This is a genomic window from Niallia nealsonii (assembly GCF_002835805.1).
In the GTDB taxonomy this organism is placed as follows: domain Bacteria; phylum Bacillota; class Bacilli; order Bacillales; family Cytobacillaceae; genus Niallia; species Niallia nealsonii.
Genome location: NZ_PISE01000008.1, coordinates 115344 through 164737 on the forward strand (window position 1 = coordinate 115344; position 49394 = coordinate 164737).

Annotated in this window: 43 protein-coding genes, 2 tRNA genes, 1 pseudogene, 1 riboswitch and 1 other annotated feature (1 of these 48 only partly in view); of the genes and pseudogenes, 38 read left to right on the forward strand and 8 right to left on the reverse strand. The window is 34.9% G+C overall.

The window, feature by feature from the left end:
• The 13 genes from pheT to CWS01_RS03965 all read left to right on the forward strand — a co-directional run.
• Positions 1–718 carry the 3' end of a phenylalanine--tRNA ligase subunit beta gene (gene pheT / locus CWS01_RS03905; RefSeq protein ID WP_101175738.1) on the forward strand. The gene continues 1703 nt to the left of window position 1, outside the view, so only the last 718 of its 2421 coding nucleotides appear in the window; its start codon lies off the left edge, out of view; it ends in the stop codon at positions 716–718.
• Between the two features lie 314 nt (positions 719–1032).
• Positions 1033–1293: a cell division protein ZapA gene (gene zapA, locus CWS01_RS03910; protein WP_101175739.1), complete on the forward strand. Its 261-nt coding sequence runs from the start codon at positions 1033–1035 to the stop codon at positions 1291–1293.
• Between the two features lie 7 nt (positions 1294–1300).
• Positions 1301–1843 carry a CvpA family protein gene (locus CWS01_RS03915; protein WP_101175740.1) on the forward strand — a complete coding sequence of 181 codons (543 nt, stop codon included), beginning with the start codon at positions 1301–1303 and terminating at the stop codon, positions 1841–1843.
• Positions 1844–2150: 307 nt separating this feature from the next.
• Positions 2151–3872: a DNA polymerase/3'-5' exonuclease PolX gene (polX, locus tag CWS01_RS03920; protein WP_101175741.1), complete on the forward strand. Its 1722-nt coding sequence runs from the start codon at positions 2151–2153 to the stop codon at positions 3870–3872.
• 49 nt (positions 3873–3921) lie between these two features.
• Positions 3922–6273 (forward strand): endonuclease MutS2, encoded by a 2352-nt coding sequence (locus CWS01_RS03925; RefSeq protein ID WP_101175742.1) that lies wholly within the window; start codon positions 3922–3924, stop codon positions 6271–6273.
• Positions 6274–6606: 333 nt separating this feature from the next.
• A complete protein-coding gene (locus CWS01_RS03930; protein ID WP_101175743.1) occupies positions 6607–7014 on the forward strand; it encodes a DUF350 domain-containing protein in 408 nt (135 codons plus the stop codon).
• A gap of 195 nt (positions 7015–7209) precedes the next feature.
• Complete coding sequence (locus tag CWS01_RS03935; RefSeq protein WP_101175744.1) at positions 7210–8892, forward strand: long-chain-fatty-acid--CoA ligase; 1683 nt, start codon at positions 7210–7212, stop codon at positions 8890–8892.
• 20 nt (positions 8893–8912) lie between these two features.
• Positions 8913–9650, forward strand: a complete 738-nt coding sequence (locus tag CWS01_RS03940) for an electron transfer flavoprotein subunit beta/FixA family protein (RefSeq protein WP_101175745.1) — start codon at positions 8913–8915, stop codon at positions 9648–9650.
• Between the two features lie 28 nt (positions 9651–9678).
• Positions 9679–10653 carry an electron transfer flavoprotein subunit alpha/FixB family protein gene (locus tag CWS01_RS03945; RefSeq protein WP_101175746.1) on the forward strand — a complete coding sequence of 325 codons (975 nt, stop codon included), beginning with the start codon at positions 9679–9681 and terminating at the stop codon, positions 10651–10653.
• 178 nt (positions 10654–10831) lie between these two features.
• Positions 10832–11146: a thioredoxin gene (trxA, locus tag CWS01_RS03950; RefSeq protein WP_101175747.1), complete on the forward strand. Its 315-nt coding sequence runs from the start codon at positions 10832–10834 to the stop codon at positions 11144–11146.
• A 298-nt stretch (positions 11147–11444) separates the two neighbouring features.
• A complete protein-coding gene (gene uvrC / locus CWS01_RS03955; protein ID WP_101175748.1) occupies positions 11445–13253 on the forward strand; it encodes an excinuclease ABC subunit UvrC in 1809 nt (602 codons plus the stop codon).
• Positions 13254–13317: 64 nt separating this feature from the next.
• Positions 13318–13499: riboswitch (Lysine riboswitch) on the forward strand.
• Positions 13500–13648: 149 nt separating this feature from the next.
• Positions 13649–14878: an aspartate kinase gene (locus tag CWS01_RS03960; protein WP_101175749.1), complete on the forward strand. Its 1230-nt coding sequence runs from the start codon at positions 13649–13651 to the stop codon at positions 14876–14878.
• Positions 14879–15086: 208 nt separating this feature from the next.
• Entirely contained in the window at positions 15087–17066 is a 1980-nt protein-coding gene (locus tag CWS01_RS03965; RefSeq protein WP_101175750.1) for a methyl-accepting chemotaxis protein, read from the forward strand.
• 156 nt (positions 17067–17222) lie between these two features.
• On the opposite strand, the gene CWS01_RS03970 is transcribed toward CWS01_RS03965, so the two are convergent.
• Positions 17223–17678, reverse strand: coding sequence for a YslB family protein (locus tag CWS01_RS03970; RefSeq protein ID WP_101175751.1), 456 nt, complete (start codon positions 17676–17678; stop codon positions 17223–17225).
• A 469-nt stretch (positions 17679–18147) separates the two neighbouring features.
• Between CWS01_RS03970 and CWS01_RS03975 the strand changes: the two genes are divergently transcribed.
• The 5 genes from CWS01_RS03975 to CWS01_RS03995 all read left to right on the forward strand — a co-directional run bounded on the left by CWS01_RS03975 (position 18148) and on the right by CWS01_RS03995 (position 23124).
• Entirely contained in the window at positions 18148–18756 is a 609-nt protein-coding gene (locus CWS01_RS03975; RefSeq protein WP_101175752.1) for a succinate dehydrogenase cytochrome b558 subunit, read from the forward strand.
• Positions 18757–18799: 43 nt separating this feature from the next.
• Positions 18800–20563, forward strand: coding sequence for a succinate dehydrogenase flavoprotein subunit (gene sdhA / locus CWS01_RS03980; RefSeq protein ID WP_101175753.1), 1764 nt, complete (start codon positions 18800–18802; stop codon positions 20561–20563).
• 1 nt (position 20564) lies between these two features.
• Positions 20565–21326, forward strand: a complete 762-nt coding sequence (sdhB, locus tag CWS01_RS03985) for a succinate dehydrogenase iron-sulfur subunit (RefSeq protein WP_101175754.1) — start codon at positions 20565–20567, stop codon at positions 21324–21326.
• Between the two features lie 170 nt (positions 21327–21496).
• Entirely contained in the window at positions 21497–22504 is a 1008-nt protein-coding gene (locus tag CWS01_RS03990) for a DUF3231 family protein (RefSeq protein WP_328588890.1), read from the forward strand.
• 122 nt (positions 22505–22626) lie between these two features.
• Entirely contained in the window at positions 22627–23124 is a 498-nt protein-coding gene (locus CWS01_RS03995) for a GNAT family N-acetyltransferase (RefSeq protein ID WP_101175756.1), read from the forward strand.
• 47 nt (positions 23125–23171) lie between these two features.
• Here CWS01_RS03995 and panE read toward each other — a convergent pair whose 3' ends face one another.
• On the reverse strand, positions 23172–24101 hold the full coding sequence (gene panE / locus CWS01_RS04000; protein ID WP_101175757.1) for a 2-dehydropantoate 2-reductase: 930 nt from the start codon (positions 24099–24101) through the stop codon (positions 23172–23174).
• 355 nt (positions 24102–24456) lie between these two features.
• On the opposite strand from panE, the gene CWS01_RS04005 reads away from it, so the two are divergent.
• The 3 genes from CWS01_RS04005 (at position 24457) to CWS01_RS04015 (ending at position 27501) form a co-directional block, all read left to right on the forward strand.
• Positions 24457–24897, forward strand: a complete 441-nt coding sequence (locus CWS01_RS04005) for a KH domain-containing protein (protein WP_101175758.1) — start codon at positions 24457–24459, stop codon at positions 24895–24897.
• 406 nt (positions 24898–25303) lie between these two features.
• Positions 25304–25528, forward strand: coding sequence for a helix-turn-helix domain-containing protein (locus CWS01_RS04010; protein WP_101175759.1), 225 nt, complete (start codon positions 25304–25306; stop codon positions 25526–25528).
• 302 nt (positions 25529–25830) lie between these two features.
• Entirely contained in the window at positions 25831–27501 is a 1671-nt protein-coding gene (locus CWS01_RS04015) for a ribonuclease J (protein WP_101175760.1), read from the forward strand.
• A 244-nt stretch (positions 27502–27745) separates the two neighbouring features.
• Here the strand turns inward: CWS01_RS04015 and CWS01_RS04020 are convergent, their stop codons facing one another.
• Both CWS01_RS04020 and CWS01_RS04025 read right to left on the reverse strand, forming a co-directional pair.
• On the reverse strand, positions 27746–28183 hold the full coding sequence (locus tag CWS01_RS04020) for a VOC family protein (protein ID WP_101175761.1): 438 nt from the start codon (positions 28181–28183) through the stop codon (positions 27746–27748).
• An 87-nt stretch (positions 28184–28270) separates the two neighbouring features.
• A pseudogene (locus CWS01_RS04025) lies at positions 28271–29072 on the reverse strand (IS1595 family transposase); the annotation flags it as partial.
• Between the two features lie 346 nt (positions 29073–29418).
• On the opposite strand from CWS01_RS04025, the gene CWS01_RS04030 reads away from it, so the two are divergent.
• The 9 genes from CWS01_RS04030 (at position 29419) to CWS01_RS04070 (ending at position 34961) form a co-directional block, all read left to right on the forward strand.
• A complete protein-coding gene (locus tag CWS01_RS04030; protein ID WP_101175762.1) occupies positions 29419–30006 on the forward strand; it encodes a DUF421 domain-containing protein in 588 nt (195 codons plus the stop codon).
• 169 nt (positions 30007–30175) lie between these two features.
• Positions 30176–30634 (forward strand): MarR family winged helix-turn-helix transcriptional regulator, encoded by a 459-nt coding sequence (locus CWS01_RS04035; protein ID WP_101175763.1) that lies wholly within the window; start codon positions 30176–30178, stop codon positions 30632–30634.
• Between the two features lie 9 nt (positions 30635–30643).
• Positions 30644–31441, forward strand: coding sequence for a glutamate racemase (gene racE / locus CWS01_RS04040; protein WP_101175764.1), 798 nt, complete (start codon positions 30644–30646; stop codon positions 31439–31441).
• A 121-nt stretch (positions 31442–31562) separates the two neighbouring features.
• Positions 31563–32627 carry a GerMN domain-containing protein gene (locus CWS01_RS04045; RefSeq protein WP_101175765.1) on the forward strand — a complete coding sequence of 355 codons (1065 nt, stop codon included), beginning with the start codon at positions 31563–31565 and terminating at the stop codon, positions 32625–32627.
• Positions 32628–32742: 115 nt separating this feature from the next.
• Positions 32743–33489, forward strand: a complete 747-nt coding sequence (rph, locus tag CWS01_RS04050; RefSeq protein WP_101175766.1) for a ribonuclease PH — start codon at positions 32743–32745, stop codon at positions 33487–33489.
• A 23-nt stretch (positions 33490–33512) separates the two neighbouring features.
• Positions 33513–34115 carry an XTP/dITP diphosphatase gene (locus tag CWS01_RS04055; protein ID WP_101175767.1) on the forward strand — a complete coding sequence of 201 codons (603 nt, stop codon included), beginning with the start codon at positions 33513–33515 and terminating at the stop codon, positions 34113–34115.
• 1 nt (position 34116) lies between these two features.
• Positions 34117–34632 carry a metallophosphoesterase family protein gene (locus tag CWS01_RS04060; RefSeq protein ID WP_101175768.1) on the forward strand — a complete coding sequence of 172 codons (516 nt, stop codon included), beginning with the start codon at positions 34117–34119 and terminating at the stop codon, positions 34630–34632.
• A 133-nt stretch (positions 34633–34765) separates the two neighbouring features.
• Positions 34766–34839, forward strand: a tRNA-Arg gene (locus CWS01_RS04065).
• Between the two features lie 48 nt (positions 34840–34887).
• A tRNA-Arg gene (locus CWS01_RS04070) sits at positions 34888–34961 on the forward strand.
• Positions 34962–35043: 82 nt separating this feature from the next.
• Here the strand turns inward: CWS01_RS04070 and CWS01_RS04075 are convergent.
• Positions 35044–35880 (reverse strand): YsnF/AvaK domain-containing protein, encoded by an 837-nt coding sequence (locus CWS01_RS04075; RefSeq protein WP_101175769.1) that lies wholly within the window; start codon positions 35878–35880, stop codon positions 35044–35046.
• A 549-nt stretch (positions 35881–36429) separates the two neighbouring features.
• Between CWS01_RS04075 and CWS01_RS04080 the strand changes: the two genes are divergently transcribed.
• The 8 genes from CWS01_RS04080 to leuD all read left to right on the forward strand — a co-directional run bounded on the left by CWS01_RS04080 (position 36430) and on the right by leuD (position 45863).
• Positions 36430–36624, forward strand: a complete 195-nt coding sequence (locus tag CWS01_RS04080; protein ID WP_101175770.1) for a YolD-like family protein — start codon at positions 36430–36432, stop codon at positions 36622–36624.
• A gap of 671 nt (positions 36625–37295) precedes the next feature.
• Positions 37296–37564, forward strand: a binding site (T-box leader).
• A 96-nt stretch (positions 37565–37660) separates the two neighbouring features.
• On the forward strand, positions 37661–39382 hold the full coding sequence (ilvB, locus tag CWS01_RS04085; RefSeq protein WP_101175771.1) for an acetolactate synthase large subunit: 1722 nt from the start codon (positions 37661–37663) through the stop codon (positions 39380–39382).
• Positions 39379–39897: an acetolactate synthase small subunit gene (gene ilvN, locus CWS01_RS04090; protein WP_101175772.1), complete on the forward strand. Its 519-nt coding sequence runs from the start codon at positions 39379–39381 to the stop codon at positions 39895–39897. Before ilvB ends, ilvN begins: the two co-directional genes overlap by 4 nt.
• A gap of 50 nt (positions 39898–39947) precedes the next feature.
• Positions 39948–40970, forward strand: coding sequence for a ketol-acid reductoisomerase (gene ilvC, locus CWS01_RS04095; protein WP_101175773.1), 1023 nt, complete (start codon positions 39948–39950; stop codon positions 40968–40970).
• Positions 40957–42492, forward strand: a complete 1536-nt coding sequence (locus tag CWS01_RS04100) for a 2-isopropylmalate synthase (protein ID WP_101175774.1) — start codon at positions 40957–40959, stop codon at positions 42490–42492. The genes ilvC and CWS01_RS04100 overlap by 14 nt, the downstream gene beginning before the upstream one ends.
• A gap of 134 nt (positions 42493–42626) precedes the next feature.
• The gene (gene leuB, locus CWS01_RS04105) at positions 42627–43727 is read left to right on the forward strand and encodes a 3-isopropylmalate dehydrogenase (RefSeq protein WP_101175775.1); all 1101 of its coding nucleotides are present in this window, start codon (positions 42627–42629) and stop codon (positions 43725–43727) included.
• 110 nt (positions 43728–43837) lie between these two features.
• On the forward strand, positions 43838–45247 hold the full coding sequence (gene leuC / locus CWS01_RS04110) for a 3-isopropylmalate dehydratase large subunit (protein ID WP_101175776.1): 1410 nt from the start codon (positions 43838–43840) through the stop codon (positions 45245–45247).
• Between the two features lie 28 nt (positions 45248–45275).
• Complete coding sequence (leuD, locus tag CWS01_RS04115) at positions 45276–45863, forward strand: 3-isopropylmalate dehydratase small subunit (RefSeq protein WP_101175777.1); 588 nt, start codon at positions 45276–45278, stop codon at positions 45861–45863.
• Between the two features lie 147 nt (positions 45864–46010).
• Here the strand turns inward: leuD and CWS01_RS04120 are convergent, their stop codons facing one another.
• From CWS01_RS04120 to CWS01_RS04130, 3 genes are all read right to left on the reverse strand, one after another.
• Positions 46011–46724: a sulfite exporter TauE/SafE family protein gene (locus tag CWS01_RS04120; protein ID WP_101175778.1), complete on the reverse strand. Its 714-nt coding sequence runs from the start codon at positions 46722–46724 to the stop codon at positions 46011–46013.
• A 287-nt stretch (positions 46725–47011) separates the two neighbouring features.
• Complete coding sequence (locus tag CWS01_RS04125; RefSeq protein WP_101175779.1) at positions 47012–47767, reverse strand: GntR family transcriptional regulator; 756 nt, start codon at positions 47765–47767, stop codon at positions 47012–47014.
• A gap of 23 nt (positions 47768–47790) precedes the next feature.
• On the reverse strand, positions 47791–49137 hold the full coding sequence (locus CWS01_RS04130; protein ID WP_101175780.1) for an amidohydrolase: 1347 nt from the start codon (positions 49135–49137) through the stop codon (positions 47791–47793).
• Positions 49138–49394 lie beyond the last annotated feature (257 nt).

The window sequence follows — 49394 nt, forward strand, 5'->3', positions numbered from 1 at the left end:
CAGCGCTCGTCAAAATGAAAATCTTGCTGTGTATGAAACAGGTGTTGTTTTCTTAGCAAATGAAGGAGCAGAACAGGAGCTTCCAGAAGAAAGAGAACATGTAGCAGGTGCTATCACTGGTCTTTGGAGTGCAAACCTATGGCAAGGAGAAAAGAAGACTGTTGATTTCTTTGTTATAAAAGGAGTGCTAGAAGGCTTATTTGAAAAATTAGGCGTTTCTAATTCCATTTCTTTTGAAAGAGGAGAATTAGAAGGCATGCATCCAGGCAGAACAGCAAAAGTTCTTCTAGGTGGAGAAGTGATTGGATTTGTTGGCCAAGTGCATCCACAAATTCAAAATGAACTTGATTTAAAAGAAACTTATTGCTTTGAATTAAATTTAAGCAAATTGTTGGCACAAAAAGTTGCAGATTTGCATTATACAAGCATTCCTCGTTTCCCATCTGTAACAAGAGATATCGCTTTAGTTGTTGATAGCGGGATATTAGCAGGTGACATTCAAACTATTATTGTTGAAGCTGGAGGCAATCTTCTAAAAGAAGTGCAAGTATTTGACTTATATGAAGGCGAAAGAATGGAAGAAGGCAAAAAATCAATTGCCTATTCTTTAAAATATTTTGATCCAGAACAAACATTAACAGATGAAATGATTACAAAAGCACATGACAAGGTTCTTGCAGCAGTAAAAGAAAAAGCAGGAGCTGTACTAAGAGGATAAAAAGTAGAAGAATATGCAGTTGATGCGAATAGCAAAAAAGGATTGCCTTGAAAAGAGAGCAATCCTTTTTTGCATTTGATTTTAATTGCTGAAAAAATACTTTAGGGGCATGATGGCGAATAAAAGAAGGAGGACGCGAATGAATGGATAGGAACCGCCAAATAAACAGCTAAAAAAATAAGGGTTAATATAGCTTGTCCTTTGGGAAGGAAATATATACCAGGTATGCTCGAATTTGCAGTTATATGACTTCCCACTCCTAAAGAGTTCATGGTATGATATACATTAGGATTCTTATGATTGGAGGCAAAAACGTGGCAGATACACCAAAAAACCGTACAAAGATTGAGATTTATGATACCCCATACACAATTATAGGTGAAGAATCGTCAAGTCACGTACGGATGGTTGCCTCTATAGTAGATAGAAAAATGCGGGAAATATATGCAAAGAATCCTTCTCTTGATTTAAATAAACTAGCAGTGCTGACTGCTGTTAATATAGTAAATGATCATGTTAAATTATTGAATCGAGTGGAGCAGCTAGAAGAGGAACTAAAACGAGAAAAGGACTGAACAAGTCATGTTAAATTTTATTATTATTGTATTATTAATATTTGGCGTTTTAAGGGGGCTAAAAAGAGGGTTTATCCTGCAAATAGTACATCTAACAGGGTTTATTATCGCTTTTATTGTTGCAAATAAGTATTACATACCATTCTCATCTAAATTAGCCCTTTGGATACCATATCCAAATTTAGGGGAGAGCAGTACGATCAAAACCTTATTTAGCAATGCTGATTTAGAAGAAGTATTTTATCGGGCCATTGCTTTTGTGCTTATTTTTTTCGCGGTGAAAATTGTTTGGCAAATCATAGGAAGTATGTTGGATTTTGTGGCGAGCCTGCCAATTTTGAGTCAGCTTAACACATGGGCAGGGGCAATTCTAGGTTTTGTTGAAGTATATCTTCTTATCTTTATATTATTATATATTTCTGCACTTGTGCCAATTGAAATGATTCAAAATCATGTAACGAACTCTAGTTTAGCAGCAGGAATTATTGAAAATACGCCTTATTTCTCGGAGAAAATAAAAGCATTATGGTTTGATTATGTGAATAGCTAATAGCGGAGAGGTTTTTTCATTCACCTGTCTGTCCATCTTATTTTCAACTCTTCTGGCAAAAATATATGCTAGGAGAGTTTTTATATTTCTCCATTTATCGAGCAAGATCAGCAGCCTTTTTGGGATAGAAGTTTCCCTTTTTAAGAAGCTTTGTTAAGATAAAAAGCGGAGCCATTAAATTAGAGGGAAATAGCATAAGGACTGACTGTTATTGAAAATAAATAGAACATGGTATGATAGTAAGAAAGTAGATTTCCTTTACAATCAAAAGTCTAAGCAATGTGATAAATAGAAATGAGTGATAAATATGCCAATAACCAAAAAAGAGGTTGTTCAATTATTAGAACAGATTGCTATATATATGGAATTAAAAGGGGAAAATCCTTTTAAAATTAGCGCATTTCGCAAAGCGGCGGCAAGTCTTGAAAATGAAGAAAGAAGTATAGAGGAAATAACCGATTATACGGCTCTTTCTGGAATAGGAAAAGGGACAGCTGCAGTGATCGAGGAATACGTAAATACTGGAATTTCAACCGTTTTAGATGAATTAAAGGAAGAAGTGCCAAAAGGGCTTATTCCTTTATTGCAGCTTCCAGGACTTGGCGGGAAGAAGATAGCAAAGCTTTATAAAGAGCTTTCGATTACGAATGCCGAAGAACTGGAATCTGCTTGCCTGCAGAAAAAAGTACAGGAACTTAGTGGATTTGGGAAAAAAACCGAAGAAAAAATATTGGAAGCATTAAAGAATGTTGGCACAAGACCAGAAAGGTTGCCAATGGCTTATATGCTTTCTGTAGCCAATAAGATTGAAGAACAGCTCCTTCAAATAGAAGAAATTAGTCAGTTTTCTCGTGCGGGCAGTTTAAGAAGAATGCGAGAAACAATCAAAGATTTAGATTTTATTATTGCAACAGAGGATATCCAAGCTGTTAAAGAGAAGTTAACAAATTTCGTGGACATTAAAGAAATAATAGGAGCAGGAAATACAAAAGTAAGCATTATACTAGAGTTGGAATACGATGTTTCTGTTGATTTTCGTCTAGTAGCAGAAGCGGAATTTGCGACGACTCTTCATCATTTTACAGGATCTAAAGAACATAATGTTAGAATGCGTCAACTTGCAAAAGAGCGGGGAGAAAAGATTAGTGAATACGGAGTGGAGAATGTAGAGACTGGAGAAATAAAAACATTTGCCACAGAAGAAGAATTTTATCATTATTTTAATCTTCCATATATCCCTCCTGAAATGCGAGAAGATGGCAAAGAAGTAGAATTATATAAAGAAGATTCTGATGTAATCTCCATTGAAGATATAAAAGGAGATCTGCATATGCATTCCACATGGAGTGATGGAGCCTTTTCTTTAGAAGAAATGGTGGAAGCAAATAGAGCACGGGGCTATCAATATATGGCAATTACAGACCATTCCCATTATTTAAAAGTAGCAAATGGATTATCACCAGAGCGATTAAAACAACAAATTCAGGAAATCAGACGATTAAATGAAAAATATGATGATATTACCATATTAGCAGGAGTGGAAATGGATATTCTGCCAGATGGCTCATTAGATTATGAGGATAGTTTACTGAGTGAATTAGACTTGGTAATTGCTTCGGTTCATTCTGCTTTTTCGCAGCCAAAAGAAAAAATAATGGAAAGATTAGAGCAAGCGATGAATAATAAATATGTTCATATTATTGCACATCCAACGGGGCGAAAGATTGGAGCTCGAAAAGGATATGAAGTAGATATGGAGCGTCTAATTGCGGCAGCAAAAGAAACGAATACGATGCTAGAATTAAACAGCAACCCTCATCGCTTAGATTTAAATGCCGAATATATTAAGATGGCCCAAGAACAAGGAGTCACTATTATCATCAATACAGACGCACACCATACAAAAGGTCTAGAATATATGGCAATTGGTGTAGGTACTGCAAAAAAAGGTTGGATAAAAAAGCAGACGGTAGCAAATGCGCTGGAAAAAGAAGAGTTCTTGACATTATTGCAAAGAAAAAGAAAATGAAAATACGATATAATAGGTAAAAGAGAAAAGTAGCAAAGGAGAAAGCTCCATGCAAGAAAGAGTTTTAAAGACATTAGAATTTGATAAAATTAAAAGTCAATTAGTAGCGTATGCTTCTTCTTCTTTAGGGAAATGGAAAGCAGAAGAACTAGTTCCTTCCACTAATTATGAGGAAGTAGTGAGGTTGCAGGAAGAAACAGATGAAGCGGCAAAAGTTTTTCGAATGAGAGGAAATATTCCGCTCGGCGGCATCCATGATATTCGCCCTCATGTCAAAAGATCTACGATTGGCGGCATGTTAAGTCCTGTTGAATTGAATCAAATTGCAAGCACGGTACATGCAAGCAGACAAATGAAGCGGTTTATTGATGAATTTCATGAAGAGGAAGAAGCACCCATTTTATCAGAATTAACGGAAAGAATGACGGTGCTTGCAGAAGTCGAAGAAGAAATTAAAATGGCGATAGATGAACAAGGTTTTGTGTTGGATAGTGCAAGTGAAACACTCCGTACTCTTCGTCATCAACTGCGCCGAAATGAATCGAGAGTAAGAGAAAAATTAGAAAGCATGATTCGGTCATCCAATGCAACAAAAATGCTTTCTGATACAATTATTACGATTCGAAATGATCGTTTTGTTATTCCAGTTAAACAAGAGTATAAAGGGAATTATGGCGGAATTATTCATGATCAAAGTGCATCTGGACAAACGTTGTTTATTGAACCGCAAGCTGTCGTTACTTTAAATAATGAACTTCAAGCAATACGAGTAAAGGAACAGCAGGAAATTGATCGGATATTAACACAATTAACAGCCCTTGTTTCTGGATATGCCGAAGAGTTATTAGAAATTGTTGCAGTACTTGCAGAGATTGATTTTATGTTCACAAAAGCGAAATATGGACACCGCATAAAAGGAACGAAGCCAGCTATTAATAATACGGGGAAAATTACCCTTTTTAAAGCGAGACATCCATTAATTGAAGCAGATCAAGTAGTTGCAAATGATGTTGCACTAGGGGATACGTATTCAACGATTGTTATTACAGGGCCAAATACTGGTGGGAAAACTGTTACATTAAAAACAGTTGGATTATGCACATTAATGGCACAAGCAGGTCTGCAAATACCAGCGCTTGACGGTTCTGAAATGAGTGTATTTCATGCAGTTTTCGCTGATATTGGTGATGAGCAGTCCATTGAACAATCGTTAAGTACTTTTTCTTCTCATATGGTAAATATCGTAAAAATCTTAGAAGAAGTTGATGATAGTAGCTTAGTTTTATTTGACGAACTTGGGGCAGGAACAGACCCACAAGAAGGGGCAGCACTCGCTATTTCTATCTTAGATGAAGTAAACAAGCGCGGAGCACGCGTTATTGCGACTACCCATTACCCCGAATTAAAAGCATATGGCTACAACCGGGAAGGCGTTATGAATGCGAGCGTAGAGTTTGATATTGAAACATTAAGTCCAACTTATAAATTATTAATTGGCGTTCCGGGCAGAAGTAACGCCTTTGAAATCAGCAAACGATTAGGATTAAGTGAGCACGTTATTGAAACGGCAAGATCTCATGTAAGTGATGAAAGCAATAAAATTGAAAATATGATTGCCTCACTAGAAAGCAGCAGAAAAAGTGCAGAAGAAGAATACAAAGAAGCACAAGATTTATTAAAGCAAGCAGATATGCTTCATCGTGACCTGCAAAAGCAAGTGATGGAGTATTATGAAAAGAAAGAATCACTTGAGGAGAAGGCGAAAAAAGAAGCGGCTGAAATTCTAGAAAATGCAAAAAAAGAAGCAGAAACTGTTATTGCAGATTTACGGAAAATGCAGTTAGAAAAGCGTGCCGAAATTAAAGAGCATGAATTGATTGATGCACGTAAACGACTGAATGATGCGACACCAGATATTCCTGTAAAAAGGAAAGAAACAACAGCAAAAACGCATCATGTTTTCCATTCAGGGGATGAAGTAAAAGTTCTTACATTCGGACAAAAAGGCCAACTGCTAGAAAAGATTTCTGATAAAGAATGGCAAGTACAAATCGGCATTATGAAAATGAAAGTAAAAGAGAAGGATTTAGAGTTTGTAAAAGCAGCAAAAGTAGTCGAAACAAAACCTCTTGCTACTATTAAAGGAAAAGATTATCATGTAAGCCTAGAGCTTGATTTGCGTGGAGAGCGATTTGAAAATGCGATTGCCAGAGTGGAAAAATATGTGGATGATAGTTTGCTTGCAGGCTATCCTCGTGTATCCATTATCCATGGTAAAGGAACGGGTGCATTACGAACAGGTGTTCAAGAATATTTAAAAAATCACCGTGCAGTAAAAAGCATTCGTTTTGGCGAAGCAGGGGAAGGCGGAAGTGGTGTTACAGTCGTTGAATTTAAATAAAGAGAAACTTTAATCAGTGGGAGGGCCATCTCCTACTGATTGTTAGATGAGACTTTTAGAATATAGGTCACACAGATATTGCTACTATAGTCTGTGTTCTTTTTTATCGGGCTTTTACAGGAAAGTTTTCTTTTCTCTTGATCTCATCTCTCCTAATCTAGGTGGGGTCTTACTGCCCTTTAATATGGGATAAATAAGCTTGGTTGATTAGTGTGGTTGCTTTCCATATTTGAGCTTTCGCAAAAATGGATTATCAAATGAATAAACTAAATTAGTCAACAAAACCAATGATAAGTGAAAAAGGATTTTGAACAAAAGATAAGGAGATTCTAAATGAATCAGTTTTGGAATAATGAATATATAAAAACCGCGGGTGATTACAGTGTTGTTATTTTAAGTATTGTTGTTTTTTTGGCTATTTTTGAATTGGTGACAAAATACAATAACTGGGAAGAGATAAAAAGAGGAAATGTTGCAGTTGCGATGGCAACAGGTGGGAAAATATATGGGATTGCGAATATATTTAGACATTCTATTATGCAAAACGATTCACTTTTAAACATGATTATATGGGGCATGTATGGCTTCTTCTTATTGTTGGTTGGTTATTTTATTTTTGAATTTTTAACACCAAAGTTTAAAATAGATGAAGAAATAAAAAATGACAATAGAGCTGTTGGACTAATCTCCATGATTATCTCAATCGGTTTATCTTATGTTATAGGTTCTGGAATATCATGATAACTAAAAAAGGGTCTTTCATCTGTACAACTTGCAGTGAAAGGCTCTTTTTTTAGATTTTTATCTCCTTCCGTACAGCCCTTTTTTTAGGAAAAAAGAATTTAGGCTTATTTTAAAGCGCTGATATGCGCAAAGCTCCATATAATAATATGCTAGTACAACAGACAAGCTGACTATTATAAGGAGGAAACAGTCGTGCATGAGGAAAAGATATGGTTAAAGCTTTATCCAAAACCTATTGCAAAAAATGTTTATTACCGAGCGGAGACGCTTCAGCAATTATTAAAAAACGCTGCGAAAGAATACCCAAAACATAAAGCGATACATTTTATGGGCGGAGAGATGACGTTTAAGAAATTATATAAAAAAGCACAGAAACTTGCTGCTTTTTTGCAGCAAAAAGGATTAAAAAAAGGCGATAGAGTCGCAGTTATGCTGCCAAACAGTCCTCAAACAGTAATCAGCTTTTATGCCATATTATTGGCAGGGGGAATTGTAGTGCCGACAAATCCTTTGTACAAAGAAAGAGAATTGCATTTTATACTGCAAGACTCAGGAGCAAAAATGATCATTGCATTGGATTTATTATACAAAAATGTCCAGTCAGCAAAAGTAGGCACACCGTTAGAAACGGTTATTTTCACTGGTATAAAAGATTTTCTTCCATTCCCCAAAAATCTTCTTTATCCTATCGTGCAAAAAAAACAACAGGGTAAACTTCCTGCTATTAAAGAAAATCAATATACACATTTTCTACAAAATATTTTAAAAACACAAGTCGCCGAAATAATAGAACACCCTGTTGATTTTGAAGAAGACATTGCCATTATCCAATACACCGGTGGCACCACAGGATTCCCAAAAGGAGTGATGCTTACCCATCAAAACTTAATTGCCAATACTTCTATGTGCAGACAGTGGCTTTATCAAATGAAAAAAGGAGAAGAAAAAATACTTGGTTTAATGCCGTTATTTCATGTATACGGCATGATGACAGTGATGGTTCTTTCCGTAATGGAAATTTATAAAATGATTTTATTGCCTAAATTTGATCCAGAGACAACGCTAAAGACTATTCATAAACAAAAGCCAACTGTATTTCCAGGGGCACCGACTATTTATATTGGTCTGTTAAATCACCCAGCTATTGCTAAATATAATCTTTCCTCTATTAAAGGAGCAATCAGTGGATCGGCTCCACTTCCAGTTGAAATTATTGAAAGATTTCAAGAAAAAACAGGAGGGAAGTTGGTAGAAGGATATGGTTTAACAGAAACGTCTCCTGTTACTCATGTAAATTTCTTATGGGACCATAAAATTGTAAAAGGAAGCATTGGAGTGCCATGGCCAGGTACAGATGCAGCTGTTTTTTCAGAGGAAACTGGCGAGAAATTGCCTCCAGGTGAAATTGGAGAATTAGGCATTAAGGGGCCGCAAGTAATGAAAGGATATTGGAATAACCCAAAAGAAACTGCAAATGTCTTAAAGGATGGCTGGCTGTTGACAGGAGATTTATGCTATATGGATGAAAAAGGCTATTTTTATATTGTGGATCGTAAAAAAGATACGATTATTGCTGGCGGATTTAATATTTATCCTCGTGAAGTAGAAGAGGTATTATATGAACATCCAGAAATAGAAGAAGCGGCTGTTGTAGGCATTAAGGATGACTACCGGGGGGAAACGGTTAAAGCGGTTATTGTCTTGAAAAAAGGATCAACGGTTACAGAGAAGGAATTAAACCAATTTATGCGGCAAAAAATTGCTTCTTTTAAAGTGCCAAGAGTGTACGAATTTCGCACAGAATTGCCGAAAACAGCTATAGGAAAAGTGTTGCGGCGAGAATTAAAAGAAGAAGGAAATACAGATAAAAAATAAATCAGGAGGAGGGCTTCTTTTTGAATATTATCGTATTGCTGTCAAGAGCAATTGATTCTAATCAGCAAATGAGATTAAAAGATGGAGAGATAGATTATTCTGACGCATCTTTTATCATTAATCCATTAGATGAAATAGCATTAGAAGCAGCTATTTGCTTAAAAGAAAAGCATGGCGGCAATGTTATTGTAGTATGTGCAGGTCAAAATCAGGCAGAAAAACAGCTTCGTCTTGCTTTAGCAATGGGTGCTGATAAAGGTATACATCTATTAATGAATGATTTGAAAACAGAGGGATGGCAGATCGCTCAATCAATCGCTTTTTTTATTCAAACTATTCCTTTTGATTTAATTATCGCAGGGGCATTTGCATTAGATGGAGGAAGCGGCCAAGTGGGACCAAGAGTTGCTGCTAGATTAAACATTCCTTATATAACAAATATTTTCGCAATAGATGTGGAAAAGGACCAAGCAGTGATTAGAAGAAAAGCAGGAAATACACTAGAGACCTATAGAGGTGCATTCCCTCTTTTAGTCACAGTGCCTCAAGGTTTTAACTCCCCAAGATTGCCAAGTGTTGCAGGTATTATGAGAGCAAAAAGAAAACCCCTAGAAACCATAGAGCCACAGTTGAATCTAAAACCATCCTCCTTTGTTCAATATGAAGTCCCAATAAAAAATAGAAAAAACCAAATGCTTTTAGGTGATAGCAAAACACAGGCAGCTAAAATTGCCAGCATTTTAAAAAAATTATGGTGAAAATATTTTTCGAAAGGAGGAAAAAAGAGTGGCAGAGAAAATAGCGATTATTGGGGAAATACAGGCTGGGAACCTCCGTCCCATCACATTAGAATGTTTAGCAGTTGCCGAACAATTAGCAGAAAATGGAGAGATTATGGTGATTTTTTGTGGAGAAAAACCATCCGAAATTATTTGCCAGGAAATATCTTCTTATTCAGCAGCCAAAATAGTATGGACATTACTTGAAGAAAAGGAAAGGATAGTAGAAATCTATAATGTAAGCTTGCAAACTATAATAGAGAAGGAAAAACCAACAAAAATACTTTTGGGCAATACAGAAACAGGAAAAGCTGTTGCACCTTATTTAAGTGAAAAGCTTTCCTGTCCCTTATTTTCTAATATTATTGGGTTGGAGAAAAAAAATAATCAGATTGCTGCAAGAATGTCTATTTTTTCTGGAAAGCTTCATCAAATAATAAATATAGAGTTGTCTTCTTTTATTATGACAATAAAACCCAATGCTTTTACACTACCAGTGAAAAAAGCACAAAAGAAAATAACCCTAGAAGAAGCGAAAATAGATAAAAAGGTACCAGTGTTTCCATTAGTGAAAATCACAAAAGATTTAGAGAGCAAAAAAGACTTAATAGATGCAAAAGTTATTGTGGCTGGAGGAAGAGGACTCCAAAATGAAGAAGGATATCATTTATTGCAGCAGTTAGCAAGTTCAATTGGCGGAACAGTGGGAGTGGCAAGAGGCGCTGTTGATTTAGGAGTGGCAGATATTTCTTTGCTCATTGGCCAAACTGGAAAAACAGTTTCTCCTGATATCTATATTGCTTGTGGCATTTCTGGGGCAATTCAGCATATTGTCGGAATGAATTCAGCTAAAACAATAGTGGCCATTAACAATGATTCTCATGCCCCAATATTTGATGAAGCAGATTATGGAGTTGTTGGAGATATATTCGAAGTATTGCCAGCATTAATAACAGAGCTGGATTCTTCTAATAAGGAATAGTGGAAATATTAAATCGTCACAATATAAAGGGATTTTGGTTGTTTCTATGTTGTAGAATCCCTCGCATATATAAAGAGTTTATCGGGGAAATTAGAGATGAAACAAATTATTAGCATCAAAATCAATTCGATGGTATACTTTCGATATTATAAGTTAACATTTTGAGGAGGCTTTTTAAATGGCAATAACACATGCAACAGATCAAACTTTTGAAACAGAAACAGGTTCAGGCGTAGTGCTTGTAGATTTTTGGGCACCATGGTGTGGACCTTGTAAAATGATTGCTCCAGTTTTAGAAGAATTAGACGCTGAATTGGGCGATAAAGCAAAAATCGTGAAAGTAGATGTGGATGAAAACCAAGGATCAGCATCAAAATTTGGTGTAATGAGCATTCCAACTTTATTGGTATTTAAAGATGGAGAAGTAGTAGATAAAGTAGTTGGATTCCAACCGAAAGAAGCACTTGCTGAATTATTAGGAAAACATGTTTAAAAAAAATGTGAAGAACAATTCGTTCTTCACTATTTTTTTGTTTTCTTTTATTTAAAATTGCTTATCAGGTAAATATTGCGCTTTTTTTTGTTATACGTAGCGTTACCTTACAAAAGATTCTTTTATTCCCTTTACCTTTCCATGTATCCCTTTTTTCTTGCTGAAACCATTTGAAAGCCATTATCATAATAAGTGACAAGGAAAACATCCTATTTTGTTTGGAGAAAGGAAAGAATAGAAATATACTTATAGCCAATTTTAATGCTTCTATATATACTGGCATTCAGGGAGGAAGACAATGAATAAAACAATTAAAAATAAACTGATGATCTTACCTGATCAGCCTGGATGTTATTTAATGAAAGATCGGCAGGGCACTATTATTTATGTAGGAAAAGCAAAAGTATTAAAAAACCGAGTGCGATCTTATTTTACAGGTTCCCACGATGGAAAAACATTAAGGCTTGTTAATGAGATAGAAGATTTTGAATATATTATTACTTCTTCTAATATAGAGGCTTTGATATTGGAGCTTAATTTAATTAAAAAGCATGATCCAAAATATAATATTATGCTAAAAGATGATAAAAGTTATCCTTTTATTAAGTTAACAGCAGAAAAGCATCCAAGGCTGATTACAACAAGAAAAGTAAAAAAAGATAAAGGCAAATATTTTGGTCCATATCCTAATGTGCAAGCAGCCAATGAAACAAAAAAATTACTTGATCGAATTTATCCATTGCGCAAATGCAATACATTGCCAGATAGGGTCTGCTTATATTACCATTTGGATCAATGTTTGGCTCCATGTGTCAAAGATATTGGACAAGAAGAGTATAAAAAAATTGTTGATGAAATTACCAGTTTTCTTAATGGCGGATATAAAGAAATTAAAAAACAGCTGACAGAGAAAATGACAGCTGCAGCAGAAGAATTAGATTTTGAGCGAGCAAAAGAGTATCGAGATCAGATTGTCCATATTGAAGCAACGATGGAAAAACAAAAAATGACGATGACAGATTTAGTAGACCGAGATGTTTTTGGCTATTCTTATGATAAAGGCTGGATGTGTGTCCAAGTGTTTTTTATTAGACAAGGCAAACTGATTGAAAGGGATGTCAGCATGTTCCCAATGTATCAAGAGCCGGAGGAAGAAATGCTGACCTTTTTTGGACAATTCTATGAAAAGGAAAATCATTTTAAACCGAAAGAAATTTTATTGCCAGATTCCATTCAAGGTGAAATGGTAGAAGAGCTGTTAGATGTAAAAGTATTAAAACCCCAAAGAGGACAGAAAAAGGACCTCGTTCTTTTGGCAAATAAAAATGCAAAAAATGCATTAAACGAAAAATTTGCTTTAATTGATCGTGATGAAGATCGGACGATTAAAGCAGTGGAAAATTTAGGTGGGCAAATGGGGGTTTATACTCCACATCGAATCGAAGCATTTGACAACAGCAATATTCAAGGAACAAATCCAGTATCTGCGATGATTGTATTTATTGATGGAAAACCAGCTAAAAAAGAATATCGAAAGTATAAAATCAAAACAGTAGAAGGACCAGATGATTACAATTCTATGCGAGAAGTGGTGCGAAGAAGATATCAAAGGGTATTAAAGGAAGGTCTGCCTTTGCCAGATTTAATTATTATTGATGGCGGGAAAGGTCATTTAGAAGCTGTAAAAGAAATACTAGTAGATGAACTTGGGCTGGATATACCAGTTGCCGGATTAGTAAAAGATGAAAAACACCGAACATCTCAGCTTTTATTCGGCAATCCATTGGAAATCATTCCACTAGCGCGCAATAGCCAAGAATTTTATTTGCTGCAAAGAATTCAAGATGAAGTGCACCGTTTCGCAATTACTTTTCATCGCCAACTTCGGGGGAAAAATGCGTTTCAGTCCCTTTTAGATGAAATTCCTGGAATTGGCGAAAAACGGCGCAAACTATTATTAAAAACATTTGGCTCTGTGAAAAAAATGAAAGAAGCAAAAATGGATGAATTTCGTGCGATTGGGATACCTGCAAATATTGCCGAAGAGCTGATAGTGAAATTGAATGAACAAAATTCTCCAGATACACATGTACAAGAAAATGAATGAAATGTAAAAAATGATTGTATGATAAAAAAACGTGTGCTATAATGATGGCAACTTATACTTAATAAGTGATGGTAGAGGTGCGAACTTCAATAGTAATAATCCGGAGAAGGATGAGCTTCAACGAAGGATTATGAAAGGGTCAGTTCGCCGAAGTAAAGAAAAACTCATTATTTTCTTTGCTGGTTTTGCATTAAATAAATGCAAGACTGTCAAAACAAGAAACTGTTTTGGAGGGCTATCTCACTGTTTGTGCACACGATGATATTTTTCTGCACGGCAATGAGACCTTCTCATTGCTTTTTTTATTGCCTAAAAGATTGTTTATAATAAAAAAAGCTCATGAAAGCAAAACGTAAAAAGGCTTCTAATTAGACAAAGGGAAAGTAGGGAATGCAGTGGGATTAGTAGTACAAAAGTTCGGCGGTACATCTGTAGGTAGTGCAGAAAGAATAAAAAATGTGGCTGAACGGATTATAGAAGAGAAACAAAGAGGAAATGACGTAGTAGTTGTTGTATCCGCAATGGGCAAAACAACAGACGATTTAGTAAAGCTTGCTGATGAATTAACGGAACGTCCATCTAAAAGAGAAATGGATGTACTGCTTTCTACAGGTGAACAAATAACGATTAGTCTTTTGGCAATGGCGCTAAATGCAAAAGAAGTGGATGCTGTATCTTTCACTGGATGGCAAGCAGGAATTCAAACAGAAGCGGTTCATGGAAATGCCCGCATCTTAAATATAGAAGCAGAAAGAATTCAAGCACAATTAAAGTTGGGAAAGGTAGTCATTGTTGCAGGATTTCAAGGCGCAACAGAAGACGGTGCCATTACAACACTTGGCCGGGGCGGTTCGGATACTACTGCGGTTGCATTAGCTGCAGCCCTTAAAGCAGATAAATGCGATATTTATACAGATGTTACAGGTGTTTTTACAACAGATCCACGTTATATTAAAAATGCAAGAAAGCTATTTTCGGTATCTTATGATGAAATGCTAGAGCTTGCAAATTTAGGGGCAGGCGTACTTCATCCTCGTGCTGTTGAATATGCGAAAAATTACCAAGTGCCCTTAGTAGTACGATCAAGTATGGAACGTGAAGAAGGAACCATTATTGAGGAGGAAGTTTCAATGGAACAAAATTTAGTCGTTAGAGGAGTAGCTTTTGAAGATAATATTACTAGTGTGACGGTATTTGGATTAAAAGATCCTTTAACAAGTCTAGCTACCATTTTTACTACACTCGCTGCACATCATATTAATGTAGATATTATTATTCAAAGCTTAACAGATCAAAAAACAATGAATGTATCTTTTTCTATTAAAGATAGTGATTTAGAAGAAACAGTAAAAGTGCTGGAAGAGAATAAAGCAGCATTGTCTTATGAAAAAGTAACATCTGAACAAGGCTTAGCTAAAGTTTCCATTGTTGGCTCTGGCATGATTTCCAATCCAGGTGTTGCAGCAGATATGTTTAAAGTATTGGCATCAGAAGATATTGTCATTAAAATGGTAAGCACATCAGAAATTAAAGTATCAACTGTTATTGTGAAAGAGAAAATGGTGCAGGCAGTAGAAGCGCTGCATGATGCTTTTGAATTGAGTTCTGTACCAGTTATTGCATAAAATAGGCAATGTTTGTTTTAGTTAAAATAGTATGAAAAACGCTGAAAAAAGTTTATCTATTTATTAGATAAACTTTTTTTGTAATTTATTAGTGAATGCAGATGAATAATGGAATAAAAAGCAGCTAATTTGATAAAAACAAATTGAAAGCGTTTTTATGTATGGTAAGATAAAAGGAAAAAGGAACTAATTTGATAGGAGGGAAGATATGAAAAAATATATAAAAAGACCTAATATTAATATGAAAAAGAAGCTGATTTTTTCATTTGTCTTTATTTTAATTATTCCAAGTTTGGTTTTAGGTGTTTTTTCCTATTTGAAAGCAGAAAAAGAAATGAACAGCCAATTTATGAAGACTGCAAAAGAAAATGTACAAATATTAGATACAATTATTAAAGATACTTTAGAGCCAAGAGTTTATGAAACTGTAGTGTTTGCTAAGATAGTAAAATATAATCCCAAAAATGAAGAGAGTATTCTAGCAATAAAAAAAACATTTGCTGATTATATGCAATTTAATTCTGAAATAATAAATGTCTTTTTTGGTGCAAATGATGGAACACTGATTCAATATCCACAATATACCCTAGAGAAGGGCTTTAATTTAAAAAAGCAGACATGGTATAAAGAAGCTGTTCATGAAAAAGGAATGCCTATTATTACAAAACCATACATATCTGCGCTTACTGGAAATCCCGTAGTTGCTATTGCAATGCAAACAGATAATAATGCAGGTGTTGTTGGGATGGAAGTAAGCATAGCTGGATTAAGCAATTTGACTTCTGATGTCAATATTGGGAAAAAAGGCTATGCAGTCATATTGGATGAATCAAAATATTATATTGTTCATCCAAAAAATAAGATTGGAACACAAGAAAAAGCTTCTTATTTGCCAACTGTTTATCAAAAGGATGCAGGGAATTTACAATATGAGGAAAATGGAAAGATGATGTTCATGGAGTTTAAAACAAATCATTTAACAGGCTGGAAGATTGCTAGTGTCGTCGATCGTGCAGAGATTGAGGGGATGACGACACCAATATTAACACAAACTATTTTTATTATTGCATGTTCATTATTTGTTGGCGGTCTTTTGGTTTATTTTATTATCCAGTCTATTATGAAGCCTTTAAATTTATTGAAAAAAACTGCATTGCAAGTGAGCAGTGGAGATTTAACAGAAAAGATAGAGGTAATGCGCCGTGATGAGGTCGGAGAAGTAGCCAAAGCATTTCGTGATATGTCAGAGTTTCTGCATACAATTATTAAAGAAGTAAATGTAAAATCAGGTCATATTGCGGCTGCATCCGAACAATTTATGGAAAGTTCTGGGCAAACAGCTACAACATCTGATTATGTAGCTACCACCCTGCAAGAAGTTGTAAGCCGAACAGAAATGCAAAATGAAAATTTATCAAAAAATGCGGAAGCATTAGATCAGGTAGCAACAGATATAAAACAAGTGGCAACAAATGCGATGATGGCTGTTGAATTAACTACATTAACAGCAAAACAGGCGAAAGAAGGAGAAGAATCGCTTAAAGAAACAGTAGATCAAATGAATGAAATGCATCAATCTGTTGTAGCTTCCAATAAACAAATTCAATCATTGCAAGAACAATCAAAAGAGATTCACAATATTATAGATGTAATGAGCGATATTGCAAAGCAAACAAAGCTATTAGCGCTAAATGCAGGTATTGAAGCTGCAAGAGCTGGAGAAACAGGAAAGGGATTTGCGGTTGTGGCTACAGAAGTTGGAAAACTTGCGAAACTATCTGAAGAATCTGCGAAAGAAATTACCAAAATTATTGCAAGAATTCTACAAGATACAGAATCAGCAGCAAAAGGAATGAAGTTAGTAACAGAAAATGTAGAAGCAGGCATTCAAACCTCCAATAAAACAACACAGACATTTACTACAATCATTCAAAATGTACAAACAGTGTATCCGCAAATTGAAGAAGTAGCATTATTATCGGATCAAATATCAAATGGAGTACAAGGTGTTTCAGCAACTGCAAATAAATTGCTGGTAATTGCAGATGAAAATGCTGCTTATTCAGAAGAGATAGCCAGCACAACAGAACAACAGCTTGCCACCATTCAAGAGATAAGCGCCGGAGCTATATCTTTATCTCAACTGGCAGAGGAACTGCATACTAGTATTGAAAAATTTAAAATATAATGAACTAGAAAAAACATGACTCATCACTTCCTGAAAGAAGCTTGTTTAAATTTACTCCAGCTTGCTTTCAAGAAAAAATGTCTAAAAAAATAGGCGAAGAAAATAATAGATTTTCTTCGCCTATTTTTTGCTAGGGATTTATTAGCTAGCTCTTTTTCAAACTGGATCTTGGCTATCCCAACGGACTGTAATCATGATTTTTTTATTTCTTCTTTTTGGGTCTTCAAAAGCCTCCGCAATAACTTTTTTTGTATGTTCATGCTGTTGAGCTAAATATCCTGCTTCTAATTGAAAAGAACATTTGCCCTTTTCTTTTAATCTTTTTTCTATTAATGGACTTGTAATGGTATACTCTATTTCATTTTTTGTTTGTTTAACAATTTCTAAAGTTCCCCAACCTGCTTTTACAAAAAAACTGCGAGCATCTTCTATATTTTCTAATGGAAACATTCTTGCAATTCTTTTGCCCGCCCAATACAGCAAATCAGGTGTGTCTCTCCCTAATAAATCGGGTATTAATATTTCACGTAATAATTCATATCCATATGCAGGGACAGTAAGAGGTTCTTCTTCCACCTTTGATTTCTCTTCTACAGATGTTAGTTCGCTCAATAATCTCTCCTCTTTCTACAATTCTATTTATATATATTTTCAAAAAAACGTATTAGATGTTGTTTATTAGTATTGTATAAAAATATATATTGCTTTAATAGTATACTTTAAAACCTTAAAAAAAGCATAAGAAAAAAAGAAGATTGTATAAGAATTAATTTCATTTTTCAGTTGGAAACTGCAAATGAAGATAAAAAAATCATCTACAGAAAAGAAGAAGTTCTATTACTATCATTTCATATAAAAAGGCAAGTATTCAAGGAAATATAGGGTAAATATTTTTCAGTTAGCATCATATAGATTAGAGAAGAAAATAGTTTTGCAAAAGAACTTATAAATTGTGTATCCGTTTTCTTGACCTTGGATTTTATAGGGAGTACAATTGAATTGTCACTAAATTGTAAGAAAATTTGGTGTTGTAATCGTTTTAAATCGAAAAATGTTTTTTCATCAATTGGGGGGGAAGTTAATGGCAACAAATCGGGAGTTTCTGTATAGAAGGGTTCATTCGCTGCTTGGTGTTATTCCAGTAGGCGTCTTTCTTATCCAACATCTCGTCGTTAATCATTTTGCTACAAAAGGTCCTGAAGCCTTTAATAAGGCAGCTTCATTTATGGAACATTTACCATTTCGTTACATACTAGAAACCTTTGTGATATTTTTACCAATCATTTATCATGCTTTTTATGGAATTTATATTGCAATTACGGCAAAAAATAATACAAAAAGTTACGGATATTTTCGGAACTGGATGTTTTATCTGCAGCGATTAACAGGGATTATTACCTTAATTTTCATTATTTGGCATATCTGGGAAACGAGAGTAGCGGCGGCTATGGGACAAGAAGTAAATTATGAAATGATGCAGGAAAACTTGGCAAATCCATTTATGTTTGCATTTTATTTAGTTGGTGTAATATCTACTATTTTTCATTTTTCTAACGGTCTATGGTCATTCTGTGTTAGTTGGGGAATTACCGTTTCACCGAAGTCCCAAAGAATTTCTACATATGTGACAATCGGTATTTTTATCGCGTTATCTATTGTCGGAGTACGAGCGTTATTTGCATTTATTTAAATCAAAGTTTACTAGGGTGATAGTTAAGGGGGAGTGAAGCAAAATGAGTAAAGGAAAAGTAATTATTGTCGGTGGTGGTTTAGCCGGACTAATGGCAACAATAAAAGTAGCAGAAGCAGGTACTCCCGTAGAATTGTTTTCGCTTGTGCCGGTAAAAAGATCACATTCTGTATGCGCTCAAGGTGGCATTAACGGAGCTGTTAACACAAAAGGAGAAGGAGACTCCCCGTGGGAACATTTCGATGATACGGTTTATGGAGGAGACTTTTTAGCCAATCAGCCCCCAGTTAAAGCAATGGCAGAGGCAGCGCCTGGAATTATTCATTTAATGGATCGTATGGGAGTAATGTTTAATAGAACGCCTGAAGGATTGCTGGATTTCAGACGATTTGGAGGAACTCAATATCACCGGACCGCATTTGCAGGAGCAACAACAGGGCAGCAGTTATTATATGCATTAGATGAACAAGTGAGAAAATTTGAAGTAGATGGACTTGTTGTCAAATATGAAGGTTGGGAATTTTTAGGAGCTATTATTGACGATGAGGGCGTATGCAGAGGAATTAAGGCGCAAAATTTAAAAACAATGGAAATAAAAGCATTCCCAGCTGATGCTGTTGTCATGGCAACGGGTGGACCAGGAATAATATTTGGAAAATCGACCAATTCAGTTATTAATACGGGATCAGCAGCCTCGATTGTTTATCAGCAAGGAGCGTATTATTCAAATGGGGAATTTATCCAAATACATCCAACTGCCATTCCAGGCGATGATAAGTTACGGCTGATGAGTGAGTCTGCCCGCGGTGAAGGTGGTCGGATATGGACATATAAAGATGGGAAACCATGGTATTTTCTTGAAGAGAAATATCCTGCATATGGAAACTTAGTGCCAAGGGATATTGCAACACGTGAAATTTTTCATGTTTGTGTTGATCAAAAGCTCGGCATTAATGGTGAAAATATGGTATACCTTGACCTTTCCCATAAAAACCCGAAAGAGCTAGATATTAAACTAGGTGGAATCATTGAAATATATGAAAAATTTATGGGAGAAGATCCACGGAAAGTTCCAATGAAAATTTTCCCAGCTGTTCACTATTCTATGGGCGGATTATGGGTCGATTATGATCAGATGACAAATATTCCTGGCTTGTTTGCGGCTGGTGAATGTGATTATTCCCAACATGGAGCAAACCGTTTAGGCGCAAATAGCCTCCTTTCAGCAATATATGGAGGAATGGTAGTTGGGCCAAATGCAGTCAGATATATTAGCGGATTGAAAAAAAGTGCAGAAGATTTATCTTCTGGCCTTTTTGATCAAGCAGTTTCAGAAGAGCAAGCAAAATGGGATGGAATTATGAAGCTTGATGGAAATGAAAATGCATATATTCTCCATAAAGAATTAGGAGAATGGATGACCGATAATGTAACGGTTGTACGCTATAACGACAAACTGCAAGCGACAGATAATAAAATTCAAGAACTTTTAGAACGATATAAAAAAATCAATATTAATGATACTGCAAAATGGAGTAACCAAGGAGCTGCATTTACAAGGCAGCTTTCCAATATGCTGCAGCTTGCAAGGGTAATAACAATTGGCGCTTATAATCGAAATGAAAGCAGGGGCGCCCATTATAAACCGGATTTCCCAGATAGAAACGATGAAGACTTCCTAAAAACTACAATGGCCAAATTTGTATCGGAATCAGAAGCTCCTCATTTCCATTATGAAGAGGTAGATACATCTTTAATAAAACCTAGAAAACGTGATTACTCGAAACAAAAAGAAGGAGTGAATTAACATGGGAGAAACAAGAACAGTAACTTTTCAGATTACTAGACAAGATGATCCCGATTCTTCTTCCTATATAGAGGAATTTACTTTGCCATATCGTCCCAACATGAATGTAATTTCTGCATTAATGGAAATTAGAAGAAATCCAGTAACAAGCAAAGGAGAACAAACCACTCCTATTGCTTGGGATATGAATTGTTTAGAAGAAGTTTGCGGAGCTTGTTCGATGGTTATTAATGGAAAACCAAGGCAGTCATGCACTGCTTTAGTTGATCAGTTGGAACAGCCGATTCGCTTAGATCCAATGCGAACATTTCCTGTTGTTCGAGACCTGCAAGTGGATAGAAGCAGAATGTTTGATTCATTAAAAAAGGTAAAAGCATGGATTCCTATTGACGGAACGTACGATTTAGGACCTGGACCAAGAATGCCAGAGAAAAAACGGCAATGGGCATATGAATTATCGAAATGTATGACATGTGGCGTCTGCTTAGAAGCGTGTCCAAATGTGAACAGCAAAGCAGATTTTATGGGGCCTGCGCCTTTATCACAAGTGCGTCTTTTTAATGCGCATCCAACAGGCAGCATGAATAAAGCAGAAAGACTAGAGCAAATTATGGGAGACGGTGGGCTTGCCAACTGCGGCAATTCACAAAACTGTGTGCAATCTTGTCCAAAAGGAATTCCATTGACTACGTCGATTGCTTCCCTAAATAGAGAAACAACATTACAAGCTTTTAAAAACTTTTTCGGCAGTGATAATGTATAAAAGAATAGTGAAAAACTCGTCTAAAGGCGAGTTTTTTTATGTGCTAAAAAAAGTCAAATTGCTTTATCAATGTTAAAGAAAAAACGAATAAGCATAATTTTTGTTTACAAAAACTGTATAATAACTACCTGATATCACACTATATAATTAATATTTGTTTAGTGAAGGGAATGGGTGCAGTGGGTAAAAAGAGAAAATTATCATCAACGGAATTGGGTGCCTTATGGATGACCTTTCAAAAGAAAACAATGATTTTAAGAATACTTGAATACTTTATTGAGACAGCTGAAGATAAAAAAGCAAAAAAAATAATGGAGGGTTTATGGAAAGGACTTTATCCGAAAGTAGAAGAAATTAAACAATTTTTTCAAGAAGAAGGAGCTGCTGTTCCTATTGGATTCACTAGCAGTGATGTTAATCTTCATGCACCAAAGCTATATGATAACGGGTTTGATATTATGTTATGCAGAATATTAAAAGAAATAAGTATGGGCTTGTATACATTGCATTTAACGATGGCATATCGTGAAGATGTAATTAAATTGTACCGGGAGCTATCGGTTTTAACGCAAAACTACTATGAACAATTTACAAACTATTTAATGGAAGAAGACATGCTATCGGCCCCTAATTTTATTAATATGCCTAAAACGGCAGACTATATCACGGACAAAGCTTATTTAAAAGGAACAAATATATTAGGCCAAAAAAGAAAACTAAACACCATAGAATATGGATATATTTATCATGGGATTGAAACAAATATAGTCGGTATGCAAATGATAACAGGCTTTGCCCAATGTGCAAAAAATCCAGATGTTAAAAAATATTTTCTAAAAGGAAAAGATTTATCTAAAAGTATACTTTCTGAGATGGGAAATATACTAATTAATGATGATATATATGCACCGGCAACCCCTGGTGGAAATATAACAAGTTCTACAGAATCTCCTTTTTCAGATAAATTAATGATGTTCTGCACATATTTAATGTGCAACTTTAGTCTGGGAGGTCAAAGTTTTGGTGCGGGATTTAGCTTGCGTAATGATGTAAATTTACAATTAGCTCTTTTAGCAAAAGACGTGTATGCATACACTAGAGAGGGCGTAATCGTAATGATAGATCATGGATGGCTAGAGGAGCCGCCAGGAATGAACAGAGACCAATTAAGCAAATAATTAATTTAGTTTCTAAAATGGAAACAAGTATCAAAAAATAATATTTGATTTTTACGTCAAATATGTACTTATTGATATAATGAAATGGAAAATCATTTATTTTATCAATGGGGTGTCGTCATATGGAGATAAGAATATTACATACAGAAGATGCATCCGTATATCAGGATATACGATTAGAAGCACTAAAGAATCATCCTGAAGCTTTTGGTTCTAGTTACGAAGAGGAAGTCCATTTTTCTATAGACGTCTTTAATAACAGGTTAATGAATAAGGATAATTTTACTTTTGGAGCATTTGAAAAGAACCAATTAGTTGGTGTGGTAACCTTAATTGTAGAACAAAAAAATAAAATGAAACATCGAGGCAATATTGTTGCAATGTATGTGAAACCCAAATATCGTGGCAGGGGAATTGCACAAAAGCTAATGAAAGAAACTATTAACCAGGCAATCATGCTTAAAGAAATTGAACAAATATACTTAGCTGTAGTCTCTGGTAATGAAGGAGCAATAAATTTATATCAACTATTAGGATTTGAAATATATGGAATAGATAAAAAGGCATTAAAAGTTAATGGTATTTATTATGATGAAGAACTTATGGTGCGATTTATTTAACGAAAAGGAACCTTTTTAACAAGAGAAGAAAAGGTTCCTTTTTGTGTTTATTGATTTTGTTCCTGAAGCAATTTTTTATATACTTTGACATTTTGATAGACAATTTCAAGCAATGGCGCATGGATGTTTTTCGCTTGAGCAAGTTCGAGCAGATAACCTTGCAAATGATCTCCTTCGACAAAAGCATTTTTTTCCATATCACGCTGCATCGAGGATTTCATTCCATATCCAATGGCATCAATTGTTTTCATATGATCGTCAATAATTGTTTCGCTGATTGGAGCATTATAAGCGGTTATGATGGTCGCGCATTCTGTAAATAGCTGGCGAATAATGTTTCTGCCTCCATCACTTTCGCGGATAGGACCGATTGGTGCACGCATAAGGGAAGTCACGCCTGACATGACTGTAATAAACAGATATTTATGCCACATTTCTTTTTCAATAGCGCTGCTCAGCACAAAATCAGCTTTTGTCCCGCTGAATGCATCAGCAATTTTACGGATGCGTTCTGTATCTTTTCCTTCGAATTCACCGTAAACAAGTTTTGCGGCTTTACTTGTTTGCACTACATCTCCATTATTATTTAAGGTAGTTTCAATAAAACATAAGCCACCAATAACTTTCTCCTCTCCAAAAGCTTCTTTTAATGCAGCTAAATGCGCGATGCCATTTAGAAGAGGGATAATAACAGTATGGTCTCTGACAAAAGGTTTTAAATCTTTTATAGCATTTTCCAAATGGTAAGACTTTGTAGAAAAAAGGACAACATCAAATATTTCGTTAGTGTCTTTAGCTGTGATTAATTTAGGGGTAAAAGAATAATCATTGTTTACGCTGCGAATAACTAGGTCATTTTTTTCTAGCTGTTTTTTTCTATTTTCCCTTACTAAAAAAGTAACATCTTCTCCTTTTTCTACTAGACGGCCTCCAAAGTAGCCGCCAACGCCTCCAGCTCCTAATATAAGTATGCGCATACGATTCTTCCTTTCTAGTGTGTATATTATTTTAATTGTAGCATACTTGTTTTATAAAAATGGCTGCATTAGAGATCGAAAAACAAAAAGATAATGGTTGGTAAAGTAAGTATCAACCATGAATAGGATATTTTTTCCTGTATTGTTTAAAAATGAAGGAATATTCTATAAGTTTTTTAGAGGGAAAATAAATACTGAAAAAACTATATTTATGTATTGGTAGTGTAATATTAGCAACTTCCGCTTATTTTCTTTTAAATAAAGAAAATAAAACAATGGTAAAAGCAATCATTTCTAATACTGCCGAACAGTACTGTGGGATTAAACGATCTTCCGAAAAAATACAGCAAAGACAGTGGTTCTTGGAAAAAATGATAAGGAATATGAAGTGGGAAAAGATTTTCATCCAGGCTATTATGATGTAATGTCAATCAGTAGTAAAACAGTAAATTTTGCTGGAGATAATCTAAAGGAAAATGAGGAGTTGAAGGGTATTTTTAATTGCCATAATAATAAAATTGGTGTTAGGGGAGAAGGGCAAGTTAAGTTAACTTCAGCAAAATTTGAAAAATTAAAAAGGAAAGATGATTATTATACAATCTCCGAATCAGGCTATTATGTTGTGGAAAGTGAAATGCCTGAAGGAAAATATGAATTTGCTTTAGAAAAAAGTCCAGAGTCATTATATATTTTTATAGATATCAGAAATAAAAAATTAGAACCAATAGATTCCATTCAATGGGACAATAAAAAGAATGCCTGTTCTATTAGTTTTAATTTGAAAAAAGGAGATTAGCTGTATATAGATAAAAAAGATAGAAAGGGAAATGAAAATCAAAGAACCAAACTTAAAGTAATAGAAGTAGAAGAAGACAGTTATTATTGATAGAAAATTTACCCGTTTTATGTGTAGGGTGATTTTTAGCAATGAAAATTAAAGAAACAAGAAAATACGGAGTGTCTTTTTATGAAGGAGTTTTATTTGTTGAAAATTGGAAAGAAAAATTTTTGTGAATAATATAAAATAAAGCGTTTTCTTATTTTTGAGGTGAATTTAATATTTAAACCAGAAAAAAATAAAAAGCATTCCTAAATTGCATAAATGTAGTCACTCCAAGGCTTCTCCTTACATACTATATTCAGACTATGATAATACCCATCCCAAAGTTCATAGCTGGTGTAGGCAAGGAGGGTTATACTACTTGAAGGAGAATGAATTTACTCACAAGCCATTACTAACGAAAAGGGAAAGAGAAGTATTTGAACTGTTAGTACAAGATAAAACAACAAAAGAAATCGCAAGTGATTTATTCATAAGCGAAAAAACAGTTCGAAATCATATTTCTAATGCAATGCAAAAGCTGGGCGTTAAGGGGCGTTCACAGGCTGTTGTAGAACTCCTTAGAATGGGAGAGCTAAAACTATAATCAGAGAAGATGATTCAGATAAGAGTTGTGCGCAAAAATTGCGTGAATGGATTCTTATTTTGGATCATCTTCTTTTACGTGAAGCTAGGCCATTGTTTTTAGAAGGATGGATAAGAACAAATCCATTAAATAGCGAAAAAATTTGCACGATAGGTATTCCTACAAATTGAATCTTGTCGAAATTTACTATATAGATTATTAATTTAATTTTTATTTATAAAAATTAAATTTTAAAAGCAATAATTAAAGCTGTTTCACAAGGCCATACTAATGATAAAGAATTAGGATAGGGAGGAATAAGATTGCAAACTACAGAAAACTTATCAATATTCGCCTTGGGAGGCATAAATGAAATTGGAAAAAATATGTATGTTATTCAATATGCCGATGATATCGTAATTATTGACTGTGGAGGTAAGTTTCCAGATGAGAGTTTGTTAGGCATCGATTTGATTATCCCCGATATTTCTTATCTAGAAGAAAATAAGGCAAAAATTCGTGCATTAGTAGTGACGCATGGTCATGAAGATCATATAGGCGGCATTCCCTACTTTTTAAGAAAATTAAATGTGCCCATTTATGCTACAGCATTTACACTAGGATTAATTGAATTAAAATTAGATGAACACAAGCTGAAAAGAGATACAAAACTAATTCAGATCGACTCTAAAACAGAAATAGAATTTGGAAAAATAAAAACATCCTTTTTCAAAACCAATCACAGTATTCCTGATTGTCTGGGTATTGTTTTGCATACACCTGAAGGAAACGTGGTTCATACTGGAGATTTTAAATTTGATTTAACTCCTATGAATAATCAATATTCTGATATTCATAAAATGGCAGAGATTGGCAATAAAGGAGTGCTTGTTCTTCTATCAGAAAGTACAAATGCAGAACGTCCTGGTTTAACGCCATCGGAAAGGATGGTGGAAGATCATATGTTGGAGGCCTTTACAAAAGCTTCAGGAAAAATTTTCGTTTCTACATTTGCTTCAAATGTGAATCGTGTACAGCAAGTAGTTGAAGCGGCTATGAAAACAAATAGAAAACTTGCGCTGCTAGGGAGAAGTATGGTGAATATAGTATCTGTAGCAATAGAGCGAGGATATTTAACTATTCCTGATGGGATGTTAATGGAGGCACAAGAAATCGATAAATTATCTTCAGAAAAGGTGGCTATCTTGTGTACAGGAAGTCAGGGCGAACCAAATGCTGCCCTTGCCCGCCTAGCTACTGGAAATTATCGAGACGCTGCTATTTATCCTGGTGATACAGTTATATTAGCGGCATCTCCAATACCTGGGAATGAGAGAAATGTATCCAGTATTATAGATAATCTATTTCAACTTGAAGCTAAAGTGATCTATGGTTCGGGAAGTACAACGGGCATGCATGTTTCTGGACACGGCTATCAGGAGGATCTGAAGCTTATGCTTACCTTAATGAAGCCAACCTATTTTATCCCAATCCACGGTGAGTATAGAATGTTGCATCATCATCGTTTGTTGGCTGAATCTGTTGGAGTGGAGAAAGGAAACACGTTTATTATCCAAAATGGCGATGTGGTTGATGTTCAAAATAAGGTTGCCAGAAAAACACGGAAAATACCAGCAGGAGATACATATATTGATGGAATGGGAGTAGGAGATGTTGGAGAGATAGTGTTAAGAGACCGAAAACAGCTTTCGGAAGATGGGATGTTAGTGATGGTTATAACAATTAACAAAGTAGACCGAAAGTTAATCTCAGGACCTGACATCATTACCCGGGGATTTGTATATGCTAGAAATGCAGATGATCTCTTAAAGGAAGTCAATAAACGGGTAAAAAAAACAGTGGAAGAATTACAGGCTGAGGATACTAGGCAGTGGAATATAATGAAGCAAAATATAAAAAAATCTGTAGGGCAGTATCTATTTGCGCAAACTAGAAGAAGGCCAATGATACTGCCGATTATAATTGAAATTTGAGTGAGTGCAAACTTTTAGGATTTCCTATTAAATAGGCTCTGTTAAATTTAAATGTTGATTTTTATATAATAAATTAGGGAAACCTTCATTTGCCGAGGTTCCCCATTTTTTTCAGCTAATGCCCCCGTTTGTCCAACAAGGAGAAAGAACGGCTGTCCCTAAAAAAGACAGCCGTCCAGTCTGAAATATCAGTGTGTTTAGATAAGCGAAAGTGTTTCTCTATATATGTTAGCATATCGTCTGTTTATTTGATTTTCTCCGCCAACTCTAAAATAATTCCCTCTGGACCATGAACGTAGCATAACTTATAACTTTCTTCATATTGCTGTATCTCACTAAAGACTTCCGTGCCCTTCTTTTTCAATTTTGCAACAATAGCTTCAATATCTTCAACAGCAAAACAAATATGTCGGATACCCAGCGTATTTGCAAAAGGTTGCTGAATATCTTTTTCATCTGACGGCGTATAAAATTTGACTAGTTCTATCCATGCTTGACCATCTGGCATCCCCAATCCTACACATGCCGTTTTAACATCATTAAGCCCAACTATTCTGTCCAACTGTTCTCCATCCAATTCCCATTCCGCTTGCACTTCAAGTCCTAAATCAAGAAAAAACGCTTTAGCCTCTGAAAGATCATTTACGTTTATACTTACATGATCTATTCTATTGATCTTCATATCTAATACCTCCTTGAGATCAAGTGCTCTTCACAGAATTATTCAATTAACTTATTGCAAATTCCTGCAACGATAGTTAAATAAGCACTATACAGCGAATTTTGATAAGCGTAAACTATCGTAAGTATCTGTCATTTCAAAGACAAATGATGATAATAGAAAATCTTTAATATTGTGCTTTATGTTTTCGTTACTGCGGCTATCAACAAACAAAAACCAGGCTAGGTAGTTATCAAGGTACTTCGTTGCTACACCTTTAAATCGGTTTATGAATTGTTTCAATCGGGAATGGAGACCATTAACGTTTTGAATATGATATAAGCCCTTAATAACGTGTTTACCATCATTCGATTTCTGTAATGCTCAATGCCTTTTTCTTTTGCATACGTTTTATAGGCTCTCTAAGCATCTGTTACAAGTACATTTTCGGGTGTCAACTTTGAACCAATCATTTTTTTAACTTTCGTCTTAACAATACGTCCCATACAAGCTACTTTTGAAACAGTCGCTTTTGTACGATCTCTGGCAACAAGAACACAAACCTGCTCGTGGCTGATTCCTCTGTGTTTGGGCGTTTACGGGGTTTTCTGTCAGTAATGTCACGTTGACCTTTTTGAGAGTATAAGAAATAGGTCTCATCGACCTCGACAATACCCTCAAATTGTTCAAAATCAATTTGTTTAAGAGCGTTCAAGAGTTTGTGCCTCCAATAAAAAAGCGTAACCCAAGTAACCCCTACGATTTCAGCCGATTTTCGTAGAGAATAGCCTTTAAACATACAATCAACAAATGTAATCCATTCGTTGCCTTTTCGAGTGCGGAACAAAACGGTATTTGTTGTGTCTGTAAAAGTCTTCCTGCAAGATTTACAACGATAACGTTGACGACTAATGGCTGTTTTCTAAAAGATTGTTGTTTTTCGGATCGTTTCCATGAGTAAATCCATGGTTAAAACAGATTGATTGGAGTGAAAGATGCGAGACTCCTGTGGGATCACTGCCCGCCTCACGGAAAGCGAGCATCCTGGAACGGAAATCTAAAAGCAACAAAGTTTACGAAAACAGCCATAATAAGAGAAGATGATTCAGGTAAGAGCTGTCCGCAAAAATTGTGTGAATGGCTTCTTATTTTGAAGCATCTTCTTTTTTCATGAGGGGCTAGAAAGGGAGAAAAAGAATAAGGTTTATTTGTTTGCTTACACTATAGTGTAAGCATAATGTTTAGGAGGAAATTATATGCATTATCTTTGGCATAGTGTTGTACTAATACTTTCTGGAATCATTCTTTTGAGGATTGCTGGGAGAAAATCAATTTCTCAAATGACCCATACACAAACGATTGTAATGATTTCTATAGGTACTCTTATTGTACAGCCGATTGTGGGGAGTAGTGTCATTAAGGCAATTGCTGCATCAACCATTTTTGTAGTAACGATACTTCTTTTGGAGTATTTGCAGCTTAAATGGGATTTTTTTGAAAATGTGGTTACAGGAAAAGCTAAAGTGGTGATAAAGGGTGGGGTTTTGCAAAGACATACATTAAAACAACTAAGATTAACTATTGATCAGATGGAAATGAGACTAAGGAATAAGGGGATTACAAAAATAGAAGATATTAAAACTGCGACAATTGAGCCGAATGGAGATATAGGCTATGAAATGCAAGAAGATGCGAAACCTTTAACAGTAGGTGAGTTTAAAAAACTAATGAAGGAATATTTTCCCCACTCTTTCCCCGTAGAAAATAAACAGGTAGAGAATAAGGAGAATCTCCATAATTCCATAGATAGAAGGAAAAATATATTTGAGGAAATAGATAAATAGTATGGTGTTTTTTTAAAAGCTACCATAAAAGTTTTAAATGTAAAATAATCTCATTCCTATATCCATTTACGAAGATTAAAATGTGGATTATAATTGATTTATTGGGCATCTTGTATATTTTTCAATACAAGAATCAATTGTATTAGGATAGAAATTAGGAGATGTAAATATGAATGTAGAAGAAAAAGACTCAAAAGAGTATTTCGATATTATTGCAACGATTGAAAAGGATATGAGATACATAGCAGGAATTATTAAACAAAAGGGTAGAGAACTTTTAAGTGATTATACGATTACTCCTCCACAATTTGTTGCTCTTCAATGGTTGTTTGAAGACGGCGATATGACAATTGGAGAACTTTCGAATAAAATGTATTTAGCATTTAGTACAACAACTGATTTAGTGGACCGGATGGAGAAAAATGAGCTTGTGCAACGTGTGAAAGACCCAAATGACCGGCGTGTTGTACGTATTCATTTATTAGATGAAGGAAAAGTCCTTATAGATGAAGTAATAAAAAAACGACAAGTGTATTTACAAGAAGTTTTGGGTAATTATACTTTGGAAGAAATATCGCAGCTAAAAGATAATTTTATGAAATTACATCAAGAAATGCGAGAAAAATGAGGCGGTTTTTTGGAAAGAGCAATAGGGGTTATAGATTCGGGAGTTGGTGGACTAACAGTTGCAAAAGAAATTATGCGCCAGCTGCCATATGAAAATATTATTTACTTAGGCGATACGGCAAGATGTCCATACGGCCCAAGAACGGGAGAGGAAGTCAAAAAATTCACATGGGAAATGACAAGATTTTTATTGCAGCGGAATATTAAAATGCTTGTTATTGCCTGTAATACAGCAACTGCTGTTGCACTAGAAGAAATAAAAGAACAGCTTTCTATTCCAGTTATTGGGGTAATTATTCCAGGTGCCCGAACAGCTATTAAAGTGACCAAAAATAATTATATTGGCATGATTGGCACAATTGGCACTGTAAGAAGTCGAGCGTATGAACATGCATTAAAACAGATAAATTTTCGTGTGAAAACAGAAAGCCTTGCATGTCCTAAGTTTGTTCCTTTAGTGGAAAGCGGAGAATATGAAGGGCCAGTTGCCAAAAAAATTGTGGCAAAAACATTAAAGCCACTAAAGGGTTCAGGAATTGATACATTGATTCTAGGATGTACGCACTATCCATTGCTGGAAAAAGTAATTCGTGAAGAAATGGGGCCTGATGTAAAGGTAATCAGCTCTGGAGCTGAAACAGCAAGAGAGGTAAGCACAATCCTTGCCCATAGCAATCAGTTAGCTTCTTGTAAAAGCAATACAGGACATCAATTTTTTACAACAGGCTCAAAAGATATTTTTGCAAGAATTGCATCTAAGTGGCTACAGAAAAATATTGAAGTGGTAGAAACGATTAAACTAAGCTAGCAATAAGCTTAGTTTTTTTATTTTAGTAGATTAATTATAAATTTTTTCTCTTCTAAGGGGTCTAAATTAAAAATATGCTCGTATATATATTAGTACAAACTGTCTTAGGAGTGATTTGAGAATGTCTAAGAATAAAAAAACGGCAATCGTTTCAGCGGTACTTCTTTCAACAGCCATGCTTTCTGGATGTAGTCTATTCGGTAACGATACAAAAGTAAATGTGGATCCGCCTAAAAACACATATAGTGAAAATGCAGCAAAAGAGAGCACAAATACAGCCAAGGAAACGAGCGGAAAAGCTGCAGCTGAAAACTCTATTGCGACAGAACTATATTTAGTGGACAAAGACGGATATATTGTGCCACAAACGGTTAATTTGCCACAAACTAAAAGTATAGCAACAGAAGCACTAGAGTATTTAGTGAAAAATGGACCGGTAACTGATATGCTTCCAAATGGATTCCAAGCAGTTATTCCTCAAGACACAAAAATAAGTGTGAATATTAAAAAGAAAGTGGCGACAGTAGACTTTTCCAAAGAATTTAAAGAATATAAAAAAGAAGATGAAGCAAAAATTCTCCAATCCATCACTTGGACATTAACACAATTTAATTCTATTAATTCAGTAAAACTGCAAATAAACGGGAAAGCATTAACAGAGATGCCTGTTGATAAAACACCTATTCAAAATGCTTTAACAAGAGCAGATGGAATCAATATTGATACGTCAGATGTAACAGATATTACAAATACAAAACCATTAACAGTTTATTATATTGGCGGAGATTCAGGAGCCTACTATTATGTGCCGGTTACTAAAAGGGTTAACAATGGAGAAGAGAATAATATTGCAGCAGCAGTGGAAGAATTAGTAAAGGGTCCAGAGAAAAGCTCTTCACTTGTAACAGAAATATCACCTGATGCAAAACTGCTCGATACTCCAAAAGTAGCAGATGGGAAAGTAACGCTAAACTTTAACGATTCTATTTATAGTAGTTTTGATGATAAAGAAAAAATGGTGACGGATATGGCCATTAACTCACTTGTTTTATCTTTAACAGAGCAAGAAGGAATTGAGAGTGTTGCATTAACTGTGGATGGAAAAGACCAGCTTCAAAATGAAGAAGGAAAAAGTTTATCAGCACCTGTAACCCGCCCGCAAAAAGTGAACACAGGTAGTTATTAAAAAAAGATTTTTGCTATAATAAATAGTAGTAGAGTAGGGTTTGCATTTATGCAGCCCTCTTTCTTATGAATAAGTTGTGAAAATCTTGTTAGCGACTGAAGAATGGAGGAGTACTATGCGACATGATAAACGGCAAAATGCTCAATTAAGATCAGTGCATATCGAAAGCAATTATTTAAAACACCCAGAAGGATCTGTGTTAATAACTGTTGGTGATACAAAGGTTATTTGTACAGCAACAATTGAAGATCGGGTTCCGCCATTTATGCGAGGAAGCGGAAAAGGGTGGATTACAGCTGAGTATAGCATGCTTCCAAGAGCAACCGAGCAACGTAATATAAGAGAAGCAGCCAAAGGGAAAATAACAGGAAGAACAATGGAGATCCAGCGTCTAATAGGAAGAGCGCTTCGGGCTGCAGTAAACTTAGAAGCAATTGGGGAACGTACGGTGTGGATAGACTGTGATGTGATTCAAGCGGACGGAGGTACAAGAACGGCTTCTATTACTGGGGCATTTGTAGCAATGGCGATTGCACTGGACAAACTTTCCCAACAGAAAAAACTAGCAGCGTATCCTGTGCGCACTTTTTTAGCAGCAACTAGTGTAGGGATTTTAAATAATAAAGAGGCAGTGTTAGACTTAGATTATGTCGAAGATTCTAGTGCAGAAGTAGATATGAATCTTATTATGACGAGTGAAAATGAATTTGTAGAACTTCAAGGAACAGGGGAAGAAGCTACTTTTTCCTATCAACAATTGCAAACATTATTAAGTTTAGGAGAAAGTGGTATACATAAGCTGATCGAAATTCAACAAGAAGTGCTTGGGGAAGAAATAACGAATAAAATAATGAAAAAATAGATGTAGTCGAAAAGGAGATTCTGATGAAGGAAATAATTATTGCCACAAAAAATGCAGGTAAGGCAAAAGAATTTGTGCAAATGTTTGCACCAATGGGGTTTATGGTTAAAACATTGCTGGATTATCCAGAAATAGAAGATGTAGAAGAAACGGGTACAACCTTTGAAGAAAATGCGATAATAAAAGCAGAAACAGTTTCTAAACAATTAGGAACGATTGTTATATCTGACGATTCTGGCTTAATAATTGATGCATTGGATGGAAAACCAGGTGTATATTCTGCTCGTTATGCAGGAAATGGGAAAAACGATGAAGAAAATATGACAAAAGTGCTTGGAGAATTAAAAGGTGTTCCAACAGATAAAAGAACAGCACGTTTCTGTTGTACGATTGCGGTGGCTAATCCAAAAAAGAAGACATTAACTTTTACTGGAACATGTGAGGGACTTATTTTAGAAGAAAAAAGGGGAGAGTTTGGTTTCGGCTATGATCCAATTTTTTATGTGGTAGAAAAAGAAAAATCAATGGCGGAGCTTCCTGCGGAAATAAAAAATCAGATAAGCCACCGTGCCGATGCAATCAAAAAACTAAAAGCACAAATTAATTCTGTTTTAAAGGAGGGATAACATGAAAGTTCTGATTGTAAGTGATAGTCATGGCTTGGTAAATGAATTAGAAGAATTAAAAAAGAGGCATAAGAAAGAAGTGGATTTATTTCTTCATTGCGGAGATTCTGAACTAACTGCAAATGAAGTAGCTATAGAAGGGTATAAATCAGTTCGGGGAAATTGTGACTATGAAGAAAAATATCCAAATGAGCTAGTGGAGGAAGCTACTACTGCGAAAATCTTTTTAACACACGGTCATTTATATGGTGTGAAGTCTTCTGTGAATAATTTATTGTATCGGGCAAAAGAAGTTGGAGCAAATATTGTTTGCTTTGGGCATTCTCACTACTTAGGGATGGAGTTAATTGATGGGATTTTATTTATTAATCCAGGGAGTTTAAGGCTGCCAAGAGGAAGAATAGAAAAAACATATGTTATATTAACGATTTCCCCAGATAAATACAAAACAGAAGTATATGATTATGTTCATGGGAAAATAGCAAATTTAACGACAGAATTTTCTAGAGAAGAGTAACTGCAAATGTTTTCCTAACAAGGAAATAAAAAATCCTTGTTAGGAAAAAAGTTTTGTAAAAACAATTGACTTTTACTTTAATAGCACATATAATAAATATTGTCCTCGTGACATGTAACAAAATAATGATGATGTCCCAGTAGCTCAGCCGGATAGAGCATACGCCTTCTAAGCGTACGGTCGGGAGTTCGAATCTCTCCTGGGACGTATTAAATTATTTCTGTTATCATGAATAGGATATTTTTTAAAAAACATGTCCCAGTAGCTCAGCCGGATAGAGCATACGCCTTCTAAGCGTACGGTCGGGAGTTCGAATCTCTCCTGGGACGTATTTTCGGATAAAGAATAAAAATCCACTCTTATCATTTAAGAGTGGATTTTTATTTGGATTTATTAATGAAGAAGGACAGCTCATTTTCTCCTTAAGGTATCTTCCTCTGCTCCACGAACATTGCCTTCTTTATTAAAGTGAGCTTCTTCTTTTTTTACAGTTTCAGAAATATGTTCGTTTTCTTCAACTGTTTTTTTCCCAACAACAATCTCTTCAGTAACCACTGGTTTTTTTGTAACTTCTAGTCGTTCCTCAACAATGGGAACCCTGATTGTTTCTGAGTCGTTGACAGGAGACACTTCACCTGAAGAGTCACTAACTGGGCGACGTTCGACATACACTTCATCATGCTTTACCGGAACATCTATTTTCTTCTCTTCTGTTATAACTTCTTTGCTGACTTGAATCTCTCCGGTTTGCACATTCTCTCTGTCTATATTTAATTCTTCTTCTCTAATAGGCATGATTTTTTCTTCTTTTGTACTATAAGTATTTCCATTATTAGAAACATCTGCTATAGCTGAATACGAATCAGATGAGAAATCTTCTCGATTTAAGTTATCCGTTTCTGTATTATCACTTTTTACTAATAGAAATTTGCCATCTTCTAATTCCTCATTATATTTATCAACTTCTTCTTTGGGAAGATCTAAATTATTTAAGCTATTTCCAGCTAATCCAAGATCATCCAGTGTAAAGAAATCTTTTAGTTTTTCAAAAAATGATGCAGAATTATTATTTTTAATATCTGTTGCTTGATATATATCTGCATTTGTCTGAGTTTCTAAATAATCTGTATCCTTTCTATTTGTAATAACGGAAAAACTAGCAGATTCATACCCCTTAGCAGAGAAACCCTCAATTGCTGAAATTGTTTCTTCTGGCGTTTCGTACACGCCTATTACATGTCTAGTCATCTCTTTCTTCCTCCTTTTTTATTTTAGATAATCGATTATGTAATAGTTGATTCCCGTTGTATTTTCTTTTAAACAATATATAAAAATGTAAATTTATCCATTCACTATGAAAACTGATAGTTTGTAACATGTTGAATTTGTTTATATAGTGATAATCTATGGTATAAGACAGTAAATCTAAAAAATATCTTTCATAAAAATAAATGCTCATAATTGATTTTAATCTTTATTCTAAAATAATATTTTTGGTTATTTTTTAAAAAAAAAATAAATTCTAGAGAGGAAATGAATAAAATGAATAATATTCTGACATTTGTTTGTGAACTTCCTTCTCATAATAAAAGAAAAAATTGTTAAATTTATGTATAAAATGGTTAAAAAAAGAAAAAATATAAATAGTATCTATTCGTATATTAAAAGTTCACAAAGTTGTAAAAAAATATTGGAAACGCTTACTTGTTTTGTTGTATAATAGACATATAATGATTACATTAATATTTTATTATGTGAATAGATGATCAAATTAAAATTAAAAAGGAGAAATGCAACATGATTTTAAAAGAATTAGGAAGGAATAGAATGATTATTATCAACTATTATAAAAACGGATTTTTGCAAACCTGTAAAGGGTATGTGCAAAAATTAAATCTTAATGATCAAAGTATTGATCTAAAAGATGAAAGACAAAATCTACTAAATATTCGTATTTCATGGATACATGATGTTACAGCAGTAAGCAAATGATTGGTGATAAATGCAATCGCTTTCTTTTTAAGAGGGTTGCATTTATCTTAACTAAACTTGGAGAATAGAAAATGAAAAATGGATGAATCTGTTGTCAGCATTCTTTATAAGCAGGATAGAAAAACTATGTAAGAATATATAACAACATAATGTACATTGTTAGAATTATTGTATTATAATATGCAACATAAAGTAATGTATAGATGGAAGAAGAAATTAAGTGATTATTATCAATAGATTTGCAAAAATTAAGCAACTATATAGATGGTAATCTCAATGGGCTATTAGCCAATAATAAAAGAATTTTTCCTCATTCAGGTAGGTACGAATAGATATTCCCCATCATAATCTTTTAGAGAGCGATATCTTAAAAGATTCTCCATATTCATTGCTTTTGATTATTTAATTTCAGATTGAAGAGTAAAAATTTAAAAATTTTTTTGAATAATTTAAAGTATATGAATTGTTTATTTATCAGTATTGTAAGCGATTCCAACTAAAATTAGATTGTTTTAATTATCTAATAATTCTCAAAAATACTGTTGACTCTTTTTTAGATTCGGCGTAAGATAACTTCAACAAAAGCAAAACAGAAAACAAAGCAAACGAGAAATGCTTTTGACAAAATGATTAATTATACTAAAAAATTAAAATAAAAATAATCCATATAGAAAAATTCGATGAAGAGGATAAGTAGTTTCAAACCTGGGATTCCACAGAGAGCCGGTAGTGCTGAGAGCCGGTGAAGCCAGTTGAAATGAACTCACCTCCGAGTGTTGGCTTGAAAAACGGATGTTTTAGTAAAGCCGACCGAGTGATATCCACTCGTTACCAAAAAAATGAGCAGTTATCAAAACTGTTTCTCTTGAGTGCATGCACTTTTATATAGTGTATGAATTAGGGTGGTACCGTGGAAAGCAAAAGCCTTTTCATCCCTTGTCTACTACATTAGTTAGTATACATGGAGGTGAAAAGGCTTTTTTCATTTAAATAGTCATGCTCTATCAGTACTTACTTTTATGAGGGGGTAAAATAAATGTTACAGGAAACTGCCTTTGAAGAAACAAAGGCTAATACCAATACTAAACCATTAACTGGCGCTGACCTTTTATTGCAGGCTTTGGAAAAAGAGAATGTAGAATTTATTTTCGGTTATCCAGGTGGTGCCGTGTTGCCAATCTACGATAAAATATATGATTCGAAAATTTTTCATGTACTTCCTCGTCATGAGCAAGGTGGAATCCATGCAGCTGAAGGTTATGCAAGAATTTCTGGAAAACCGGGTGTAGTAATTGCAACCAGTGGTCCTGGTGCTACTAATATTGTAACAGGACTTGCAGATGCAATGATGGATTCTTTGCCATTGGTTGTATTTACAGGGCAAGTAGCAACAGGTGTGATTGGAACGGATGCATTCCAAGAAGCAGATATTTTAGGAATTACAACGCCGATTACAAAATACAATTGTCAAATTAGAAATTTGGAAGACATTCCAAAAATTATTAAAGAAGCATTCTATATTGCGACAAGTGGAAGACCAGGACCTGTATTAATTGATATTCCCAAAGATATCGCTGCAACTATTACAGAGGAGCCAAAGGAGCAGGAAATCAGTCTCCCGGGTTATCAGCCGACAACACAGCCTAACTACTTGCAGATTCGTAAATTGACAGAAGCGGTGAGTGCAGCTAAAAAACCGGTTATTTTAGCTGGAGCAGGCGTTATTTTTGCAAAAGCAAGTGCGGAGCTGAAAGAGTATGCCGAGCAGCAGCAAATACCAGTTATTCATACTCTTTTAGGATTAGGCGGCTTTCCGGCAGATAATGAATTGTTTGTAGGCATGGGTGGCATGCATGGCTGTTATGCAGCTAATATGGCATTATACGAATGTGATTTGCTAATTAATGTAGGGGCCAGATTTGATGATAGGCTAACTGGAAACTTAGCTCATTTTGCTCCAAATGCAATGAAAGCACATATTGATATTGACCCAGCTGAAATCGGCAAAATTATTCCTACAAAGATCCCTGTAGTAGCAGATGCAAAAGAAGCTTTAACTGAATTGATCAAACAAAATGGTAAAATGTCAGAACATAATGAATGGAATGAAAAAATAAAAAATTGGCAAAAAGAGTATCCTTATTATTATGAAAATTCTGATTTGTTAAAACCACAAAAAGTGTTAGAGCTATTGTATGAAAAAACTGGCGGAAATGCTATTGTTACGACAGATGTTGGTCAGCATCAAATGTGGACAGCGCAGTATTACCAATTTAAAGAATCCAATAGATGGGTTACATCTGGTGGACTTGGAACGATGGGATTCGGATTGCCATCAAGTATTGGTGCACAATTAGCTGATCCTGATGCAACAGTATTGGCAATCAGCGGCGATGGTGGTTTCCAAATGTGCAGTCAGGAATTGGCGCTAATTAAAGAATTAAACTTGCCTATTAAAATTATCATTTTTAATAACCAGGCATTAGGAATGGTGAGACAATGGCAGGAATTCTTTTATGAATCTAGATTCTCTCACAGCAAGGAATCAGTACAGCCATCTTTTGTAAAGCTAGCAGAAGCGTATGGCATAAAAGGATATCAAATTTCTACTGACGAAGAAGCGGAAACGATTTTAGACCAGGTGTTAAATGAAAGAGAACCAGTATTGCTTGATTTCCGTTTAGATCCAAATGAAAATGTATATCCAATGATTGCACCTGGAAAAGGTTTACATGAAATGGTAGGGATGAAGCCATGAAAAAAATTATTAGTTTAACTGTTTTGAATAAATCAGGTGTGTTAAACCGCATTACTAATTTATTTTCAAAAAGAAATTATAATATTGAGAGCATTTCTGTGGGGCACACAGAGAATGAAGGAATTTCACGCATAACTTGTGTGGTTCATGTCGAAAGCGACAGTGTAATTGAGCAAATTACGAAACAATTAAATAAGCAAGTAGACATTCTTAAAGTGGTGGATATCACAGACCAAGCCATTGTAGCAAGAGAGCTTGCACTAATTAAGGTGCTTGCTACTCCTCAAACTAGGCATGAATTGTATTCGCTAATTGAACCATTTCGAGCGTCTGTTATAGATGTCAGCAAAGAAAGCATTGTCATCCAAATAACTGGTGAATCAAGCAAAGTAGAAGCATTTATTGAGCTAATCCGTCCATACGGAATTAAAGAATTGGCGAGAACAGGCACTACTGCCTTCCCTCGTGGATCCCAAAAAAGCAATATTCAAAGAAGCACTTACTCTATAGTTTAATTAATTTATTATATAAAACTAACATTTGAAAACGAAAGGGAGAATAAAAAATGGCAAAAATGTATTATAACGGAGACGCAAACTTAGGATATTTTGAAGGAAAAACAGTAGCAGTAATTGGTTATGGTTCACAAGGGCATGCACATGCTTTAAATATGAAAGACAGTGGCGTAAATGTAATCATTGGTTTAAGACAAGGGAAATCATGGGACAAAGCAGTTGAAGATGGCTTTAATGTATTTTCAGTAGGCGAAGCAACAGCAAAAGCTGATATCGTAATGGTTTTATTGCCTGATGAACTTCAAACAAAAGTTTATTATGAAGAAATCAAACCAAATTTGGCAAACCAAGCATTAATGTTTGCACATGGATTTAATATCCACTTTAACCAAATCGTTGCACCAGAAACAAGCGATGTTTTATTAGTAGCACCTAAAGGTCCTGGACATTTAGTGCGCAGAACATACGAACAAGAAGCAGGAGTTCCTGCATTATTCGCTATCTACCAAGATGTTACTGGCGAAGCTCGCGAGTTAGCTTTAGCATATGCAAAAGCAATCGGATCTTTACGTGCTGGTGCACTTGAAACTACATTTAAAGAAGAGACAGAAACAGATTTATTTGGAGAACAAGCTGTTTTATGTGGAGGTTTAACAGCACTTGTTAAAGCTGGATTTGAAACATTAGTAGAAGCTGGCTACCAACCAGAACTTGCATACTTTGAATGTTTGCATGAATTAAAATTAATCGTTGACTTAATGTATGAAGATGGTATGGCAGGAATGAGATATTCTATTTCTGATACAGCACAATGGGGCGACTTTGTAACAGGACCAAGAATTGTAACAGAAGATGTGAAAAAAGAAATGAAAGCTGTATTAAAAGATATCCAAGATGGAAAATTTGCTAAAGGCTGGATTTTAGAAAACCAAGCAAATAGACCAGAATTTACAGCAATTAATGCTCGTGAAAGTGAACATTTAATTGAAAAAGTTGGTAAAGAATTACGCCAAATGATGCCATTTGTAAAAAGCTCTAAGAAGAAAGAAGTGGTAGGTAGTGGCAAAAATTAAGATTTTTGATACGACATTAAGAGACGGGGAACAATCACCTGGCGTAAATCTTAATCTTTCAGAAAAAATTCTTATTGCTGAACAACTAGAAAAATTAAATGTGGATATTATAGAAGCAGGCTTTCCAGCTGCTTCTAAAGGAGATTTTATGTCTGTGCAAAAAATTGCACAGACAATTAAAAATAGCTCTGTGACAGGTCTAGCAAGAGCTGTACAATCAGATATTGATGCTGCCTGGGAAGCTTTAAAAGATGGGGCTAACCCAAGAATCCATGTCTTTTTAGCTACATCTCCTATTCACCGCGAATATAAGTTGAAAATGTCTAAAGAACAAGTAGTGGAAAGAGCTGTTTCAGCAGTTAAATATGCTTCTCAGAAATTCCCAATTATTCAATGGAGTGCAGAAGATGCATGTAGAACAGAACTTCCTTTTTTAGCAGAAATAATTGAAGAAGTTATTCAAGCAGGCGCGAATGTAATCAATATTCCTGATACCGTTGGATATATAAATCCATATGAGTACGGGAAGATTTTTCAATATTTAAAAAATAATGTTCCTTCTATTAATAAAGTTTGCCTGTCCACACATTGTCATGATGACTTAGGAATGGCAACAGCAAACTCCTTGGCAGCAATTGAAAATGGTGCAACACAAGTGGAATGTACGATAAATGGAATTGGTGAAAGAGCAGGAAATGCCGCATTAGAAGAAATTGCGGTTGCCCTTCATATTCGTAATGATCATTATAAAGAAACAACTAGAATTAACTTAAAAGAAATTAGCCGCACAAGCAGCTTAGTCAGCGAATTAACGGGAATGGTTGTTCCAGGAAATAAAGCAGTTGTTGGGCGCAATGCATTTGCTCATGAATCGGGCATTCATCAAGATGGTGTATTAAAAGAAAAAACAACATACGAAATTATTTCACCTGAATTAGTTGGCTATTCATCTAACAACATGGTATTAGGAAAACATTCTGGCAGCCATGCATTTAAATCCCGCCTTCAAGAATTAGGATTAGAAATAGCTGACAATGATGTAAAAGAATTGTTTGTCGCATTTAAAGAATTAACAGACCATAAAAAAGAAATAACAGATGAAGATATCATTGCTATTGTGTTAGAGAAAAAGCTTTCTAAAGAAGAAAAGTATTATGAGCTTGTTGATGTAAAAGTAAAACACAATGATGATATAGCAGAAGCTTACATTAAACTGCATGGAGCAAAAAATGAAGTAATTGAAGAAACAGGTACAGGTTCAGGCAGTGTAGAAGCACTTTATAATACATTAGAAAAATCAATCAATGGAGATGTAAGCTTATCAGATTATCGTATACAATCAGTTGGTGCTGGCAGAGATGCATTGGCACAAGTGTTTGTAAAAGTTCAATTTGAAGAGAAAGAATCCAATGGACGTGGTTTGGATCAAGACGTATTAGTTGCTTCAGCAAAAGCGTATTTAAATGCTATTAACCGTGCGATATTAGCTAAAGAACAAATAGTGGAAATCGTAAATAGCTAATTATTTATTCTGTTAGCAAATAAATTTTCAGCTTGTAAAGTAAAGTTCAAAATAAATAAACATTTAACCATCAGTGAAGTTATATTTTGCTTCACTGATGGCAGTTTCACGTAGAATGGAAAGGGCGAATTAGAATGAAAAAGAAAATCGCTGTATTACCAGGAGATGGAATAGGTCCTGAGATTGTTCAAGGTGCTATTGAAGTATTGCGAGTAATTGAGGAAAATTTCCAACATGAGTTTGAATATGAATTTGGAAATATCGGTGGAAATGCTGTTGATATAGATGGAAGTCCTTTACCTGATAAAACGATTAATCTTTGCAAAAACAGTGACGCTATTCTTTTAGGGGCTGTTGGTGGACCGAAGTGGGAGACGCTTCCTGTTCCCCTGCGTCCAGAACAAGGGTTGTTAAAAATTAGAAAAGAATTAAATCTTTTTGCTAATTTAAGACCAACAACTTATTATGAGAGTTTGGCGGGATCTTCGCCATTACGCCAAGAAATTATTGAAGGTGTAGATTTATTTGTTGTCAGAGAATTAACTGGCGGAATTTATTTTGGCAAGCCAAGCGAAAGAACAACTATTAATGGCCAAAGTGGTGCAGTAGATACATTAGTCTACAGTAAAGAAGAGATAACAAGAGTACTAGAAAAGGCATTTGAAATTGCACAAACTCGTTCAAAAAAAATAACATCTGTAGATAAAGCGAATGTACTGGAATCCAGCAGATTATGGAGAGAGTGTGCAAACGAAATTGCAAAAAAATATCCAGATGTTTCGTTAGAACATATGTTAGTAGATAATGCAGCTATGCAGCTTATTAGAAATCCAAAACAATTTGATGTGATTGTAACAGAGAATATGTTTGGGGATATTTTAAGTGATGAGGCATCTGTATTAACAGGTTCTTTAGGAATGTTGCCATCTGCAAGTATTTCAGAATCTGGCCCGTATCTTTATGAGCCAATTCATGGCTCAGCTCCAGATATTGCAGGACAGAATATTGCTAATCCACTTGCTACCATTCTTTCTGCAGCTATGCTTTTACGTGTATCTTTCCAATTAGAAGAAGAGGCGGCAATTATTGAAAAAGCGGTAAATGCTGTTTTAGATAATGGATTCCGTACAAGAGATATTATTTCTCCAAATACAAAAATTGTTTCCACTACGGAAATGGTAGAAGAAGTGAAAAAAGAAATAGTAGCTAAATTGGCGAATAAATTAAACGCATAACAAGAAAAAAATTCTAATACTGCTATCTACAAATCGATCATTAGTAAAATAATAAAAAATCTAATGTGTTCGCAAAAGAAAAGGAATAACAAGAAAGTGAGGGGAATATGATGGGGAAATCAATTGTTGAAAAAATATGGCAGAAGCATATTGTTCATAGAGAAGAGGGGAAACCAGATCTGCTATATATTGATCTTCATCTTGTGCATGAAGTAACATCACCTCAAGCATTTTCTGGTCTAAGAATGAAGAATCGAAAAGTGAGAAGACCAGATCGTACATTTGCGACAATGGATCATAATGTACCAACCATTAATCGCTTTAAAATAGATGATGAAGTGGCATTAAATCAAATGACCACATTGGAAAAAAATTGCTTGGAATTTAATGTTCCTTTAGCAAACTTAGAAAGCCCTGAACAAGGAATTGTCCATGTTATTGGACCAGAGCTAGGGTTAACACAGCCAGGAAAAACAATCGTATGCGGCGACAGTCATACATCTACACATGGAGCATTTGGAGCACTAGCATTTGGAATCGGCACTAGTGAAGTAGAACATGTATTGGCAACACAAACTTTATGGCAAACAACACCGAAAACATTAAAAGTAGAAGTAACTGGAAAACTTGCTCAAGGTGTTACAGCAAAGGATGTTATTTTATATATCCTTTCCAAGTATGGGGTAAACTTTGGTACAGGACATGTTATCGAGTATACTGGCGATGTCATTAGAAAGCTTTCCATGGAAGAAAGAATGACCATTTGTAATATGTCTATTGAGGGCGGAGCGAGAGCTGGTTTAGTTTCCCCAGATGAAACAACTTTTGAATATGTAAGAAATCGCAAATATGCCCCTGAAAATTTTGAAGCAGCTGTTGCAGAGTGGAAAGAGCTTGTTTCAGATGAAGATGCTGAATATGATAAAGTGATTATTATTGATGGCAATGATATTGCACCAATGGTAAGCTGGGGTACAAATCCAGCTATGACAGCAAAAGTAGATGCTAGTATTCCTACGTCTTCTAGTTATGAAGAAGAAACCGAACGCCGTGCATTGCAAAGTGCTCTTCAATATATGGATTTACAAGAAGGTCAGGCAATTACAGATATTAAAATTCAACATGTATTTATCGGTTCATGTACAAACTCTCGAATTGAAGACTTAAGACAAGCTTCTAGTGTCATTCAAGGACGAAAAGTGCAAGCGGGAGTACGGGCTTTGGTTGTGCCAGGATCTCAAAAAGTAAAAGCACAAGCAGAAAAAGAAGGATTAGATGCAATTTTTAAAGAGGCTGGTTTTGAATGGAGAGAAGCAGGATGCAGCATGTGTTTAAGCATGAATAATGATTTTGTGCCGCAGGGTGAACACTGTGCTTCTACTTCAAACCGGAACTTTGAAGGCAGACAAGGTGCGGGAGCTAGAACTCATCTAGTAAGTCCAGCGATGGCTGCAGCTGCAGCTATAAATGGCCGCTTTATAGATATTCGAACAGAACAAGCAGTGGAAGAATTAGTATAAACAAGAGATAAGGCAGGGAGGGATACAAATGAGCGGATTTACTAAATTTGTTGGAAAAGCAGCAGCGATGGATCGTGTCAATGTGGATACAGATCAAATTATTCCAAAACAATTTTTAAAAAGGATTGAAAAAACAGGTTTTGGCCGCTTTGCCTTTTTTGATTGGCGCTATTTAAAAAATGGGGAACCAAACCCTGAGTTTGAATTGAATTTTCCTGAGAATAAAGGTGCAACCATTTTAATTGCCAATAAAAATTTTGGTTGTGGTTCATCCAGAGAGCATGCACCATGGGCATTGCAGGACTATGGTTTTCAAGTAGTTATTGCACCGTCATTTGCAGATATTTTTTATCAAAACTGCTTAAAAAATGGAATGATTCCTATTCAATTAGACAGTGAAAAGATAGAATACTTGCTAAATGCTGCTAAAAATCAGCCATATAATTTGCATGTTAATTTAGAGAATGAAACAGTAGAAGATGAAAATGGTTTTAAAGAAAGCTTTGATATCCATCCTTACTGGAAAAAAATGCTTGTAAATGGTTGGGATGAAATTGAAATAACTCTGCAATACAGCACTGAAATTCAAGACTATGAAAATGCAGCTGCAAAATAAGTGTATATGAAAGGGGCTTTCCAATAAGTCAATTTTTTTGACTGTTGGATGCCCCTTTGTTTGTTTAAGAATGCTAATATATCGGTATTTTTGACTTTTAAATGGATTTCACTTTTGGCACAAGCACTTTTTCATTGCTCATCCTATTTAAGAAGTGATGATTAAATATAATCCTGTAAAAAGAAGAATGATATATGTAATGATTTTAAATGTTTTTTGGCTGATCCATTTAAATAATAATTGCCCTGCAAATATGCCAATAATCAAAGATGGAAGTCCAATGCTGGAAGATATCCAAACTTCTGAACTTGTCCCTCCAAAACCTATCTGCATAACAAGGCTGGCAAAATAAACAAATAAATAATACGCTAAAGTTGTGCTGCGAAGTGTTGCTTTATTTGTCCCTACACTAGAAAAATAAAGCAAAAGGGGAGGTCCTGGCACACCTATGCTTGTTGTCAGTAAACCAGATATGCCTCCTGTTAGAAAATCTCCTTTTTTCGATTGTTTAATGGTCAGTTTTAAAATCAGTAAGATAGTTAAAAAGATAATAAGGATGCCAACAGTCATTTTCAGTATTTGAACATCCATGTATAAATAAACGGCAAGTCCGATTATTAATCCTAAAATACTGCCTTTTATTAGTGTTATCAATAATTGTTTATTAATTTCCTTTCTGATTTTATAAATCATAAAACTAGAAAGACAAATGGATAAGACGATATTGATTTGTACAGCAGTATGAATAGGATAAAGCAAAAAGAGAAAAGGAGTCCCGATAATAGAGAAACCGAAACCAGTGCTTGTTTGCAAAAGTGATGCAAAAAACACAACAACAATTAATAATAACCAACCATCCATAAAGTACCTCGCTTTGTATCATGCAATAAACTGTGTGTTTTATATTCTTGCTGTTTTTCGTCTCAGCAGCCTGAATATACTTTGTTTTCCTTGGGCACGTCTTTCTCCCATTCCCAAAGGAGTCTATGTGTATTCCATCTGCTGAGGCCTGTTATTCTATTATTTTTGTTAAAAATAATAAATTTTAAGAAAACAGTCTATATTTTTAATTATTTAATCATTTTTTGTAAATATTGCTCTTAAACTTGACTGTTGCTTTTTGCTGCAGGCATTCATTTTCCCCCAGTCTACATATTAGATAGCGTTCTGCATGCTGTAAACTTTATTAAATCATGCACATAATATTCAGAGTTGAACATTATCGGAAGTCCTTCGTCTGTATACTTTGTAATATCGAGTCTTAAAAGGGGGGCATTTATTGGCAAATGAAGCATCTTTCCTAACTCATTATCTGTTAAAGTAGGAATCAGCTCCATAAAATCATGACTAAAATGAACATTGCTTGTTTCTTCTAAATAGGTAAAAATATTCTGTCCGAGATCATCTTCGCTAAATATATTGGTCTGCAAGTGTTTTTTTGCAATTCGATTTATGCAATAAACAGCAGGTGCATGATCGGCAAGAAATCGTTTTTTCACTATCAGGATTTCATCCTCTGGCTCTATTTTTAAGTATTCCGCCGTCTTTTTATCACACTTTTCCCAAGAATAGGTTATATTATCGACGTTAGCTTGATAGCCAGATTCTTTTATAAAGTTGCTTAGTTCTCCTGAAGAATCAATAATGCCAGTAAGTTTTCTTGCAAAAGTAGTAATGATTGTGCTGCTTCCTTGACTTCTTGTAATAAAACCTTCATTTTCTAAAACAGTAAGAGCTTCTCGAACAGTTACCCGGCTTACTCCCATTTCAGCAGCAAGTTTTGTTTCGGAAGGCAGCTTTGTCAGTTCATGTTCATTTGTATGCAAAATATACTGTTTTAAGTATTCAATTGTTTGTTTTACTGCTGTTAGTTTTTGCACTTTATTAATGCCGATTTTTGACATAATTTCCTCCTGTCTGTTTGCAATTAAATACCTGCCTTTTGGATGATTTTTGCTGCAGATATTCTGCTTTCAAACATAATTTTTTCTTCGTCTAATGTCAGTACTTCTCTGTTTTTCATAATAATCTTTCCATCAATAATAACATCAGTCACATCATTGCTTGTAGCCGATTCTATTAAAGTGTTCACTAAATTTTGAGTTGGCTGAATATGCGGCTGATTTAGATTGATTGCTATCAAATCTGCTTTTTTGCCAATCTCTAGTGTACCAATTTGTTGTTCTTGCAGGCTAGCTTTTGCTCCTCCTAATGTTGCCATCTCCAGTATCTTTTTTGACGGCATAACAACTGGATCGAAGATGGGGGTCCCCCAATAGGCTCGCATTAATGATTTAAATACTTTCATTTGATCAAAGAGGCTTAATCCTGCATGTGCTGCTCCATCTGTCCCAAGACCAATGCTAATCCCTTTGTGCAAAAGTGTTGGAGTTTTGGTGAAACCTTTTCCAGAATTGCTGATCGGACAATGGGCAATTTTAATATTATAGTTGTTTACAATATCGATTTCATTATCGGAAAGCAAAATGCTGTGTGCACTAAGAAAAGGCTGATCTAATACCTCTAAAGATTCTAAAAATTCCAACGGACGTTTTTTATAGTGTTCCAGGCAGAAACTTATTTCATTTGTATATTCATTCATATGAGCCTGTACCCCTGTGTTTAACTCTTTTGCTGTTTCAAAAACACTAGTAATCAAACTTGGCGAACATGTAATGATAGATCTCAATGAAAACCAAATATTTATTCTTCCTTCTCCTGCCTGATGAAAATCATCATAAAGTCTTTTATTTTGCTTTATTAATTCTTCTTCGGAAAACTTCATGCTAGAAGGTATAGCTTCACCTGTATTCATGGTAGAGCAGGTTAAAGTAGCTCGCAAACCTGCTTGCAACGCGCTTTCTGCTACTTTATGCATATAACTGCCGCCAGCATCAACAAAGGATGTAGTTCCGCTTTTTATCATTTCCAGGCAACTTAATTGAGCACTTTTATACACAGCATCTTCGTTTAAATTGCTTTCGTAAGGAACCATAATTCTTGTCCAGATCATAGGATATTCATCTGTGATTTTGCCCCTTAGGAATTGTTGATTTGTGTGCATGTGTGCATCAATAAGCCCGGGCATTAGAAGTTTTCCTTTACCCTCTAAAGTTGTTTTGGACTTATATTGTTTACTTATTTGCAAGAAGCTGTCCAGTGCAATGATTTTTTTATCCGCTATTGCAATAGACATATCTTCTTGGACAGTAAATTCATTCGTTAAGATAGAGCAGTTTTTAATAATTAAATCACATTTTTTAACTTGATTCATTGCTGTAGTCCTTCCATTTACACTTGAATATTTAGTTGGATGCTGCTTACCCATTATTTAATGGGCTTTTGCTACTCTCTGATTGAAGTTTCGTTTGATATGCAAGTTTTTATTCCTTATTTCACTGCAGGTAGTTGTTTTGGCATCTGTTTTACAAAAGAGTAACTTTTTAGTTTTATAGCTGCTTGTTAAAAAATTTAAAATGGCTTTAACCGCCCCATCATCTATTCATAAAAATAGGCTGTTTTCGTAAACTT

Excerpts from the sequence above, each read along its gene's own strand:
- CWS01_RS03915 (WP_101175740.1), top strand. The coding sequence starts at position 1,301 with ATGTTAAATTTTATTATTATTGTATTATTAATATTTGGCGTTTTAAGG.
- polX (WP_101175741.1), top strand. The coding sequence starts at position 2,151 with ATGCCAATAACCAAAAAAGAGGTTGTTCAATTATTAGAACAGATTGCT.
- CWS01_RS03925 (WP_101175742.1), top strand. The coding sequence starts at position 3,922 with ATGCAAGAAAGAGTTTTAAAGACATTAGAATTTGATAAAATTAAAAGT.
- CWS01_RS03930 (WP_101175743.1), top strand. The coding sequence starts at position 6,607 with ATGAATCAGTTTTGGAATAATGAATATATAAAAACCGCGGGTGATTAC.
- trxA (WP_101175747.1), top strand. The coding sequence starts at position 10,832 with ATGGCAATAACACATGCAACAGATCAAACTTTTGAAACAGAAACAGGT.
- uvrC (WP_101175748.1), top strand. The coding sequence starts at position 11,445 with ATGAATAAAACAATTAAAAATAAACTGATGATCTTACCTGATCAGCCT.
- CWS01_RS03965 (WP_101175750.1), top strand. The coding sequence starts at position 15,087 with ATGAAAAAATATATAAAAAGACCTAATATTAATATGAAAAAGAAGCTG.
- CWS01_RS03975 (WP_101175752.1), top strand. The coding sequence starts at position 18,148 with ATGGCAACAAATCGGGAGTTTCTGTATAGAAGGGTTCATTCGCTGCTT.
- sdhA (WP_101175753.1), top strand. The coding sequence starts at position 18,800 with ATGAGTAAAGGAAAAGTAATTATTGTCGGTGGTGGTTTAGCCGGACTA.
- sdhB (WP_101175754.1), top strand. The coding sequence starts at position 20,565 with ATGGGAGAAACAAGAACAGTAACTTTTCAGATTACTAGACAAGATGAT.
- CWS01_RS03990 (WP_328588890.1), top strand. The coding sequence starts at position 21,497 with ATGGGTGCAGTGGGTAAAAAGAGAAAATTATCATCAACGGAATTGGGT.
- CWS01_RS03995 (WP_101175756.1), top strand. The coding sequence starts at position 22,627 with ATGGAGATAAGAATATTACATACAGAAGATGCATCCGTATATCAGGAT.
- panE (WP_101175757.1), bottom strand. The coding sequence starts at position 24,101 with ATGCGCATACTTATATTAGGAGCTGGAGGCGTTGGCGGCTACTTTGGA.
- CWS01_RS04020 (WP_101175761.1), bottom strand. The coding sequence starts at position 28,183 with ATGAAGATCAATAGAATAGATCATGTAAGTATAAACGTAAATGATCTT.
- CWS01_RS04030 (WP_101175762.1), top strand. The coding sequence starts at position 29,419 with ATGCATTATCTTTGGCATAGTGTTGTACTAATACTTTCTGGAATCATT.
- CWS01_RS04035 (WP_101175763.1), top strand. The coding sequence starts at position 30,176 with ATGAATGTAGAAGAAAAAGACTCAAAAGAGTATTTCGATATTATTGCA.
- CWS01_RS04045 (WP_101175765.1), top strand. The coding sequence starts at position 31,563 with ATGTCTAAGAATAAAAAAACGGCAATCGTTTCAGCGGTACTTCTTTCA.
- rph (WP_101175766.1), top strand. The coding sequence starts at position 32,743 with ATGCGACATGATAAACGGCAAAATGCTCAATTAAGATCAGTGCATATC.
- CWS01_RS04055 (WP_101175767.1), top strand. The coding sequence starts at position 33,513 with ATGAAGGAAATAATTATTGCCACAAAAAATGCAGGTAAGGCAAAAGAA.
- CWS01_RS04060 (WP_101175768.1), top strand. The coding sequence starts at position 34,117 with ATGAAAGTTCTGATTGTAAGTGATAGTCATGGCTTGGTAAATGAATTA.
- CWS01_RS04075 (WP_101175769.1), bottom strand. The coding sequence starts at position 35,880 with ATGACTAGACATGTAATAGGCGTGTACGAAACGCCAGAAGAAACAATT.
- CWS01_RS04080 (WP_101175770.1), top strand. The coding sequence starts at position 36,430 with ATGATTTTAAAAGAATTAGGAAGGAATAGAATGATTATTATCAACTAT.
- ilvB (WP_101175771.1), top strand. The coding sequence starts at position 37,661 with ATGTTACAGGAAACTGCCTTTGAAGAAACAAAGGCTAATACCAATACT.
- ilvN (WP_101175772.1), top strand. The coding sequence starts at position 39,379 with ATGAAAAAAATTATTAGTTTAACTGTTTTGAATAAATCAGGTGTGTTA.
- ilvC (WP_101175773.1), top strand. The coding sequence starts at position 39,948 with ATGGCAAAAATGTATTATAACGGAGACGCAAACTTAGGATATTTTGAA.
- leuB (WP_101175775.1), top strand. The coding sequence starts at position 42,627 with ATGAAAAAGAAAATCGCTGTATTACCAGGAGATGGAATAGGTCCTGAG.
- leuC (WP_101175776.1), top strand. The coding sequence starts at position 43,838 with ATGGGGAAATCAATTGTTGAAAAAATATGGCAGAAGCATATTGTTCAT.
- leuD (WP_101175777.1), top strand. The coding sequence starts at position 45,276 with ATGAGCGGATTTACTAAATTTGTTGGAAAAGCAGCAGCGATGGATCGT.
- CWS01_RS04120 (WP_101175778.1), bottom strand. The coding sequence starts at position 46,724 with ATGGATGGTTGGTTATTATTAATTGTTGTTGTGTTTTTTGCATCACTT.
- CWS01_RS04125 (WP_101175779.1), bottom strand. The coding sequence starts at position 47,767 with ATGTCAAAAATCGGCATTAATAAAGTGCAAAAACTAACAGCAGTAAAA.
- CWS01_RS04130 (WP_101175780.1), bottom strand. The coding sequence starts at position 49,137 with ATGAATCAAGTTAAAAAATGTGATTTAATTATTAAAAACTGCTCTATC.